This is a genomic window from Mogibacterium kristiansenii (genome assembly GCF_029224645.1).
In the GTDB taxonomy this organism is placed as follows: domain Bacteria; phylum Bacillota; class Clostridia; order Peptostreptococcales; family Anaerovoracaceae; genus Mogibacterium_A; species Mogibacterium_A kristiansenii.
The window spans coordinates 1-57,671 of the sequence record NZ_JAQXUZ010000025.1; the positions used below are offsets into that span (position 1 = coordinate 1).

The 57,671-nt window shown below is 52.3% G+C and carries 41 protein-coding genes and 1 pseudogene (1 of these 42 running past the window's edge); 5 read left to right on the top strand and 37 right to left on the bottom strand.

All coding sequences use genetic code 11. From position 1 onward, the window contains the following. Nucleotides 1-1,906 precede the first annotated feature (1,906 nt). The 15 genes from pyk to PUE40_RS07720 all read right to left on the bottom strand — a co-directional run bounded on the left by pyk (nt 1,907) and on the right by PUE40_RS07720 (nt 26,127). On the bottom strand, nt 1,907-3,334 hold the full coding sequence (gene pyk, locus PUE40_RS07650) for a pyruvate kinase (protein WP_154553764.1): 1,428 nt from the start codon (nt 3,332-3,334) through the stop codon (nt 1,907-1,909). Between the two features lie 48 nt (nt 3,335-3,382). After that, nucleotides 3,383-6,328, bottom strand: a complete 2,946-nt coding sequence (locus PUE40_RS07655) for an insulinase family protein (protein WP_277672406.1) — start codon at nt 6,326-6,328, stop codon at nt 3,383-3,385. A 15-nt stretch (nt 6,329-6,343) separates the two neighbouring features. After that, the gene (locus PUE40_RS07660) at nt 6,344-7,174 is read right to left on the bottom strand and encodes a hypothetical protein (RefSeq protein ID WP_277672407.1); all 831 of its coding nucleotides are present in this window, start codon (nt 7,172-7,174) and stop codon (nt 6,344-6,346) included. 164 nt (nt 7,175-7,338) lie between these two features. Then, the gene (locus PUE40_RS07665) at nt 7,339-9,921 is read right to left on the bottom strand and encodes a heavy metal translocating P-type ATPase (RefSeq protein WP_277672408.1); all 2,583 of its coding nucleotides are present in this window, start codon (nt 9,919-9,921) and stop codon (nt 7,339-7,341) included. 18 nt (nt 9,922-9,939) lie between these two features. Further along, nucleotides 9,940-10,302 (bottom strand): metal-sensing transcriptional repressor, encoded by a 363-nt coding sequence (locus PUE40_RS07670; RefSeq protein ID WP_206157289.1) that lies wholly within the window; start codon nt 10,300-10,302, stop codon nt 9,940-9,942. Between the two features lie 265 nt (nt 10,303-10,567). Then, nucleotides 10,568-15,814 carry a Spy0128 family protein gene (locus PUE40_RS07675; RefSeq protein ID WP_277672409.1) on the bottom strand — a complete coding sequence of 1,749 codons (5,247 nt, stop codon included), beginning with the start codon at nt 15,812-15,814 and terminating at the stop codon, nt 10,568-10,570. A gap of 303 nt (nt 15,815-16,117) precedes the next feature. After that, nucleotides 16,118-17,281, bottom strand: coding sequence for a butyrate kinase (buk, locus tag PUE40_RS07680; protein ID WP_277672410.1), 1,164 nt, complete (start codon nt 17,279-17,281; stop codon nt 16,118-16,120). Between the two features lie 75 nt (nt 17,282-17,356). Beyond that, complete coding sequence (gene acrA, locus PUE40_RS07685; RefSeq protein WP_277672411.1) at nt 17,357-18,472, bottom strand: acryloyl-CoA reductase electron transfer subunit beta; 1,116 nt, start codon at nt 18,470-18,472, stop codon at nt 17,357-17,359. A gap of 16 nt (nt 18,473-18,488) precedes the next feature. Next, nucleotides 18,489-19,289 carry an acryloyl-CoA reductase electron transfer subunit gamma gene (gene acrB, locus PUE40_RS07690; protein ID WP_154553772.1) on the bottom strand — a complete coding sequence of 267 codons (801 nt, stop codon included), beginning with the start codon at nt 19,287-19,289 and terminating at the stop codon, nt 18,489-18,491. Nucleotides 19,290-19,304: 15 nt separating this feature from the next. After that, nucleotides 19,305-20,450: an acyl-CoA dehydrogenase family protein gene (locus PUE40_RS07695; protein WP_154553773.1), complete on the bottom strand. Its 1,146-nt coding sequence runs from the start codon at nt 20,448-20,450 to the stop codon at nt 19,305-19,307. A gap of 71 nt (nt 20,451-20,521) precedes the next feature. Next, nucleotides 20,522-21,523, bottom strand: coding sequence for an NAD(P)-dependent oxidoreductase (locus PUE40_RS07700; protein WP_154553774.1), 1,002 nt, complete (start codon nt 21,521-21,523; stop codon nt 20,522-20,524). Between the two features lie 128 nt (nt 21,524-21,651). Next, nucleotides 21,652-22,896, bottom strand: a complete 1,245-nt coding sequence (locus tag PUE40_RS07705) for a CaiB/BaiF CoA transferase family protein (protein WP_154553775.1) — start codon at nt 22,894-22,896, stop codon at nt 21,652-21,654. 24 nt (nt 22,897-22,920) lie between these two features. Next, complete coding sequence (locus tag PUE40_RS07710; protein ID WP_277672412.1) at nt 22,921-24,036, bottom strand: 2-hydroxyacyl-CoA dehydratase subunit D; 1,116 nt, start codon at nt 24,034-24,036, stop codon at nt 22,921-22,923. Between the two features lie 2 nt (nt 24,037-24,038). Then, on the bottom strand, nt 24,039-25,277 hold the full coding sequence (locus tag PUE40_RS07715) for a 2-hydroxyacyl-CoA dehydratase subunit D (RefSeq protein ID WP_154553777.1): 1,239 nt from the start codon (nt 25,275-25,277) through the stop codon (nt 24,039-24,041). A 73-nt stretch (nt 25,278-25,350) separates the two neighbouring features. Further along, the gene (locus PUE40_RS07720) at nt 25,351-26,127 is read right to left on the bottom strand and encodes an acyl-CoA dehydratase activase (protein WP_277672413.1); all 777 of its coding nucleotides are present in this window, start codon (nt 26,125-26,127) and stop codon (nt 25,351-25,353) included. Between the two features lie 305 nt (nt 26,128-26,432). Between PUE40_RS07720 and PUE40_RS07725 the strand changes: the two genes are divergently transcribed. Continuing rightward, nucleotides 26,433-27,374 (top strand): LysR family transcriptional regulator, encoded by a 942-nt coding sequence (locus tag PUE40_RS07725; RefSeq protein ID WP_154553779.1) that lies wholly within the window; start codon nt 26,433-26,435, stop codon nt 27,372-27,374. Nucleotides 27,375-27,857: 483 nt separating this feature from the next. Here PUE40_RS07725 and PUE40_RS07730 read toward each other — a convergent pair whose 3' ends face one another. The 14 genes and pseudogenes from PUE40_RS07730 to PUE40_RS07795 all read right to left on the bottom strand — a co-directional run bounded on the left by PUE40_RS07730 (nt 27,858) and on the right by PUE40_RS07795 (nt 42,329). Beyond that, nucleotides 27,858-28,268 (bottom strand): peptide deformylase, encoded by a 411-nt coding sequence (locus PUE40_RS07730; protein ID WP_154553780.1) that lies wholly within the window; start codon nt 28,266-28,268, stop codon nt 27,858-27,860. A gap of 8 nt (nt 28,269-28,276) precedes the next feature. Next, nucleotides 28,277-28,759: a prolyl-tRNA synthetase associated domain-containing protein gene (locus PUE40_RS07735; RefSeq protein WP_154553781.1), complete on the bottom strand. Its 483-nt coding sequence runs from the start codon at nt 28,757-28,759 to the stop codon at nt 28,277-28,279. Nucleotides 28,760-28,783: 24 nt separating this feature from the next. Beyond that, nucleotides 28,784-29,920 carry a Fic family protein gene (locus PUE40_RS07740; RefSeq protein ID WP_154553782.1) on the bottom strand — a complete coding sequence of 379 codons (1,137 nt, stop codon included), beginning with the start codon at nt 29,918-29,920 and terminating at the stop codon, nt 28,784-28,786. A 13-nt stretch (nt 29,921-29,933) separates the two neighbouring features. Then, a complete protein-coding gene (locus tag PUE40_RS07745; RefSeq protein ID WP_277672414.1) occupies nt 29,934-30,602 on the bottom strand; it encodes a cupin domain-containing protein in 669 nt (222 codons plus the stop codon). Nucleotides 30,603-30,945: 343 nt separating this feature from the next. Continuing rightward, nucleotides 30,946-31,272 (bottom strand): annotated as a pseudogene (locus PUE40_RS08275) (type II toxin-antitoxin system RelE/ParE family toxin). A gap of 8 nt (nt 31,273-31,280) precedes the next feature. Next, nucleotides 31,281-31,589, bottom strand: a complete 309-nt coding sequence (locus PUE40_RS07755) for a type II toxin-antitoxin system RelB/DinJ family antitoxin (RefSeq protein ID WP_277672415.1) — start codon at nt 31,587-31,589, stop codon at nt 31,281-31,283. A gap of 517 nt (nt 31,590-32,106) precedes the next feature. After that, nucleotides 32,107-33,642: a lysine--tRNA ligase gene (lysS, locus tag PUE40_RS07760; protein ID WP_277672416.1), complete on the bottom strand. Its 1,536-nt coding sequence runs from the start codon at nt 33,640-33,642 to the stop codon at nt 32,107-32,109. A 51-nt stretch (nt 33,643-33,693) separates the two neighbouring features. Next, on the bottom strand, nt 33,694-34,170 hold the full coding sequence (greA, locus tag PUE40_RS07765) for a transcription elongation factor GreA (protein WP_154553785.1): 477 nt from the start codon (nt 34,168-34,170) through the stop codon (nt 33,694-33,696). Nucleotides 34,171-34,173: 3 nt separating this feature from the next. After that, nucleotides 34,174-35,280: an alanine racemase gene (locus PUE40_RS07770; RefSeq protein ID WP_277672417.1), complete on the bottom strand. Its 1,107-nt coding sequence runs from the start codon at nt 35,278-35,280 to the stop codon at nt 34,174-34,176. 11 nt (nt 35,281-35,291) lie between these two features. Then, entirely contained in the window at nt 35,292-37,154 is a 1,863-nt protein-coding gene (locus PUE40_RS07775) for an AMP-dependent synthetase/ligase (protein WP_277672418.1), read from the bottom strand. Continuing rightward, entirely contained in the window at nt 37,105-38,892 is a 1,788-nt protein-coding gene (locus PUE40_RS07780; protein ID WP_277672419.1) for an AMP-dependent synthetase/ligase, read from the bottom strand. The genes PUE40_RS07775 and PUE40_RS07780 overlap by 50 nt, the downstream gene beginning before the upstream one ends. A gap of 135 nt (nt 38,893-39,027) precedes the next feature. Then, nucleotides 39,028-39,657, bottom strand: coding sequence for a UPF0158 family protein (locus tag PUE40_RS07785; RefSeq protein WP_277672420.1), 630 nt, complete (start codon nt 39,655-39,657; stop codon nt 39,028-39,030). Nucleotides 39,658-39,786: 129 nt separating this feature from the next. Beyond that, the gene (locus tag PUE40_RS07790; protein ID WP_154553789.1) at nt 39,787-41,382 is read right to left on the bottom strand and encodes a CTP synthase; all 1,596 of its coding nucleotides are present in this window, start codon (nt 41,380-41,382) and stop codon (nt 39,787-39,789) included. A gap of 290 nt (nt 41,383-41,672) precedes the next feature. Then, nucleotides 41,673-42,329: a SanA/YdcF family protein gene (locus PUE40_RS07795; RefSeq protein ID WP_277672421.1), complete on the bottom strand. Its 657-nt coding sequence runs from the start codon at nt 42,327-42,329 to the stop codon at nt 41,673-41,675. Between the two features lie 221 nt (nt 42,330-42,550). Between PUE40_RS07795 and PUE40_RS07800 the strand changes: the two genes are divergently transcribed. The 3 genes from PUE40_RS07800 to PUE40_RS07810 are packed head-to-tail and all read left to right on the top strand — an operon-like array spanning nt 42,551 to nt 45,999. After that, nucleotides 42,551-43,333, top strand: a complete 783-nt coding sequence (locus PUE40_RS07800; RefSeq protein WP_154553790.1) for a nitrogenase iron protein NifH — start codon at nt 42,551-42,553, stop codon at nt 43,331-43,333. Continuing rightward, entirely contained in the window at nt 43,314-44,693 is a 1,380-nt protein-coding gene (locus PUE40_RS07805) for a nitrogenase component 1 (protein WP_277672422.1), read from the top strand. Before PUE40_RS07800 ends, PUE40_RS07805 begins: the two co-directional genes overlap by 20 nt. Further along, nucleotides 44,686-45,999 (top strand): nitrogenase component 1, encoded by a 1,314-nt coding sequence (locus PUE40_RS07810; RefSeq protein ID WP_277672423.1) that lies wholly within the window; start codon nt 44,686-44,688, stop codon nt 45,997-45,999. Before PUE40_RS07805 ends, PUE40_RS07810 begins: the two co-directional genes overlap by 8 nt. 94 nt (nt 46,000-46,093) lie before the next feature. Here PUE40_RS07810 and PUE40_RS07815 read toward each other — a convergent pair whose 3' ends face one another. Next, nucleotides 46,094-48,043 carry an elongation factor G gene (locus PUE40_RS07815; RefSeq protein ID WP_277672424.1) on the bottom strand — a complete coding sequence of 650 codons (1,950 nt, stop codon included), beginning with the start codon at nt 48,041-48,043 and terminating at the stop codon, nt 46,094-46,096. Nucleotides 48,044-48,165: 122 nt separating this feature from the next. Beyond that, on the bottom strand, nt 48,166-49,566 hold the full coding sequence (asnS, locus tag PUE40_RS07820; RefSeq protein ID WP_439786285.1) for an asparagine--tRNA ligase: 1,401 nt from the start codon (nt 49,564-49,566) through the stop codon (nt 48,166-48,168). 438 nt (nt 49,567-50,004) lie between these two features. Here asnS and mgtE point away from each other — a divergent pair, with 438 nt between their 5' ends. Beyond that, complete coding sequence (gene mgtE / locus PUE40_RS07825) at nt 50,005-51,402, top strand: magnesium transporter (RefSeq protein WP_330681561.1); 1,398 nt, start codon at nt 50,005-50,007, stop codon at nt 51,400-51,402. Nucleotides 51,403-51,849: 447 nt separating this feature from the next. Here mgtE and PUE40_RS07830 read toward each other — a convergent pair whose 3' ends face one another. From PUE40_RS07830 to cysK, 6 genes are all read right to left on the bottom strand, one after another. Next, nucleotides 51,850-52,539, bottom strand: a complete 690-nt coding sequence (locus PUE40_RS07830) for a PrsW family intramembrane metalloprotease (protein ID WP_206157286.1) — start codon at nt 52,537-52,539, stop codon at nt 51,850-51,852. Next, nucleotides 52,536-53,879 (bottom strand): replication-associated recombination protein A, encoded by a 1,344-nt coding sequence (locus tag PUE40_RS07835; RefSeq protein WP_330681562.1) that lies wholly within the window; start codon nt 53,877-53,879, stop codon nt 52,536-52,538. The genes PUE40_RS07830 and PUE40_RS07835 overlap by 4 nt, the downstream gene beginning before the upstream one ends. Nucleotides 53,880-53,898: 19 nt before the next feature. After that, nucleotides 53,899-55,068: a SpoIIE family protein phosphatase gene (locus PUE40_RS07840; protein WP_277672425.1), complete on the bottom strand. Its 1,170-nt coding sequence runs from the start codon at nt 55,066-55,068 to the stop codon at nt 53,899-53,901. Continuing rightward, nucleotides 55,061-56,734 carry a [Fe-Fe] hydrogenase large subunit C-terminal domain-containing protein gene (locus PUE40_RS07845; RefSeq protein ID WP_154553797.1) on the bottom strand — a complete coding sequence of 558 codons (1,674 nt, stop codon included), beginning with the start codon at nt 56,732-56,734 and terminating at the stop codon, nt 55,061-55,063. Before PUE40_RS07845 ends, PUE40_RS07840 begins: the two co-directional genes overlap by 8 nt. Nucleotides 56,735-56,769: 35 nt before the next feature. Further along, nucleotides 56,770-57,198 carry an RrF2 family transcriptional regulator gene (locus PUE40_RS07850; RefSeq protein WP_277672426.1) on the bottom strand — a complete coding sequence of 143 codons (429 nt, stop codon included), beginning with the start codon at nt 57,196-57,198 and terminating at the stop codon, nt 56,770-56,772. A 130-nt stretch (nt 57,199-57,328) separates the two neighbouring features. Then, nucleotides 57,329-57,671: the end of a cysteine synthase A gene (gene cysK / locus PUE40_RS07855; protein ID WP_277672427.1), read on the bottom strand. The gene runs 590 nt beyond the window's last position; 343 of the gene's 933 nt are visible here — the last part of the coding sequence; its start codon lies off the right edge, out of view; the stop codon is at nt 57,329-57,331.

Genomic DNA, 57,671 nt, shown 5'->3' on the forward strand with positions numbered 1-57,671 from the left:
GGGGGCGGATGGGCCTCCGGCAAGTTGAGCGTGGTGCTTCACTCCCCGCGAACCCTTGTTCCTTCGTCGCGGGGCACCACGTCTTTGGGGGCGGATGGGCCTCCGGCAAGTTGAGCGTGGTGCTTCACTCCCCGCGAACCCTTGTTCCTTCGTCGCGGGGCACAACGTCTTTGGGGGCAGATGGGCCTCCGGCAAGTTGGGCGTGGTGCTCCGCTCCCCGCTAACCCTTGTTCCTTCGTCGCGGGGCACCACGTCTCTAGGGTCGGATGGGCTGACCGCCCGGCGCTTCCTAAAAAGTGATGCATGAGCTCCTGTTTTTCTACTCCATGCATCAACCTCATTTTCAATGTTGATGCATGTACCCTCTTTTTTTCATCTCATGCATCACTCCAATCATTTCTACACTTCATTTCTTCTACTTTGACTTCACTTAAGTGAAAAAGTGATGTACGAGTCCCTGTTTTCTGCTTCCATGCATCACATACCTCCGGTTCCCCCAAGCATTTCATCCCAATCTACCCAACGGCCGCGAGGAAAAGTGATGCAGGAACCTCTTTTCGGAGCGTTCCTGCATCACTTTTCCACCACTTCCCGGCAAGCGGCCCGAATTAGAGGTGCGCCGAACCCGCAGCATAGCCTGCACCCAAGTACACGATCGAATTGAATCGGGGCGCACCGCATCCGGGCCGCGTTCAGATGAAAAGAGCTGCACGAAGGGGCGTGGCGCCCCTTCGTGCAGCTCTTCTTCTCATCATAATTCCAAAGGAGAAAGAATTGACGACGAATGCTTCCTCTGCCCCTTTTCGTCGTCAATTCTAATCCTCTCTGAAATAACCGATTACTTCTTTTTCCGATAAGTAAAACTGAGTACTGCGCTAAGAAGCGTTTGCACAACCAAAATAAAAATAAGGGCACGAACAATCCCGGTGATTTCCTGTTGGTTTGCCGCAATAGAATTCCGGTACATCCAAATTATCGGAAGTTCGGAAAGCAAACTTATGCAAAGTAGGTGATATGTATTCCCATAGGTTTTTCAATCATATTTTTTTATTGCCTGAATGTATCGCATTTGCACCAATATCGAAATTCCAACAAGTGCACACCCGATAATAATCTCAATATATCTTCTCATCGCTCCGCCCTCCGCTTTATACACAGAACACCACTTTCTTTCATTCATTTTCATAATTGTACCATCTAGAAATTAAAATAACATTGCTATACAAAAAAAAGTTTCTTAAGATTTCTTAAGAAAAGAATCTTGGGTACTCCCGCCCCGAGGTTCGCGCTCGGAAACCGAGTTCATTGGCTTTGCGGGCAAGCGGGCGCGAACCGGATCTGCCGCCGGGCCGGCTTTTCTGCTTTTTTCGCCCCGGGGTTCGCGCTCGGAAACCGAGTTCATTGGCTTTGCGGGCAGGCAGGCGCGAACCGGATCGGCCGCCGGGCCGGCTTTTCTGCTTTTTTCACCCCGGGGTTCGCGCTCGGAAACCGAGTTCATTGCCTTTGCGGGCAGGTGGGCGCGAACCTGGCCGGCCGCCGGGTCGGCTTTTCTGCTTTTTTCGGCCCGGGGTTCGCGCTCGAAAACCGAATTCATTGGCTTTGCGGGCAAGCGAGCGCGAACCTGGCCAGCCGACCGGCCGGCTTTTCTGCTTCTCTCCCCCCGGGGTTCGCGCTCGGAAACCGAATTCATTGGCTTTGCGGACAGGCGGGCGCGAACCTGGCCCGCCGACCGGGCCGCATTCTGCCTTTCTTCCGGCCCGGGGTTCGCGCTCGAAAACCGAGTTCATTGGCTTTGCGGGTAGGCGGGCGCGAACCTGGCCCGCCTACCCGCCGCATTCTTCCTTCAATAAAAAACCCTGCACGGTCAGCATCAAGTGATTGCTGCCCGTGCAGGGTTTTAGCTTTTCTATTCGTAGATCCGCTTAATGGTCTCGAACTTAATCATATTGGTATTTCCGGTGATACCGCTGAGCTTTCCGCCCATCATGATTACGTTGTCCCCCACTTCCAGGTTCAGAATCCGGGTGGCTTCCTTCATGGCATGGAAGAACAGCACGTCCATGGATTCGTATTCCTCACAGAGCACCGGAATGACGCCCCAGGAAAGGGCCAGCTTCCGGTATACCTTCGGGCGAATGGTGGTTCCGATAATCGGCACCGCATTTCGGAAACGGCTTACCATCCGCGCGGTAAGTCCGCTGACGGAGCTGACAATCACGCACTTCGCTTCCACATCGATGGCCATCTGGCAGGCGGAGTGGGAAATGGCGTCCAGAATATTCTTCGTGGTGAAATCTGTTTTGCGGAACCGATTCCGGTAATCGATTTTTTCTTCCGTATATTCCGCCACTTCCGCCATGGTGCGAACCGCGTCCACCGGATATTTTCCGGCGGCACTTTCTCCCGACAGCATCACCGCCGAAGCTCCCTCGTACACCGCGTTGGCCACATCGGAAATCTCCGCCCGGGTCGGACGAATGTTGTGAATCATGGATTCCAGCATTTCCGTTGCCACGATAACTCTTTTTCCCAGCATCCGGCACTTGGAGACGATTTGCTTCTGAATCGCCGGAACTTCCACAAAGGGAATCTCCACACCCAGATCCCCCCGGGCCACCATGATGCCGTCCACCACTTCCGAAATCGCTTCCACATTGTCCACGCCGGATTGGTTCTCGATTTTCGCGATGATGTCGATGTCCTGACCGCCGTTCTCATCCAAGAAATTCCGCATCTCCAGTGCATCTTCTTTGGTGGACATAAAGGACGCCGCCACGTAATCCACGTCCTGCTCGATGCCGAACAGCAAATCCTTCTTATCCTGTTCGCTGAGGAACGCATTGCTCATCAGCCGGCCCGGGAAATTCATGCTCTTCCGGTCGGACAGCTCGCCACCGATATCCACCCGGCACAGCACGTCATTGCCGTTAATTTCTTTTACCGTGCACACCACCAGGCCGTTGTTCACCAGCACCCGATCGCCCTTCCGGAGATCTTTGGCGAATCCCTTGTAACTTACGGAAACTCGAGTCTCATCCCCCTCGATATCCTCCGTGGTGAAGGTGAAATCCTGCCCATCCGCCAGGGTAACCCGATGATCCTTGAACACGCCGATACGGTACTCCGGTCCCTTGGTGTCCAGCATAATCGGAATCGGAAGCTTCAGCTCCTCCCGAACCTTCCGAATCGTCCGGATCCGCTTCAAATGTTCCTCGTGATTTCCGTGGGAGAAGTTCAGCCGAGCCACGTTCAGTCCCGCTTTACACATCTGGGTAAAAACAGCTTCCGACTCGCTGGCCGGTCCGATGGTGCAGATTATTTTCGTTTTTCTCATGGTCATACCCCCTTTAGTTCATCTATTTCTCTCTTTTCAATCTTATTTCTATACCGTAATCACCCGGTCCAGCTCGCCGTAGGCTTCCAGCTGGTTCTTTCCGCCCACCAGCACGATGCCCCCTTCGGCGATGGCTTTTGCCAGGGGTTCCGCATACTTCGCCAGCTTCTCCGGCGTGGAATTCAGCACCCGCCGCCGCTCGGTACAGCGGTCCTCGTAGGTCCGCCCGCTGAGGTACATGCTGTCCGCCCCGTTTCCTTTGAGGCGCGGCGTCAGTACGCGAGAGGACTCGGACACCGCCCCGATGATGAATCCGGTAAGGTCCGGATCGGCGTCGGTGAACTCCTTCAGGAAGGTTCCCACGGTTTCGTATTTTTGCAAGGACTCCGCACCCTTTGGGTCCCGGTAGGAGTAGCAGGCCGTCAGGCCGGACACGCCGGCGGTCAGGCCGGTTCCGTAAGCACCGCCTTGCACCCGGATGATATTCCAGAGGTAGGCGTAGGAAACGATCCGTGCCGCCAGGGAGAGTTCCCCGTTCCACTGCGCGCCGAACTTGGTAATATCTCCGCCCCGGATGGCGAAGGAGATGTCCGCCGGAATTACGATACCCTCTTTCCGGGCGCCCCACGGACGAACCGCCGGCTGCCCTTCCGCTTCCGACGAAGCCCCTTCGAATTCCTCTGACGGCAAGCCGTTCCGGAACTCCGTCACCAGCGTCTGAACGTCGGACTCCGTGCCCCCGGTGATGCTCAGCATCATTTTGTTCGGGTTCACGCAGCGGTGCAGATCCTCGGTCAGGAGGTTTTGGAAGGAGGTCCAGTCCCAATTCTCTTCCTGCCTCTTCATCCACTCGTAATAGGTCAGTCCGTCGGTGCATTCATTTACCACACCGGCGCCGGTGAACATGGCCGTCAGACGGCGCAGTCCCAGGGAATGGCCCGCCATGGCCATCTGCTGCTGCATGTCTCCGCGGTCCTGCTTCAGCAGATTTCGAACCGCCTCTTCGTCCAACAGCTGCGTTTCACTCAGCACTTCCGTTACCAAGGCCACCGCCGCTTCCAAATTCTTCGGCAAAGTGCTGAAAGTAGCCACCAGCTTCGCTTTATAGGATTCTCCGTCGTTGTTCTTCGAGAATGTTGCCGTGCTAAAATCAATGTTTCCGCAGTACAGGCGGCTCCGGTTCAGCAGATCCGTCGGGGTGGACCGTCGGGTGGCGATTTTGCCCAGGATTTCCGTCAGGAATGAAATCCGAGACAGCTCTTCTTCGGTCCGGTCCGTAATGTCGAAAAACGCCGTTACGTACAGAATTCCGCCGGTTGGGATGTCGTGCACCAACACCTTGGTGCCTTCCATGTCCCGCACTTCCGTCGGGATATCCTCCGGCATATCCTGAATATCCGCTAAAGTCAAGTGCGGCAGACATTGCAGATCCTCCTCCGAATCCGTTTCCTCTTGCCATTTCTGCAGTTCTCTTTCCTGACGCTGAAGGGTTTCCTTCTCCGCCGAATCCCAGGATGCTTCCTCACCCCGAAGTCGCCGTTCCTCTGCCTTTCGCCGTTCTTCGCCCGCCCTGCGGGAAGGTTCCATAATAACCTCACAGCGGTGATCGTTATCCAGATAAACCGCCCGAAGGAGTTCCTCGAAATACCCTTGATCGGCTTTCTCCCGAAGCTTCTCGAAAATATCTCCCACCTGCAGGTTGGCTTCCGGCTTTCCGCCATACAGCCAGCTCTCCAGGATGTTAAAACTGTAGATTAAGCCCGATGGGTAGGATCCGAAATCCCGTTCCCGCATGATGAATTCCGTATTGGCCAGGGCGGAATCCAGCTCCTCCCGGTCTAATCCTTCTTTTACCAGACGATTCAGCTCATCGTGAATCAAGGTGCGGATGAGATCCGTATTCTCCGGTGCGTAATTCCGGACTTCGATACGGGCGTAGGGCTGCCGCACCGAATCCATCACGGAGACGATTACGTCCTCGGCCAGGCCCCTGTCCAGAATGCATTTTACCAGCGGGGAGTGGTTGTTGTGGGCGATGACGCTGTGCAGCACGTGCATGGCTACCAGCTTCTCCCGGTCATCGTAATCGCCGATCACGCCGCCCCAGGCAATCCGCATCCGCGGTTCGTTCTCCTCATCCGGCGCAATCTCGTAGGTAACCGTGCGGCTTCCGCCGTCCACCGGCGCCTGTTTCGGCGGGAAGTGAACCGGCTCGGTCCGTCCAAAATCCTTCAGGTATTCGTCCTGGAGAATGCCCAGCACTTCGTCGATATCCAGATTTCCGTCCAGGCAGATGTAGGCGTTGGACGGTGCATAGAATTTCCGATGGGTGTGGATGAAATCCTCGTAGGTCAAATCCGGAATGTGTTTCGGATCGCCGCCGGAATTGAATCGGTACGGCGTATCCGGCAGCATCGCCTGACACATGGCATCCTCCAGCAGCTCGTCGGCGTTGGCCATGGCCCCCTTCATTTCGTTGAATACTACGCCCTTGTAAGACGGCGTCCCGGCTTCGTCGAAGGCGTAGTGCCAGCCCTCTTGCCGGAAAATGTTCGGGTTCCGATAGATGGCCGGATGCAGCACTGCATCCATGTACACCCGCATCAGATTGATGAAATCCTTGTTATTCTTGCTGGCCACCGGATACAAGGTTTTGTCCGGAAAAGTCATGGCATTCAGAAATGTGTTCAGGGAATTCTTCACCAGTTCCACAAAGGGCTCCTTCACCGGATACCGGTCCGACCCGCACAGTACCGAATGTTCCAAAATATGAAACACCCCGGTGTCGTTCCACGGCAGCGTCTTGAATGCAATCCCAAAGGTCTTGTTCTCCTCCGCTCGATCCAGCCAAATCAGCTTCAACCCGGTGGTTTCGTGCTCCATCTGAATCAGGGTTCCCTGCAGCTCCTCCAAAGGCACCCGCCGCTGCACCCGAAACCCGTGCAGCACCTCATTTACTTCCAACTCTCTACGCTCCTGCATCGTCATACGCATTCCCTTTCTTCTATATTATAGGTAGTGATCTTCCACTTTTTCTGCCGCATACCGGTCCGTCACCTCCGCAACATCCGGCGCGTCCTCCGCTTCCGCTTCTTCCGCAGATTCCGCCGGTGCCGCCTCTGCAAATGCCTGGCTCAGCGCCGGCTGTTCCTCTTCTCGGGACTTCTTCTTGCCCCGCAGGGAAACGGCGTGTCCCGCCGGAATGTACTCCTTCGGATCCCGTACCTTCTTTCGGTTTCTTATAAAAAGAACCATCGCCGCCACGTAGAACACCGGGGTAAAAACAAGAACGAAGGTCACCACGGTTCGGTCCATATCGGATGTAACTTCATTTCCCGGAAGCACCATCAGCAGCGGGCACAGCCACAAAGCGTGGATGAACCACGGAACAATCATCGCGCCTTCCCGAGACCCCTTCCACAGCAGGCAGCTCATGATCACCATGGTGAAGAACGGGCTCAAAATGGTGTTCCAGCGCACGTCCGCCGGAACCGCACCTCCGCCCAAAGTGGTGAGTGCCGAGAGCAGTCCCACAAAGCCCAGGACAATCCAGAAGCCCGAATGGAGATAGCTCCGGAAGGCATACCGGTCGAAACCCGGCTGCTTCTCACTGCGGCACAGAAAATACCAGCAGAGGAATTCCTCCACTGCTGCCATCAGCACGCCCAGCACCAGGCCGCCGGCCGTGGTACCAATCTTCAGCCGGAACGCCCCTTCCACCACGTAATCCCGCAGCGCGCCTTCCAGCACCAGCACCAGCAGTGCCGTGCAAAATCCATATATCAATCCGTGCCGGATTCGCTTGCCCGGCGTCCATTCTTTTTTTGTATTATTCGTCATTTCCCATTCCTCCTGATTTCGAAACTATGCCCCATTATACCCTATCCCCGGATTGAACGCAAAAAACATCCGGCGCCCCTGAACCCGTCAGGAGCGCCGTTTTCTGTTTATCTATATTCCCGTTACGAAAATTTCGATTCCGATGAGAATCAGGATTACACCTCTTATTCGGTCATTCCCAGAAATTCGTATCCCGCATCTTCGACCGCTGCTTTGACCGCATCGGCGGATACATCCTTGGAAAGAGTCAGCACCGCATTGCCGGCATCCTTATCCGGTGCCGCGCTCTCCACGCCATCCAGTGCCTCCAGTGCCTTCTTCACGTGAGCCTCGCAGTGCGCGCACATCATTCCTTTAATCTTTACTTCTGTTGTCATCTTCTTTTCCTCCTCTGTTTCATTAGATTTCAACAACGATTCCATTTCATATTCGATTTCTTCCATCGATGTCGCCCGTTTTCGAAGCGGTCGATCCTTTCCTGCATCCTGCATCCGGAAACGGTTCAGGCGAAGGGCATTCATGCACACCGTAAAACTGGACAGGGACATGGCCGCCGCGCCCCACATTGGGTTCAAGCTAATCCCGGAATACAGCCCCGCTGCCATTGGAATCAGCAGGATGTTGTAGGCAAAGGCCCAGAACAGGTTTTCGTGGATGTTCCGAAGGGTGGCCCGGCTCAGCCGAACGGCCGCCGCCACGTCGGAAAGGCGGGAATTCATCAATACCACTTCCGCAGAGTCCACCGCCACATCCGTTCCGGCGCCGATAGCAATGCCGATATCCGCTCGGGTCAGGGCCGGTGCATCGTTGATTCCGTCCCCTACCATGGCCACGGTTCCGTGCTCCTGAAGCCGGCGAATCACCTGCTCCTTTCCTTCCGGCAGCACCCCGGCGATAACATGCTTCACGCCCGCATCTCGGCCGATGGCTTCCGCCGTGTTCCGGTTGTCGCCGGTGAGCATGACCACTTCCACGCCCATGTTCCGCAGCTGCGCAATGGCTTCCCGGGAATCCTCCCGCACCGTATCCGCCACGGCGATAATTCCCAGAATCTCATTATTCCGGGTAAAATAAATCGGCGTTTTGCCGGAGGCGGCCAACCGGGCGGAGGCCTTCGTGAATTCCTCCGGAACGGAAATCCGGCTTCGGATAAATTTCTCTGAACCTCCCACTATAGTACCGCCATCCACGGAGCCTTGCAAGCCGTCTCCCGGGAGTACTCGGAAATCTTTCACTTCCGTCTCCCCCGCCTTTTCTCCGGCATATTCCACAATGGCTTTTCCCAGAGGGTGCTCGCTGCGTTCCTCCAGCGCGGCGGCATATTTCAAAAGCGTTTCTTCCGAAATTTCTTCCGCCGGAAGGAGATCCGTCACCTTAGGCCGACCTTCCGTAATGGTACCGGTCTTGTCCAGGGCGATGATATTGATTTTACCCGCGTTTTCCAGTGACTCCGAAGTCTTGAACAGGATACCGTTCCGGGCGCCCATTCCGTTTCCCACCATGATGGCCACCGGGGTTGCCAGCCCCAGGGCGCAAGGGCAGGAGATTACCAGAACGGTGATGGCGTGTTCCAGTGCCCGGGACACTGCCGCCCCCTGCAGCATCCAAAGAGCGAAGACCAGGACAGCGATGCCGATTACCGCCGGCACGAAAATTCCGGAGACTTTATCCGCAATCCGGGCAATCGGGGCTTTCGTGCCTGCCGCATCGCTTACCAACCGGATAATCTGGGCAAAAGTGGTATCCTCTCCCACCCGAGCTGCCCGGCACCGAAGATAGCCGGATTGGCTGATGGTGGCGGCGGAGGTGGAATCTCCCGGCGCCTTGTCCACCGGTACGGATTCCCCTGTCAGCGGAGATTCGTCCACGGCGGCCGTGCCTTCCAGCACCACCCCGTCCACCGGAATGGCGTCGCCGGATTTTACAATGTAGATGTCTCCGATCTGTACCGAATCCACCGGTACTTCCTGCAGCTCGCCGTTTCGTTCCAGCAATGCGGTCTTTGGCGCCATCTGCAGCAGGTTCTTCAGGGCATCGGTGGTGCGGCCTTTGGAAATGGATTCTAGAGTCTTCCCGATGGTGATAAGGGCCAAAATCATGGCCGCGGATTCGAAGTACAGCTGGTTGTGGTACAGCGGCATCAGCGCCATGTTATCCGTGCTGTCGGTGATCATATATGTCATCTTCAGCAGGATGAACAGGGACCATAGAAAGGATACGCCGGAGCCCAGGGCCACCAGAGTGTCCATGTTGGGCGCTCCGTGCCGCAGGGATTTGAAGCCGGAGCGGAAGAAGTCCCGATTGATGGTCATGATGATTAGAGCCAGCAACATCTGCAAAATGCCAAGGCCAATGTGGTTGTGGTTCAGAAATTCCGGCACCGGCCAGTCCAGCATATTGTGGCCCATGGTGATGTACATGAGCACCAAAAGCACGCCGATGGAGAGTTTTAACCGGCGAAGGAGCTTCGGGGTCTCCCGATCCCGGAGGGCATCCTCCTCGGCCTGAAAACGCTCGGTCATCCCCGGACGTCCCTGCCCGGCGGATTCTTTTTTTAGCTCCGCATCGTAGCCCGCATTCTGCACCGCAGAAATTACGGACTCCGGCGCTGCTGCGCCTTCCACCGTCATGGAATGGGTCAGCAACGATACGTTCACGCGGTCCACCCCCGGCACGCCGCTCACGGCTTTTTCCACGTGGGCCTGGCAGGCGGCGCAGGTCATTCCCGTTACGATATATTGTTCCAAAATATAATCCTCCTTATTCTACTTCATCAAGCGCTGAAGCAGCTCGCACAGTTCGTCCACAGTCTCGTCCTTGCCGGAACGGATGTCTTCGGCCACGCAACTTCGGATATGGCATCCCAACAGCACCTTGTTGAAGCTGTTCAATGCACTGGTGGCCGCAGAAGACTGCACCAAAATATCCGGGCAGTAGGCGTCGTTTTCTACCATCTTTTCCAAGCCCCGAATTTGTCCTTCGATTCGACGCAGCCGGGTAAGCAGCGCCTTCTGCTCCTCTTCCGTCCTTTTCTTGTGCCTCGTCCCGCAGCAGCAAGAGCGCTCGCTGGAGTTCTCGCAAGTTTGCTCGCTAGATTTCTCTATCATTTCGTTGTGTTCGTTATCCATGTTGGTTCCTTTCCGGTTGTTGCCGTTTATTGATTGCAAGTCATTCCTCAGCAGTGCCTTCCGCAATGGGGCCTTCCTCAGTGGGGTCTTTGGCTCCGGATACCCCCATGGGGTATCATTACATCCAATATAATATACCCCCATGGGGTATCTGTCAAGGGGATAATTCCATTGTCGGCTGCCGGCTGCAAAAAAACAGAGGCTGCCGCACCTTCCGGTGCAGCAGCCTCTTTCGCTCTCAGCAGATTACCTTATCTGCCTGTTTTTACAGTTTTCTCTTCTTCCGGCTTCCGGCCAGCGCTGCGAGGATTGCAGCGGATGCGCCCATCAGACCCAGATACAGGTCTGCGTTGCTGTCATCTCCGGTGAACGGCCCGATATTGTTGTTATCTGCCTTTCCGCCGTGCTTTCCGCTCGGATTCGGTGTGACTGTTTTCTTCTTATACCGGTTATAGAAGTGGATTTCCTTCTTGGTTCCGGTGGACCATTTCACGGAAAGAGTTCCGTCCAGGTTATCCGTAACCGTCGCCGTTACATTATATGCATTTGCATCATAGGATATACGCTTTGCATTGCCCTTTACTTCCTTGACGGTGTAGTTGTAGGTACCCACTTCGTCGAAGGTCAGGCTCTTAAAGGCAACACTTCCGTCTGCGTTATTCTTCGCTTCCGCAACGTTCTTTCCGTCCTTATCCTTCAGAACAAAGGTGAATTCCTTGTTCTTCAGTTTCCGGCCGGTCAGTGTCTTCCGGATTTTCACCGTATCCGTTACAGAGGATTCCTTGGAAGTGGTGCTGTAGGTGTTGTTAAACGCGAACAGCGGTGCTTCCTTCGGTTCCGTCTCTGCCGTGATATGGCCTTCCCCATCATCCTTTACCGTTACCTTTACGGTCTTTGTCTCGGTATCGTTGGCAACCCCCGGCTGCTCTCCGGATTCTTTTACCTGATAGGTAAATGTCTTCTCCGTCGCGTCGCCCAGGTCGTCCTTTCCGTAAGTGATAGTTCCGAAGTCGATGTTTCCGCCTTCTTCATTCTTCACTTCCGTCTTCTCCGGCATCGGTGCGTTCTCTTCATCGGACGTCACGTTAAAGGTGAACTCATCCGCCTTCAGAGGGCGTCCTTCCAGCACCTTCTGACCGTTCAAGTGAACCGTTGCCTTATCCGACTTATACAGGTTCTCAAAAGCAAGCTTCGATCCCTCTTCCGATTCTGCCCTCAGGGTTCCGTCTCCGTTATCCGTTACCTCTACCCGGAAGGTCGGCGCCTGGGTGTTTGCCTGCAGGGCATAGTTCTCCGATGCGTTTTCGATTACCACATAGTCGATGTAGTATCTTGCACCGTTATCCAGCTCTGCCTTGTCGGCATATCCCTTTGCCACCAGCTTCTCCAGGTCGGAAATGGTGTAGGACAACTTGCCAAAACCAATTTCGGCATCCTTGCCGTTTCCGGTAGTTCCCGTAGTTACCGCTTCTCCATCCGTATGGCCGGTGTAGTACACGCTGAACTTGAACTGGTTATCCTTTACGGACAGCTTGTTTCCGTTCTCGCTCAGCAGAGTCTTAGTTCCGGCCGGTGTGAATTCACCGGATGCTTCGTAAACGTTCTTGAAGGTTGGAGTCTCCTCCTGAACCGCCGTCATGATGCCGTTTACCTTGGCAACCTTAACCTTGAATGTCTTTTCCTTGGTGTCGTAGGTCATTCCGGCTTTTCCGCCGTCCTTCTCCGTTACGGTAAAGGTGTACTCTCCCTCTTTGGAGAACTCGGCTCTGCCGAAGGAGAATGTGGACTTCTGACCGTCTCTCTTGCCGCTCAGGCTTGCATTGGTGTCATCCAGAACGATATCCTTCTCGTCGATGGCCTTCTGAGTTGCCTCATCGCCGGCCTTCAGCGTGAATTCGAACTTCTCGTCCTTCTGCATGCTGCGTCCTGCCAGTTCCTTCGTTCCGGTAATGGCGGTATCCCCGTCCATGGATGCCGGTGCATACTCATTGGTAAATACCATTTCATCTGCACTCTTGTCTCCGGCGGTGATACTCTGTTCTGCCTTGAGTTCGCCCTTCACATCTTTTACCTTGTAGATCAGAGTGTATTCATTGGAGTCGTAGTTGTAGCTGGACTCGTTTCCGTTCTCCTCTGCCACCTTGTAGGTGTAGGTTCCGGCTTTATCGAAGGTAATTTTTCCGAAGTCCGCCTTTCCTTCGCCCGTAACAGATGTCGACTTCTTGCCGTCCTTGCTTCCTTCCGGCATCGGCGCATTGTCTTTGCCGGTGAGGGTGAAGCGGAAGGTACTGTCTTTCGCCGGATTTTCTCCGGTAATCTTCTTCTCCACGCTCGGAGCTACATTTGTCGGATCTACCCGGTAGGTGTTCTTGAACAGAATCGCACCGGTTCCGCTCTTCCAGGTTACCTTCAATGTTCCGTCCAGATTATCCGTTACAACTGCACTGACTTTGTATGGAGTCGCGTCGTAAGTGATGTGTCGGTCGTTTCCGGCCACTTCTTCTACAGTGTAGTTATAGGTTCCCACGTTCTTGAAGGTCAATGCCGGGAAGGAGATGTTTCCATCCTTGTCGTTGGTTCCTTCGCCGACGGTCTTTCCGTTTTCATCCTTCAATACAAAGCGGAACTCACCAGCTTCCATGGCACGTCCGGCCAGAGCCTTCTTAATCGAGACCTGTCCGGTGACAGAGGATTCCTGGGAGGTGGTGCTGTACGTATTGTTAAACGTAAACAGCGGTGTCGCCTTTGGATCCAGCTCAGCCGTGATGTGGCCCTTTCCGTCATCCTTTACCGTTACCTTTACGGTCTTTGTCTCGGTGTCGTTGGCAACACCCGGCCGGTTTCCGGATTCTTTTACCTTGTAGGTAAATGTCTTCTCCGTCTCGTCGCCCAGGTCATCCTTGCCATAGGTGACGGTTCCGAAGTTCACCGAGCCATTGGCCCGATTCTGAGCCTCTCTCGCTTTCGGCATCGGTGCATCCGCATCGTCAGAAGTTACCTTAAAGGTGAACTCATCTGCCTTCAGGTTCCGGCCTTCCAGTACTTTCTGTCCCTCGAAGTTTACGGTTGCCTTATCCGACTTGTATACGTTCTCGAAATTCAGTTTCTTTCCGGTTCCGGATTCCACGGTCAGCTTTCCGGTTCCGTTATCCTTCACTACTACCCGGAAGGTCTGAGTCTGCGTATTCTGCTGCAGCGCACTGTTGCCCGTCTCCTTCTCGGTTACCGCGTAGTTAATGCTGTACTCGGCGCCGTTTGCCAGCACCTTCTTGTCCGCATATCCCTTTGCAACCAGCTTCTCCAGGTCGGAGATGGTGTAGGACAGGGTTCCGAAGTGGATCGGTGCATCCTTGCCGCTTCCTGTGGTTCCGGTGGTCACCGGTTCCCGATCCTCATGACCGGAATAGTATACGTTGAACTCAAACTGACCGTCTTTCACCGACAGCTTGTTTCCATTCTCGTTCAGCAGAGTCTTGGTTCCTGCCGGTGTGTATTCTCCGGCGGCTTCATAGACGTTCTTATAGCTTGGCGAATTCATCTGAACCGCTTTCAGGACACCATCTTCCTTGGAAACCTTCACCTTCAGGACTTTTCCTTCGGTGTCGTATTTCATTCCCGGTTTTCCGCCATCTTTCTCCGTTACGATAAAGGTATATTCTCCTTCCTTGGAGAATTCCGCTCTGCCGAACATGAAGGTCGTAGTGGATCCGTCCGCCAAAGTGCTTACCCTTGCATTGGTGCTTCCCAGCACGATATCCTTCTCGTCGATAGCCTTCCGAGTGGCCGCATCGCCGGCCTTCAGCGTGAAGTTGAATTCTTCGTCCTTCAGCATATTCCGGCCAACCAGCGTCTTGCGTCCGGTGATGGCGGTATCAGCGTCCATCACTGCCGGGGTAAAGGTATTCGTTACGGTTGCGGACAATGTACTGTCTGCATCAACCACTTCCAAATGACCCTTATTGTCTGCCACCTTTACGGTAAGCGTGCGTTCCCGGTTATCGTAATTCCAACCGCCTGCAGTTGTGGTTGTCGTTTCCTTTACTTTGAACTTATATGTTCCGGCCTTGGTGATTTCCACCGGCTGGAAGGATTTTGTTTCCGCACCGTCTGCCGGAATACTGTCGGAAGTCTTCACTTCCGTATTCGCCGGCATCTTCACCGCATCCCCGTAATTTTCCGCTGCAGTCAGTTTGAAGGTGAACGGTTCTGTGGATTTCTTTCCGATTACAACCTTTGTAACCTTCAGTGCGGCATCGCCTTTCAGTTCTAGCTTCTCCGGCTTGTATGTATTGGTGATTACCGTATTTCCATCCGCATCCGTACTCTCTGCGGAAGTGTAGAACGGTACCGTATCTTCTTTTATCGTGTATTTATATTCTTTATCGTTTGCATCGAACTTATCCAGATTGTCGAACGTCCATTTCCAGTCGTCCGCTTCGGTGACCGTCTTGGTCTTGATTTCCTCGCCGTTTCGGAGAAGGTGAATCGTAATAGATTCCGGGCGCATCCGGCTCCGGTCGTTGGAATCCAACCAAACCTTCTCTACCTGAACGCGGGTCACCGGCTTATGATATTCGTTATTGAATTCTGCCGAGCTGCCGCTTTTACCGCCGTTCAGATATTCTGCTTTCGCGCTCAGCTTGCTCTTATTTCGGTCATACGAAACGGTCACGTTTACCGTATGCGATGCAGAATCGTTGGTTACGTTGGCCACGCTTCCGCTCTCGGTAATCGTGTATCTAAAGGTTTTCGAGTTCGATCCCTTCAAATCCGCACGGGTAAAATGAATTTCGCCAAAGGTGAAGTATTCCACCGCGCCGTCTTCCGATTGAATGCGGGCGGTTGTCTTTTCCGGCATCGGTGCGTCGTTCGTATCCGCCTGAATGGCAAAATTCCAGGAATCTCCCTTCTTGAAATTCCGCCCCTTCAGATTCTTAATACCATCAATTTCCACCGTACCGCTGTCCGTTTCCGGCTTATCTACGACCTGTCCGGTCTTCACGTAGTACACAACACCGTCCACGTTAACATAGGAGCTTTCCGCCTTGGATACGTACCACAGGACGTCGATTTCTCCTTTCGCATACAGCGTTGCATATTTGGCTCCCAGTGCCTTCTCAATGGATGCCTGAATAACATCTCTGGAAGGTTCCTGAAGGATGTTGTCGTATACGGTCTTGAAATACTTGTGCAGTGCTTCCGTATTGGCTTCTGTACCGAAAGAATCGTACAGATTCACGTTACCGCCGGTAATTACCGTTTCAGCACCGGGCACGTATGCGACTTTGGTCAGCACCTTTCCGTCCACAGAAGTGTAATCACTTCCGCTGTTTCCGTACACATAATCCGGCGCAGTAGTACCTACCGGGAAGTAGTGCTTTGGACTGTACTGCGTTGTACCATCCTCCGTCTGTGTACTGCTGTCATACCGAATAAAAAAATGTGCATCATAACCATCGTCCGCAGATGACGAAAATGGTGCAAAACAAAACACAGCAAATAAAACCAGCAACCATAAGGTCGCCCTCCTAAGAATTTTGTTCCCCATTGTTACACCTCAAAGAAAAAATACGTAAAAAAAAACATAAAGAAAAAATACATTGAAAAAAACAATACTACCGAGAGTAACTATTCTTTTTCTCCACAGTATAGTTTATTCTTTACCATTTGTGTTGTAAATAGTTCTTCTAGTTTAATTCTTGTATTATTTTGTACAGTATAATAAGTGTAATTCCAAGGAAAAAAAGCATCCACCCATAGAAACTGCATGCTTCTTCGGGTGAATGCTTTATCGCTATTGTTGATATTTTCTTCTTTATAGGCCGTAACGGGCTGCGTGAAATCCCTTGAACACCGGATCTCCGGTATACTCCAGCACTTCCGCTTCCCCGGTAAGCGCCTGCCATGCGCCTCTCGCCAGCGCCGCCAACTCGTATTCTCCCGGGAGAACCCACACCGGCGCAATCCATTCCACGTACGGACGGATTTGATCGATCACATAGGTTGAATGCGCCACGCCACCGGTGATAATAATCGCTTCCACTTTTCCTTGCAAGGCGGCTGCACAGGATCCGATGGCCTTTCCGAATTGGTACGCCATGGCATCGGTGCACAGCTTTGCATACTCATCTCCGTGCCGGATACGACACACAATTTCACGCATATCGTCCGTTCCAAGGTGACTGTACAGACCTCCTTTTCGAGTAAGCAGTTCCTCCATCTGTTTGTAGGTGTACTTTCCGCTATACGCCATCTTGATGATTTTCACCGTTGGAAAAGAGCCCACTCTGGTCGGCGTCATCGGACCGTCTCCCGCCAGATTATCGTTGCTGTCAATCATCTTTCCTTTTCGATGGGCGGTAAAAGAAACCCCGCCACCGATATGAGCGACCACAAAATTGTGATCTTCGTATCGAATGCCTTTCTCCAGACAGTATCGATGTGCCGCCTCTTTCTGATTCAGACAGTGCACATGGCTGTCTCGATACATTCCTTTAATTCCGCTGATGCGAGCCAAATCCTGAAACTCATCCACATCCGGTGGATTGAATACCAGTGCTCTCCCGCCGTATCTGGATTCCAGGTAACGGGCAATCTGACAGGCCAACATCGCCGGGTGGGAGACACCGGTTCGTGCGGTCTGACAGTCATAAATCAGCTGATCATTTACCGAATACACGCCGGAAACACAGGATGCCATCCCGCCACCCCGGGCCACAAAGGAGTCCACATCATCCAAATCCACCTGATTCACCCGGCAGGCATTTTCTACCAGCTTTGCCCGGTACATCAATTGAGACTGGACGCAGTCGAACTGCTCCAGTTCTTCCTTGGTATGATAGATGTTCTCTATAAATACCTTCTGATCGTTCCGGTATACCCCGATTTTTGTAGAGGTGGATCCCGGGTTGATCGTTACAATCGTAAAGATCTTTTTGCCGTCTACGATTTGCATATCTCGGTCTCCTTTGCGTTTCATTCGGTGTCCTTCTGCTCAAGCGATTGCCTGCAGCCATCGGCCGCAGGCAATCCAAGCAGGTAGTTATTATGCAGGCTAGGCTTGCGCTTTCGCCTCTTTGATGGAGTCAATCAGCAGCGGAACAACCTTGAACAGGTCGCCAACGATGCCGTAATCTGCCACTTCGAAAATCGGTGCATTGTCTGCCTTGTTGATAGCGATGATGCATTCCGAATCCTGCATTCCGGCTTTGTGCTGAATCGCACCGGAAATTCCCAGTGCTACGTATACCTTCGGATGTACGGTCTTTCCGGTCTGACCAACCTGATGATCCGCACCGATCCAGCCGGCATCTACCACCGCACGGGATGCGCCAACGACGCCGCCCAGCAGGTCTGCCAGTTCTTCTGCCAGCTTAATTCCGCCGTCTACATCCTTCGCGATACCACGGCCAACGGATACGATGAAGTCCGCGCCAATCAGGTCTACCATCTTCTTAGCAGCCTTCACGATATCTACTACTTCGGTCTCGATATCCGATGCTTCCAGCTTGAATTCCGGATGAACGAGTTCAACCGCATTTGCTTTTGCTTCGTCGAACGGTCTCTTCTTCATAACGCCCGGACGAACCGTTGCCATTGCCGGACGGAATCTCGGGCACACGATGGTTGCCATCAAGTGTCCGCCGAATGCCGGACGGGTCATCTTCATATTGGTATTTACATCGAAGAGCTTGCTTTCGAATTTGGTGTTCTCCACATCCAGAGAAGAACCGGTCTTCAGGAAGTCGATGTATCCTCCCAGATCTACATCCAGGTGGGTGCAGTCTGCGCACAGACCGGTGTGAAGTCTTGCGGCACATCTCGGTGCCAGGTCTCTTCCGATGTTGGAAGCGCCGAACAGCATGATTTCCGGCTTGTATTCTTCTACCATGTCACAGATGACTTTGGTGTATCCATCTGTAGTGTAGTTCTTCAGAAGCGGGCTGTCGCATACGATGACCTGATCGGCACCGTAACCGCCCAATTCCTTTGCAATTCCTTCTACGTTTTCTCCCAGGAGGATACCGCACAGGTTTACTCCCAGTTCGTCTGCCAACTTCCGGCCTTCGGAAATCAGCTCAAAAGTTGTCGGCATCATTACGCCCTGACGCTGCTCACAGAAAACCCATACATTCTTGAAAGCAGCAATATCTGCACTATCGTAAGCCATAAATATTTCTCCTTTCTTAGATGATGTGCTTGCCGGTGAGGATACCTGCCAGCTCGTCTGTTGTTTCTTTTCCGCAGCCGTCCAAAATCATTCCGGCGCCCTTTCTCGGTGGAGTGAAGGACTTGAAGATGTTGGTCGGGGATCCCTTCAGACCGATGGTGGTTTTGTCGATCAGCGGGTGATCCTTCAACGCTTCGTAATCCATTACCTTAACCGGCATGTCGAAGCACTTTTCGGTTCCTGCTACGGACATGTATCTCGGCTCGTTCAGCTCCTTGATGCAGGTAATCATGCATGGTGTGTGTGTTTTTACTACCATGTAGCCGTCTTCCAGCATTCTCTGAACGGTCAGTGTATTTCCGTCTTTCTCAATCTTTCCGGCATATGTAATCTGCGGGAGATGGAGTTTTTCCGCAATCTGCGGTCCAACCTGTGCCGTATCTCCATCGATTGCCTGACGTCCGGCGATGATGATGTCTTCGTCGCCCAGTCCGTAGGTGTCGATTGCCGCTGCAATGATCTGAGATGTAGCATACGTATCGGAGCCGCCGAATTCTCTTGCGGAAATCAGCACGGTTTCGTCCACGCCCATTGCCATCAGCTCTCTCAGCATGCCTTCTGCCGGAGGCGGTCCCATGGTGAATGCAACTACCTCACAGCCATATTCGTCTTTCAGCGCCAGAGCCGCTTCCACCGCATTCAGGTCATCCGGGTTGATGATTGTCTGCATGGATGCACGGTTCAGCGTACCGTCATCGTTCACTGCTACCTTGCCGGAGGTATCAGGAACCTGCTTTACAGTTACCAAAATTTTCATATTTCCGTTACCTCCTTACTTTCTGAGCAGGCTGTTGGCGATAACCACCTGCTGGATTTCACTGGTTCCTTCGAAGATGCTCAGGATACGAGCGTCACGGTACATTCTTTCCACTCTGTACTCTTCGATGTATCCGTATCCGCCGTGAATCTGAACGGCTTCGTATGCGCATCTGTTTGCCATCTCTGCGGCAAAGAACTTCGCTTCGGAGCACGCCTTGCTGGCATCCGGATGGTTGGCATCCTTCAGAACCGCTGCGTGATAGGTCAGCTGACGAGCTGCTTCCAGTTCGGTCTGCATCTTAGCAATCTTAAAGCTAATAGCCTGGAAATCTGCCAGTCTGTGTCCGAACTGCTTTCTCTCCATGGAATACTTCACGGCTTCGTCCAGGCAGCCCTGTGCCAGACCGATTGCCATTGCGGCTACGCCCAGACGTCCGCCGTCCAGAGTCTTCATCGCATACTGGAATCCCTTGTTCAGAGGTCCTACCAGGTTTTCCTTCGGAACGCGAACATCTTCGAATACAACGTCGCAAGTCGGATAACCCTTGATCCCCATCTTCTTCTCCGGAGCGCCCAGGGAAACGCCGTCGGCGTGCATGTCCACGATGAACATGGAGATTCCTCTGGAACCCTTCAGGCTAAGATCGGTCTTTGCGAAAATAATAATCCAGTCTGCCATCGGTGCGCCGGAGATAAAGCACTTACGGCCGTTGATGATATAATCGTCACCATCCGGAATTGCGGTGGTGGTGGTACCACCGGCATCGGAGCCGGCACCCGGCTCGGTCAATCCGAATACCATGATTTTCTCACCGCTTGCAACCAGCGGCAGGTATTTTTCCTTCTGCTCTTTGCTTCCTGCCAGCATCAGTGGGCCGCCGCCCAGAGAGTTGGATGTGTTTGCATAGATTGCCAGTACCAGGTCCTGACGAGCAAATTCTTCGTCCATCAGTACATAGGACAGGCTATCACCGCCGGCTCCGCCGTATTCTGCCGGAATCTTTGTTCCCATGAAGCCGTAACGAGCCATTTTTTTATGCATCTCCCAGTTGAATTCCCCGGTGAGATCCAGTTCGTCCTGCAGTTCTTTGGTGAATTCCGTCTCTGCAAACTGACGGAACAGCTTCTGCTGCAGGGCATGCTTTTTGTCAAGAATCATGTTTTCCTCCTTGATTTTTGCTTTGAAAATGCCGGGAGAGTAAGTCCCCCTCCCGGCCTTACCGATTCATTTTATTGTGGAATTTCGTGTGCGGAAGAACCTTTGGTCAGCACTTCGTAAATTCCGTCGATACCGGAGAGTGCCATGGATCTGCTGGCCTCTTCTGTAAAGAATGCCATATGCGGTGTGTGAATTACGTTCACGAAGGACCGCAGATACTTCAGCTTGAAGTAAGGCATTCCAGGTGTGCGGATAATATCCTCATCGTGTGGGATGTGGATGATGCCCTCTTCGCCCGGGAATGCATCCATGAACAGTGCGCCGATTTTCTCGGATTCCACGCCGTCGATGATGGCATCGATATCCATCAGACCGCCGCGGGCATTGTTCACCAGAACCACGCCGTTCTTCATCTTAGACAGCGCCTCTCCGTCGATCATATTCTCTGTGCTCTCGGACAGGTTGGTGTGCAGTGTGATAACATCGGATTCTTTGTACAGGGTATCCAGATCCACGTAAGTTGCATATTCTTTTACTGCATCGTTCTGGTACATATCGTATGCCAGGATACGGCATCCGAATCCGGACAGAATCTTGATAACGGTATATCCGATCTTGCCGGCACCGATAACACCCACGGTGAGGGAACGCAGTTCCCGGCTCATTTTACCCTTCAGAGTGAAGTCGTTGTCGTTTGTATTGTACAGCGCCTTCTTCGCTTTCCGGATGCTCATCAGGATTGCCATTACGGTGTATTCCGCAACGCCGTTCGGAGCGTAGCTTCCGTGGGTAATCCGAAGTCCCAGCTCTCTTGCATAGGGAACGTCGATATAGTCGTATCCAACGCAGCGGAATGCCTGAACCTTTACGCCGTTCTCTACCATGGTGTCCAGAATGCTCTTGGAGAAATCACTCTGTCCCAGTGTGGTCACGCCGTCACAGCCCTTGCTCATCTCTACGGTGGAAGAATCCAGAATCGATCCGGTGGAAATCAGTTCGATTCCCAGTTCCTTGCAGCGAGCTTCAATAACCGGTTTTTCGTCCGGACGGACTTCATAAGCAGCAATTTTCATATCTTCTTCTCCTTTACTTTTGACCCTCTGCCGGGTCCCGTTTTGATCACTAATTTGTTTCCAGTCCCTAACTCTATAGCAGCTGGTGTAAAAACATTTTCACGATCTACACGTTTCCGATATTCCCACTAATCTCTCAGTGCCGGGTCCATCGGAATGGCAGCGCCCTCTTCCAGAAGTTTTGCTACTTCTTCATCGGAATATCCGTATTCCTTCAGAATGCTTTCGGTCTGTTCACCCAGATACGGTCCTCTGTTGTATTCCGGCAGGCCCATTTCCTTGAACATTACAGGCGGTCTAACCAGCGTACGCTTGTTTCCGTTGCTGTACTGCATTTCATAGAAGATGTTGGAAGCCCATGCCTGCTTGTCTTCCAGCAGGGTATCCCAGTTCTGTGCCACTGCGTAAGGCAGGTCGGCCGCATCCAGAATCTTGCACCACTCGTCGCAGGTCTTTCCGCGGAACTCGTTGGTAATCCATTCCGAGAATTCTTTTCTGTTCGGAACCAGATTCTTCTGCGGATAGAACTTCGGATTCTCTGCCATTTCCGGGTGTCCCATGGCATTCATGAGAACCGGATAATGTCTGTCATACTGCGGCATCGCAATCTGGAGCCACTGATCGTCTGAGGTCTGATATGCCAGAGTCAGCGGGTTTCCGTTCTCCCATCTCTCCATCGGGAACTTGCAGCTGTCGGAGCCGTACTGGCTGGCTTGCAGCATCAGGGATACGTCCCATACGGCACTGTGGAAGAGGGATACAACAACCTGATCGCCTTCACCGGTAGTCTTTGCACGATACAGTGCTGCCAGCACGCCGGCCGCCAGGTTCATTGCCACCTGGTGATCTCCGAAGCCCTGTACGGTGAGCATCGGCAGGCTCTTTTTATCTCTCAGAGGTCCCAGAATTCCGCCTCTTGCATAGAATGCGGTGAAATCGAATCCCGGCAGATCTTTGTCCGGTCCCACTTCGCCGTATCCGGAAACATAACCGAATACCAGTGCCGGATACTTTGCGTGGAGGGTTTCCCAATCCAGACCGGCTCTCTTCAGCGGTCCCTGACGCCAGTTGCAGATAAATACATCCGCATCGGCAATCAGCTTCTCCAGAGCTTCTCTTCCTTCTTCGGATTTCGTGTTCAAGGAAATACATCTCTTGCCGGCATTCTCCAAGTCGTAGGATGTGTTTTCCTTCTGATCCAGCGGACGACCTTCGTTTACAGCGGTGTATCTCAGAGGGTCTCCCTTCGGAGCTTCCACTTTGATAACGTCTGCACCCAGGTCTGCGAGGAATCTTGCGGTACAAGGAGCGGCAATAAATGTTGCCAACTCTACAACCTTCACCCCTTCCAGGGGGAGTCTTACTTCGCTCATTTCATAACCTCCTGCTTTTCTAAGCTACATATTCACCATATCCCGGAATGTTTCGAGATTGGTTCGAATCTGTTCAAACTGCTTCATCTGACGGTCTACTTCGATTAATGTCGCCGGAATGTCCGCCTTTTCGCATGCCTTCTTGATCATCACGTAGTCGAATTCTTCCGGATCGCAGAACTTCGTCATGACCACGATAACGCCTTTGGCGTTTCTCTCTTTTGCTGTGTCCACAATCCACTGCACTCTTGGCTTTTCCACATTGTAGAGAACAGAACAGTTGTCCATGTTTCCGAACTTCTCTGCCAGTGCCTGAAGGGCATCCTCGCCTTCCGGAACATCGGTCCGATACTGACGGGACTGTGCCGCTACATCGTCGGCCACGATGTGGAATCCCAGCTCATCCATGATGGCATTCAGCTGCGGTGCGTCTGTCAGGATACCGGAGACGATAACCGGAAGCTTTTCCGCTGCCGGTGCGGTGCCTTCCAGTTCCTTAATGAGCTGCTCTACCAGTGCGGTATGCTCTTCTTTTAGCATGAAGAACGCACTCTTGAACAGGTCGCTACGCTGTGCCGCTGTGATTTCAGGATGGTTCGCCAGAACTTCTTCTGCCCGGCGCATTACTTGATTGTGTCTGTTATAGATTCGATTGGATTCTGCCAGTGCGGCTGCGTCGAACTTGCCACCCAGCTTTTCCAGATCGTGAATCACTCTTTCATATCCGGCCTTTGTGTACGCAATGCCGTATGCCGGCTTTCTGTGCTGCGGATAAGTCATCGGAATGAACGGAATATCCTTCACGGCATATTTCCAGTTCTCTCCCAGCGTCTTCAGTGTATCGCACAGAGACGGAATGACGATTGCGCTGGCACCCTTATAGGCTCCGTTGATTCCCAGTTCCAGCATGGACTGCACGATGGAACATAGGAATGCCGGAAAATATTCTTTGGAACGGTTCAGTTCAACATCAGCACCCCACGCGCCCATTGGCACGAATCCCATTGAATGGAGTATTTCTTCAGGAGTATAGACAGGGGAAGTCAAAACGACTTTTTTACCCTGTTGGAGATAGGAATCCATCTGAGCACGCGGTGCTGTTGCTATCTTATGAAACTGATCGAAAATTTCGTTTACCATCGTTACTCTCCCTTCGCTTCTTTGTTCGCTTCCATGATTTCCATCAAGCCCTGTACGCGGGTATCGTACTGTGCTTCGGAGAAGTTCCGCGGATCTGCCTGGTCGCCGTCGAAACTGGTTACCGGAATTCCGCAAGCTTCGCCGATCTGACGGCTCATCTCGCTCATGAATCCACTCCACAGTTTGCAGGAACGGTTGGTATGAACCAGAAGTCCTTCCACGTTGTTATCCTTGCAGAGCTTGATTCTCTTGTCTCTGGATTTCTCAAGGTTGATGGCGTTCGGTACGCTGCAGTATGCGGCGATCATCTCATCGAAAGAGTGGTAGTCGAAACCGAATGCATCGGCATAAATGGTAGTTACCATGTTAATGCCTCTGTCCCTCAGGCCGTGAGAAGTCGCTCTCAGATATGGCCAGCAAGCGATTCCTTCGAACATCACTCTGTATTTCTCTTCGCCGCGATAGGTGCTGGTGCCGTTCTCGTGGTTTTCTTTGTATTCTTTCAGGAGCTGCTCCATCGCCTCTCCGGCCGCTTCCTTGCCTCTTGCGGTTACCATTACCGCCATATGGTTCAGAAGGTCAAATCCGTTGAACGGAGATGGTGTGTACTTCGCCTGTGCCGTTGCATCCAGCCATGCTCTGCTGGAGCGGCAGCTGAATCCGGTCACTTCCTTGAACCGCTCGTCGGACCACTTCAGGTCGAACAGGTTCTCCAAGGTGTGTACCGCATCCCAGAACTGAGCGGATACATAATCGATTTCCGCCTGGGACACTTCGTAATCCGGGTTGAACGGAATGTCCAGAAGGATCATCGGGATATTCAGTTCAATGGCCAGGTTTTCGTACCATTTAATCATGCAGTTGCAGATGTTGTTGCAGCAGAGCAGTACATCCGGCATTGCCACATCCTGCTCCGGACATTCCTTCAGCTTCGCGTACGCCATGCTGATTCGAGCATACGCACAGATGTCGTTGGAATATCCATCCGCTTCTGCCACTTCGCACATTCTTTCGCCGGCACCTCTTGCAGCAATTCCCGCTGCCTGGTTCTCCGGATATGCAGTTGCCAGTCCCAAAGTTTCCGGAATTTCTACCGGAAAGTTGCTGGATACCCACGCAACCGGTTTTCCTTCCTTCTTCGCCTCGATGGCATCCGCAAATGCATCGGAAGCGATTTTACCGAGTTTGTACTTCGCCGAATTCGGATCCACCGGACGGCGGGCTTTCTTTTCCTCTGCCATAAGAACCTCCTGCTTTCTTTCGCAATTCAGTAATGTGTTGTAAAAATAATATTCTCTTCAATAGCTCTTCCGGCTATTTTATCGCTTGTCGATATGCGTACAGCGCTGCGCCGATAGCACCGAAGTACTGTGCCAGCGGATCCACCGCGATCTCCATGTCCAAGCTTTCGGACAATGCTCTTCGTACAGCACCGTTCTTTGCCACTCCGCCGGACATGCACACCATAGGCGTTACGCCAGCCCTCCTTGCCAGTGCGGACACCCGGGCTGCCACGCTGCTGCAGATTCCTGCAATCAAATCTTCTCGTTTCACCCCATTTGCCAGCTGGCTGATGACTTCCGATTCAGCGAACACCGTGCAAGTGCTTGAGATCGAGGCCGGATCGCTGGATTTTGCTGCACAGGCATCAAAGTCGCCAATGTCCATTTGGAGAATCGTTGCCATCACATCCAGAAAACGTCCTGTGCCTGCCGCACACTTGTCATTCATGACGAAGTTGGACATTCTGCCGCTCTCCGACAAGACGATGACTTTCGCATCCTGTCCTCCGATGTCAATGACGCTTCGAAGTTCCGGGAAAACGAACCGTCCGCCCAGTCCGTGACAGGTCAGCTCGCTGACCTCGCCGTCGCCGAATTCAAAATTTTTTCTTCCGTATCCGGTTACAATCGTTCTTGCAACGTCCTCGGGTGTTATTTCACACTCCTTCAGGACGGTATCCATCGCTTTCTTGGGACTGTCCGTACCCATACCTCCCACAAGGAGACTTTTTCCGATGATTTCTTTTCCATCCCGAAGGAGAATGCATTTCGATGTTGTCGATCCGATATCAATTCCCAGTGTGATCATTTTCCACCCCTGACATTTTGTGTTTTCTTTAATGCAATTCCATTATACCAACCGTTAATTTTTCGTCAATATCCATGGGCGATTTTGTGAGTGTTTTAACAAATGGTTTTACTTTCATTTTGCAAGGAATTCTTTTTATCTAAATTTTCCTTGATTTTAAAGGCTTTTATCTTGTCAAGTTTTTATCGATATTTTCTATAAACTATCTATCGTTTGATAAATTTTTTTCATATATTGCATTAATATTCATTGAATTCTATAATGAAAATGATTAGTTCTTTACATCAGAATGATGGAGTTTGACTATGGATATTAATAAATTGAAGGCCTTTGTGGCTGTGTGCAACACCGGAAGTTATACCAAGGTTGCCAAATCATTCGGCTATACCCACGCCGGAATTTCTTACATGATTAAAAGCTTGGAAGATGAGGTGGGCTTTTCCCTTCTGGAGAAAAAGGGAACCAGTCGGATTCCTACCGCCAATGCCCGAAAAATTCTGCCGGACATCCTGAATGTTTTGGATTCCATGGAACGACTGGAGCATTCCATTGCATTGGGGCGAAGCAGCATGGCGGCGGGACTTAACATTGCCGCCATCGAGTCGGCTTCCATCAAATGGATTCCGCTGACCATTTCCCGCTTCTCTGCGGAACACCCGGACGTCCCGGTGAATGTTTTTACCGGAGACCCGTTCCAGATTAACGGATGGCTTCGGGACGACGATGCGGACGTGGGCCTGACGGTTCGCTCCTGGACCGATCCGGATTACAGTTGGACGCCGCTGATTCAGGATCGTTTCTTCGGACTGCTTCCGAAAAACGACCCGCATCAGCATTCCGTTTCGGTGCAGGATTTCGAGGACAAATATATTTTCATCCCGAACCCATACGGAAACCGAGATATTACCAATCTGCTGGATAAGTACGACATTTCCTATCAGGTGCCGAACGACAACACCATCAGCATGATGTCGGTAAATACCAACGTGGCAGTGGGAAGAGGATATTCGATTTCCACCGGTCTGATGATCGATTCCAACCGGGTGGTGGCGGAAATTCCGGAATTGCAGCCGAAAATCCTGCCGATTGAGCCGGAGACTTGCCGGGAAATCGGACTTTCGAGAAAGAAAAATGCGGGCCGAAGCCCGCTGGTGGATGATTTTATTCGCTGTTTGAAACAGGTGATTCAGGAATACCCGATTAAGCCGATTGAATTGGAAGCTTCGGATTCGGAAGATGAAAAATAAGGTATATGAAAAGGACTTCGCAGAGTGGCTGTGAAGTCCTTTCCGTTTTCGACTTGATATAAGTCAAGGTCAAAAGCGTTGTTCTAATTGCATCATCTATGCTTTGCCCGCGCAATCTCATATGCCTAGAATTTCAAAGACAGTTCACGCTTTTTGACTGAAAATGCGAATTCAGCGTGAACGCAATTCGCTGCTTTTGCAAAATTCTAATTTTGGAGTGTCGGATTGCCATTGACAATTCACGCCAGAACGCTGATTTCCTTCAAAAAAGCGTGAACCGTTCTTATCAGGTTGACTTTCACACAGGAAATACCATGGCGAAACCATGTATCACAGAAATAACGTTCACGCTAATTAGCTTAATTTGGAAAAGCAGCGTGAAGTCGCTCTGAAATTCTAGGCGTATTTCATTGCATCTGCTCGATAAGCTCCAATTGTCAAGAAGGCGCTTGTGGGAGATACGATTATAATCCCCAAGGAAAACTAGATGACAATGCCGTTGCAGTGGTCCACTTCATGCTGGATAATCTGTGCAGTCCAGCCGGTGAACGCTCTCCGCTGCAGCTTCCAATCCATGTCCCGGAATTCCACCTCGATTTCTTCATAGCGGGTAGTCTTACGGACACCGGTAAGGGAGAGGCATCCTTCTTCCGTCTCGAAGGGTTTCTTTGCCGAGAGGATTCTCGGATTGAACATGACCATGTCCATGATGCCCATGTTTACGATAATGATGTTCTTTCGGATGCCAATCATGTTGGCCGCCATGCCCACGCATCCGTCTCGGTGCGCCTGCAGGGTGTCCATCAAATCCCGGCCGATTGTCCGATCTTCTTTCGTTGCCGGCTCCGACTTCTGTCCCAGGAAAAAGGGATCTTTCATAATTTCTCGTACCATCTGTCCTCCTATATTTCCACAATTTCCACTTCGCATCCGTTTTCGCGAAGGAGCGCCACCAGGTCGTCTCCCTTCAGCCACACCGTTGCCGTGTTTTCATTCGGGTGAATGCCGATGATGCTGTCTTTGAATTCCGAATCCAAATACAGGGTAATCGGTGCCTCTTCCACGTTCAGCAATCCCAAAGGTGTCACGGCTCCCGGCGTCAGATCCATGTATTTTTTCAAATCCTCCGGCGAGGCAAAAGAAAGTGGCCGCAGCCCGTGGGTTTTCCGGAAATCCTTGAGGTTGACGCGCTTGTCACCTTTTACCGTGATCAGATAATAATTCTTTTTCTTGTCGTCCCGGACGAAGAGGTTTTTGGCGTCCCCCTCCGGATAGGGAAGATCGATGGACTCCAGTTCTTCCATATTGTACACCGCCGGGTGCTCCGTGATTTCAAACGGAATGTTGTGATCTTTCAGATATTGATAGGTTTCTTGTTTGTTCATAGTGTCACTCCTTGGAATTTCTAATTACTTCTTGAATTTATACTTTCCTTTTCCGTGACCAGATACCGGCTCGATAATATCTGCCTGCATCAGATTGGAAAGAAGTTTTGATGCACCTGACTCTTTTAGCTCAAGAATCTCCATAACTGCACTTCTTCCGAATACTCCATCAAAACCATATTTGTCGAAAAGCCTATGGATATGAACCGTTGTTTTTATCGAAAAGCTCCCTCCTCTCTCGGCAAGTACACTTAAAATGTCCACTTTCTTGTTTTGAATATCCACTTTTTTATCTTGAATGTCCACTTTAGCGACTCGAATGTCCACTTTTTCTTTATTCAAAGTTTCACCTATATGAAGATCTCGATTATGAAGTTCATTTTTCTCGTTCAAAAGCAGATTTCTGAGAAACGTTTCCAGATACTCTGTTGTTTCGTGAATACCTTTTTGAAGGTTCGTATAGTTTGCACGAACAAGTGCATTTCGGAAATACCACGCATTTTCCGCAAAAATATCATTGGTTGCAGAGAAGCCCAGTGTTCTCAAATACTTGATGAAGAACACGGCCGTTGTTCTCGTATTTCCTTCGCCGAAAATATGGATTTGCCATAACCTCGAGATAAAAACCGCCAAATGATGAATGATTTCATCCATCGACAGCCCTCTATAGCTATAATTCCTCTCCTGTGAAAAATCATATTCCAGGGTTGCCATCAGTTCGGAAGCACTGCCGTACACAACAGTTTCTCCATCAAGGATCCACTCTTTCTTTGTAATATTATAATCTCTAATCTTTCCAGCGTGTTCGTAAATTCCCTGAAATAGTTTACGGTGAATAGAAATATATTCATTGGGCGAAAACGAGAACGCTGTTTCGGAGAGAATTTCCGCAATACGAGAAGAAACCTTATCCGCTTCTTCCGTACGTTCCCCCTCCATCAAGTGCATCGGACGTTCTTCATAGTAACTGTCGATAAGATTCTGCGCTTCTTTCATTGTAATCTTGCCTTCAATATTTTGAATGGCAGTCTCAATCAAGTATTTAGATGGCTTGAGTCCATCCACCGCCTGAAGCCCGATTGCTGTGCTCCAAGCATATCCTTTGTACACCTTATCCGGTTCAGATTCTCTCAAATACTCCTTAAACGGGTCTATCCCCATATTCGCCACCTCCCTATTCCAACGTAAGAAGAAGTGCCATCTTAAATTTCCTCGTTGCTTTTACCGAATGGAGCCCGCCTTTCGCAAAGCGGAAGTTCTCACCGGCTTGAATCGGATGTTCCTCGCCCTCGTAACCGATGACCCCCTCGCCATCCAGCGCGAATATGATTGCCTCCCCGGGAGCAGCATGTTCCGACAGCCCGGTTCCCTCGTCAAATGCCATGACAACGAATTTCATTTTATCGTTGTGCACCACATCCATATTTACAATTTTGCCATCCGAATAAGGTACAAGTTCTGCCAAACGAAAAACCTCTCCGGCTTTAATTAATTCGTTCATAATATCATCCTTTCTTACTGCTACTTCGGTATAAACGGTTCCTTCTGACGTTCGCATGCCCATCGGCGTGTCTGTCAGTGTCACGATGCTGTCCCCGGTTTCCAGGTTTCGGGTAAAACCATTGTTTCCATACACCTCCAGACTTCCGGCTGCAACAACGATCATCTTATAGTAAGGGTAAATCTCGGCGCTAATGTCCGTGTTCTTCGCCAGTGAAAAAACGGTAATATAATTCTCGCCGCTATGAATTTCTTTTGAAATTGTGCATCCGGGAATCGATGGGTTCTCTTTTGCTATTGAAAATTTCCGCCCATAAAGGCTGTTTTGTTCAATGGATTCCATGGCCGTCCTTCTTTCAATTACTTCATCCAAGCCTTTGCTCTCAATAATGCTGCACTGCCTTTCGCAATACATATATTGTACCACAGAAAAAAGTAAAAGTAGACCCACGACTTCGAACTTCGAAATCACGGGGCTGCTTGTCTGTCTGTGCTGCGAACCTATTCTTATCGAGATTATAAATGATGTCCTCATCAGAATGGTACATTCTGTCTTTGGCATTACCATCCAACGTCAACACGTTTCCTTCGGGGATTCCGGCAACGTTAACAAAACAAAATTAAACGATGCCGATGCAATCAACAGGATTACTAAAAGCCACTTTTTGTTCATGCGCCCTCCCCTTCTAGGTTTCTAAAGCATCTTCTGTTTGCCGTAACAGTTTATGGATATCACGTCCGCTATACATAATTCGCACTACGTATACCATTTCAGTTTCTTCATCTATCTTGTAAAATACCAGGTAATTGTCTACCGGGAAAAATCGAAGTCCTCTGCTGTGCCACGGTTCTTTCTCTTAAAGGCGATTTCTTTTTGGCATGGTATCCAATCTTCGAATAGCAGCCATAATCCGTTCAGTCTGCCCTGCAGCATTTTGGGGTGCTAGCAATCTCTCTGAAATATATCTGAAAATATTTCGTAAATCCTTCTTTGCCGCTGCTGTATACGTCACCTTATACTTCAAATACCAAATTCCTGTTTCATTTCTGCTTCAACTTCATCCGCCGAATACACTCTGCCAGCCTTAATATCTTCCATCCCTTTCTCTATCTCTATACTGAATTGCTCTTTTGTCAAAGAGCCATATGAAACCGGTTCTTCACAGGATGGAAGTTTCATTTCAAAAGGAATTCCCCTTTGAAGCACAATCTGTCTCAGAAACATTCCCACTGCATTGGACATTGGAATACCGAGTCGATCGAGTACCTGCTCCGCCTGTTCTCTCACTTCAGGTTCAACACGTGCAAATACACTTGCAGTTCTTTCCATTGATGTCACCTCCTCTTTTTTTCATTATATCTTTTTTGATTGCGAACCGCGATCATTTCGCAATCTTTTTACTCTTCACTTGTCCCGGCAAGGATGTCAATGGTAAGGGCCACAAGAATAAGCCTGAGCTTGTTGGCGTGACCAGGCGGAAGACAAAGGATTTGCGGGGAGGTCGACGCCAACATGGACGTTGGTCGGCCTGGAAAATCCGGGGCGTGTTGGCGTGACCAGGCGGAAGACAAAGGCTTTGCGGGGAGGATAGCGCCAACATGCTTATGCCCATCAATCGGTAAACAAAAATGCCGACCGCAAAACAGACGTTTGAAGTCGGCATTTTTGTTTTCTATTCGGCTCCTGCGGAGCTCGCTAGTTCTGACTCGGCTTTCGCGACTCCTGTCGCATTGCTCCTTTTCTGCCCAGTCGTGGCAATGCTCCATCCGCTGCATTCGCCGCTCGCCTCGGGCGCAAACCCGTTTGCGCTTTTCCTCGGCGCAGTCGAGTGGCGCTTCTTCGAAGCTTACTCGCCTGCGAGCGGCTTCATAACCGGGAAGAGCTGTACGTCACGGATGGTTGTGGAATCTGTGATGAGCATTACCAGGCGGTCAATACCGATTCCGATGCCGCCTGTTGGAGGCAGACCGATTTCCAGTGCATTGACGTAGTCGGTGTCCATCGGGTGTGCTTCGTCGTCGATACCCAGGTCCAGTTCTCTCTGCTGCTCTGCAAATCTCTCGTACTGGTCGATTGGGTCATTCAGCTCGGAGAAGGCGTTGGACAGTTCCCATCCGTTGATGTATGCCTCGAAACGACGAGTGATTCTCGGGTCTTTCGGGTCTCTCTTGGACAGCGGGGATACGTCTACCGGATGTCCGGTGAGGAATACCGGTCCGTCCAGCAGGCCCGGCAGGTCCTCGCAGTATTCTTCGAACATCTCGGCGATGATTTTGCCGCGCGTCCAGTTCTTTACGTCTTCCTCGTTCATGCCGTACTTGATTGCTGCGGCACGAGCTTCTTCATCATCGTCGATTTTGTCGAACGGAATTCCGGTTACCTTGATAACGGTCTCCGTCATATCGATCTTGTTCCACGGCGGAGTAACATCGAAGCTCTTTCCTTCGTAGGTGATAATCGGAGAACCGTTTACCGCCATCGCGCACTTATACACAACCTGTTCCATCAGGTCCATCATATCTTCCAGGTTGCCGTATGCCATATACGCTTCCATGGAGGTGAATTCCGGGCTGTGGTTCTTGTCCATACCTTCGTTACGGAAAACCTTGCCCAGCTCGTATACTCTGTCCAGTCCGCCGACAATCAGTCTCTTCAGCGGAAGCTCCAGGGAGATTCTCAGCTTCAGGTCGAAGTCCAGGGCGTTGTGGTGGGTGTTGAACGGACGAGCGTTTGCACCGCCGGCGATGGTCTGGAGGACCGGGGTCTCTACTTCCAGGAATCCGTAATCCTCTTCCAATACTTCCCGAACGGTCTTTACAATCTTCGCACGGTTGTAGAAGGTTTCCCGAACATCTTCGTTCATGATCAGGTCTACATAACGCTGACGATATCTCAGATCGATATCCTGAAGGCCGCTCCACTTATCCGGCAGCACCTGCAGGGATTTTGCCAAAAGGGTCAGCTCCTGAGTGTGAACGGATACCTCGTCGGTACGGGTCTTGAAGACAAAACCGCGCAGGCCCACGATATCACCAATGTCGTAGGTCTTGAAGATTTTGTACTCATCGACGCCGATATCATCTCTCTTGATATAGCACTGAATTCTGCCCTGCTTATCCTGTACATCGAAGAACGCCGCCTTGCCCATGATTCTTTTTCTCATAATACGACCGGCAATGGCAACTTCCTCGCCTTCCATGGCTTCGAAGTTCTCCTTGATGTCCTTGCTGTGTGCAGTTACATTGTACGTTTCCTGTACAAATGGATCTCTGCCCATATCACGAAGTTCCTGCAATTTCTCTCTGCGGATTTTTCTCTGTTCGCTGACTTCTTCTGCGGTCAGTTCCACGGTCTCGGGAGCATTGTGATTATCGTTACTCATGTCTTTTCCTTTTTCTTTTCCTTTCTGCAATGTGCTGCGCGTACAAACTTCCTATAAAACTTCCAAAATCTCGTATTTTGCGGTTCCCTCCGGTACGGAGAATTCCACAACGTCGCCCTGTTTTGTGCCAATCAGGTGCTCGCCTACCAGGGATACGTTGGACAGCTTTCCGTTGAACGGATCCGCCTCGGTGTTTCCTACAATCTGGTATGTCATCTCTTCATCGTATACCAGGTCCTTTACGCGAACCGTAACACCGGTCTGCACGGTTCCCTCGGATTCCAGGTCATCGGCATCCACAACCTTTGCGGTTCTCAGAATTTCCTCGATTTCCTTGATGCGGTCTTCGTTCTCTGCCTGCGCTTCCTTCGCTGCATCGTATTCCGAGTTCTCGGAAATATCTCCGTAGGAAATCGCTTCCTTCAGTCTTGCCGCAATCTCCAGCCGCATCGGGCCGGTGCAGTTCTCCAGTTCCTTCACCAGGTTATCGTAACCGACCTTCGTCATTTCATGCATTGCATTCGCCATGTTCTAGTTGCTCCTTTCATATCTTCGAACATTTTCGCTTCCGGTAATTCTCAGAATCGCGGAATACTTCAGTTTAAACGTAATTATATCTCCGATTTCAATCGGCTCTTTAACATCTTCAATATCCAGAATGGTGTGGTCGCCCGAAGCCCCGATGACTTCCATGCCCTCTATCGTCGGCACCAGATCCGAAATTTCTCCGTAGTCGGCGCGACCCACGGCCACCAGCGCCCGGGTTCGCTCGCCCCGGTCCACATAGGTCTGTTTCTTGCCGAAAGCATCCACGCCCAGCTGCCCGATTGGATGAGAGGCCTTCTTTTTGACTTCCACTACCTGGGCTTCCAGGGTAAAAGCATCATCTCGCAATGCATCCATTTCCGAATATCCGTAGCAAACCCGCATGTCCTCCAGCGATCCCGCCAGAGCGGCCGCGCCAATGCGCAGCATGTTGATTTTCTCCGGCATGTATCCGCCGAACACGCCCATCAGGCTGGATGTGGCTCCGCCGGACACGATTTCCAGCTCCCGGCCGATGGATTTCTCCACCCGAATCGCCAGGTCCGCCAGCTCCTGCATTTTATCTTCCGTGGCCATTACCGATCCGTAGCAGCCCAGATTGGTTCCGATTCCCGCCAGGTGGAGGTGGGGCAGTTCCCGTTCCACGGTTTCTGCGGTTTCCACCAGCTCATCGTAGTTGAAGTAGCCTTCCCTCAGGTCGCCCAGGTCCGCCATCAGCACCACGTTGTGCACCACGCCGTGGGCTTCGGCCGCCTTGTCCAGCGCCCGCAGGGTAACCAGTTCACTGTTCAGGCTGCAATCCGCCACCTGCACCAGCTCGTCCAATTCCGAAAGCATCGGCACCCGAATCATCAGCAAGGGAACACCGATGTTTCCCTCGCGGCAGCGCTTCAGCTGCTCCATGCGAGAGGAGGCAATCATCTTTGTGCCGCCGGCCACGTAATCTTCCGCCACCGACAGAATACCGTTGGCCCCTTTGATGACGCCGGCCACAAAAATCCCGGTATCCTCGCACCAATCGCAAATTGTTTTTACATTATGTCTCAGGCTCTCGTGGTCAATCACAATCGCAGGATATCTTCTCTCTGTCATCCCCGTGCCTCCTATGCCCATTTGTTGTCCTCATCTCGGCGCAGGATCTTGTGCGTCGTGGTCTTATTGAATTCTCGCTCCCGAATGATTACGTGGGTGATTTTCTTGAACAGCGGCAGCTTCTCATTGGCTTTATCCACCTCTCGGTTGATAAATTCCGTCACCTGCTCTTTGGAGTAATCCGCACCGAATTTATCCTCGATGGCCTCCTTGTTCACCCGGATGGTAGCATATATACCGCGGCGAGTCGGGTCTGCATTGGTTTCATCGCCCCACACCATGCTCTCGCTGATGTATTCGCTCTTCTGGAGGTAGAACTCCAGCTCCTCCGGGTACACGTTCTTACCGTTTCCGGTGATGATAATGCTCTTCTTTCGACCGGTGATGTAGACGTACTCCTGTTCATCGATGTATCCCAGATCGCCGGTGTGGTACCAGCCGTCGGAATCGATGGCCTCTGCCGTCCGCTCCGGATCCTTGTAATATCCCATCATCACCGTCGGACCGCGCAAGCAGATCTCGCCGCATCCGTCCTCATCCTTATCCACAATCTTGCACTCGCTCAGCGGGAAAAGGTATCCGGCGGACTTGTTGTTGATGAATTTGGCGTTGTCCGGATTCAAAGCGATAACCGGAGAGCACTCCGTCAGGCCGTATCCCTGCACGCTCCGGAATCCCAGATCGCCGAAGTAATCCAGGATGTCCCCGTCCACCGCCGCACCTCCGCAGATGACCGTGCGAAGCTCTCCGCCAAAGAGCTCCGTAATCTGCTTGGTGGCCCGCTTAGAAATATCCAGGCCGATTTTCTTCGTCACCCGGTTGATTCGGAACAGGGTGTTCAGCTGTTTTTCCTTGCCGCTCTTCCGAACGTTTCTCGTAATCTTGTTGTACAGATTTTCGAAGATAACCGGAACGCCCAGCAGCAGGTTCGGCCGGGTTTCCTGCATATCCTTTACGATATATTTCAGACCCTGACAAATCGCCATAGTAGTTCCGTTGTACACGCACTCCAGGAAGGTGGCCGTACACTCATAGGTGTGGTGCAGTGGCAGGATGGAGAAGAAGGTATCCTCTCCCTGGCGCACTTCCAGAAGGGTCTGTGCCAGATAGGTGTCCAGCACCAAGTTCTTCTGGTTCAGCATTACGCCCTTGGATACGTCGGTGGTGCCGGATGTAAAAAGAATGACCGACAGGTCCGTATTGACTACCGGGGCATCGATGTATTTTCGATCGCCGTTGTGCACCGCTTTCCGGCCCGTCTCCCGAAGCTTATTCCAGGAGATGTATCCGTCCTTCGGCGACTCATCCTCTTCCATGGCCACGTTGATTACGTATTCCAGCTGAGATTCTCCGCTTTCCTTGATGGCTTTGAATGTCTCGTAATATTTGTTCTCCACCGTAATGACGGCGCTGAGTTCACCCTTGACGGTAATCTGCTTCAGTTCCTCTTCGTGGAGTTCCTTGTCCAGCGGAACGATGACGCCCACGCCGCCGGTTACCGCCAAATATGTTTCACACCACTGATAGCTGTTCTTTCCGATGACGCCGATTTTCTTCTCCCGCAGTCCCAAATCCAGAAATGCGGTTCCCAGCGCATACACATCGTCCAGCACTTGGCGGAATGTGATTTCCCGGAAAGGCTCGTTTCGGTTGAACTTCTGCTTGAACAGGGCCCGCTCCGGAAAATGTGCCACCGTGGTCTCCAGCATATCCTTTAGGTCCACCGGAATATCGTGTCCTCGGTACTGTACGCGGGGGTTGGACCAGTTGTCAATCTGTTCCTGAATCCGGTCCATTTCCGCCCGCTCCTGCCGGCGGATTTCCTTATACTCTTCTGCCGGAATGGATCGACCGATCATCAAATTTGTATTCATAGTTCTGTTCCTCAAATCTCTTTATCTTCAGGGTGGTGGTCTTGATGAATTCTTCATCTCGAACCTCAATCCGCTTTACCCTCTTATACGGCGGCATCTTGTCGTTGGCGTCGTCCACGATTTTTCGAAGGACGCGGTAAATCTCTCCATCTTCCTGAACGCCCTGTTCCCGAAGAACGCTGTAGTTCGGATAGATGATTGCCGTGCAGACCAGGTCATCCTTTGTATCGTCATGCTTGCCGTAGACGATGACTTCCTGAATCCGCTCATCCAGCTGTAGGTAGTATTCTACCTCTTCCGGGAAAATATTCTTTCCGCCCTTGGTGACGATGACATTCTTCTTCCGTCCGGTAATGAACAGGAAGCCGTCTTCATCGAAGTATCCGTAATCGCCGGTGTACAGCCATCCGTCCCGCAAGGTTTTCGCCGTGTTCTCCGGATCCTTGTAATATCCCTGCATCACCGACGGTCCCTTTGCGATAATCTCGCCGATGCCTTCCTCATTCTCATCCACAATTCGAACTTCGGTACCCGGCAGCGGTTTGCCTGCCGCTTCGGATTTCCGATACCGATCCGAGTTCATGGCAATAATCGGGGAGCATTCCGTCATTCCGTATCCCTGGAACATCGGGAATCCCATGGCTTCAAAATCATCGATCACCGCAGGATCGATTGCCGCACCGCCGGCAATGAACATGTAGTGGTTCTTGCCGAACAGCTTGTGAATGGTCTGGAACATCTTCCGGGTCGCCCTCGGATGGTTCTGGAACTTCATCTTCTTGGACAGGGCGATTCCTCTCTGCAGTTTGGAAAGAGAACCTCTCTTCTCTGCCTGCTTCCATACCTTCCGGTGCATGTTCTCAAAAATCAGGGGAACGCCCAGCATAACGCTGCACTCCGCCTCAGCGAAGTTGGACTGAATGTGCTTCAGGCCTTCGCAGATTACCACCGTGGCTCCTTGGTAAAAACTGGTCATCACGGTGCAGCTCATTTCGTAAGCATGGTGAATCGGCAGTACCGACAGCACCCGACCACCATCCGGAATACGGAAGAACTTGGACATGTTGTACACGTTCTGTGCCAGGTTCCGATGGGAAAGCATTACGCCCTTGGCCAGGCCGGTGGTGCCGGAGGTAAACAGAATCGTGGACAGATCGTCCGCGTTTACTTCCGCCTCCTCGTACTCGCAGTGACCTTCCCGAAGTTTTCTTTTACCCACTTTGACCAATTCGGACTGAAGCAGAATTCGGGAATCCTCTCGATACTTGGAATAATCCTTTTCCGGAGAATCCGTAATTACCAGATACCGAAGGGACTCCACCGCATCCAGGCACGGAATCAGAGAATCCACCATCTTCGGGGAGACGAACAGCAGCTCCACATCGGCGCGGCGCAGCAAGTTCTCAATTTCTCCAATCTGGAGGCTCTTGTCAATCGGAACGATGACGCCCACACCCGTCACAACGGTAAAATAAGAGAGCGCCCAGCGATGGGAGTTCTCTCCGGTCACCGCAATCTTGCTGTCCTTGAGGCCCATGCCGAGAAGCGCGGTTCCCAGCGCCCGGCGCTGCACGTCAAATTCCTTATAGGTGATGGATTGGAAAGGATCCTTATGCACGTCCTTGTACATGTAGGCCGTGCGATCCGGATATTCCGCCACCGTGTTCTCAATAACTTCCTTCAGTGTCTCCACATACGGCCCTTCATAATAAACGCCGTCATACTTCTTGTTGTTCATATGTTGTCCCTCTACCCTTCGGTTCGCCGGTGAATATCTTTAAGCAGTCAAAGGACGAAGCCCGTAGCAGATTCCCTGCCAAAGGCTTCGTTGTAGCATTGTATTTTATCACCAAAACGCCGAAATGTCAATGTTTTAAGGCCTTTCAACCAGTTCGAACCGCTCCTTCTCTTCGCCGTCCACGGTCACTTTACTGCAGAACATTTTCTTCGGGCGCGCCCACAGCACCTTGTCCGCATCCATGGATTGGTAAATCACCAGCTCCTCCAGCGTCTCGCTGTGCTTTGCCACGCCCAGAACACGGTACTTCTTTCCCTTGAAGTGGCGGTATACCGCACCTTCAATGACCCGATCCCGATTCTCATCCACGTAATCGATATCGTTGTAGTCGCACCATTCCATCGCCACTTTGCGGAAGGCCGCTTCCCGGTAGTGGTCCCAGTGAACGGAGACGTTCAGATCCTGCACCGTCTCCCGGAACAGGTTCAGGCTGTCATCCTGAGAAATCACCTGGAGCAGCTTTGCCCGAAGCACCGGATCGTCCGCATGGCGGGCGAAATCCGTCACCATCTTCTTTTCATCCAGTTCATACCGATCCGGCAGGCGGATGTACCGTTCATCATCGGTCAAATCGATATCCCTGTTTCCCAGAATCTCCCCGTCGATGGTCATTTCCAGATCTCCGGTTTCGGTGTCGTAGTAGTATTCTGTATCCTTCGCCGAAGTGGCGATTGCATTGATAATTTCTTCAATTCTAATTTCCATTCTTCCCACTCCTTTGCTTCCATTATTGGTTTCGAAATTGCTTTCTTTTTAGACTTCTATTGTAGTCTAGATTCCCCGGTTATTCAATACTTCTATGGCATCAAACGAGAAAATGAAAATGAATTTTCCCTACTTCTGCATGGCTGCCCGAACCAGTTCCCGGAACAGCGGATGTGCGGCATTCGGGCGGGATTTGAATTCCGGATGATACTGCACGCCCACGAAGAACCTCAAGGCCGGAATTTCCACCGCTTCCACCAGACGACCGTCCGGCGATGTGCCTGTAACGTCCATTCCCGCCAGCTGAATCGCCTCCCGATACTCGTTGTTGAATTCGTACCGGTGACGGTGGCGTTCCTGAATTTCTTTTTTCCCGTATGCCTGTTCCAAAATGCTTCCGCTGCGAATGACGCAAGGATATGCCCCCAGCCGCATGGTGCCGCCCTTCGGGATGTTGCCCCGCTGATCCGGCATGAAGTCGATGACCTTGTGGGTGCTCTCCTCGTTGAACTCGGCGGAGTCCGCATCCTCATAGCCCAGCACATCCCGTGCAAATTCCATCACCGCGGTCTGCATGCCCAGGCAGATTCCCAGATACGGCACATCGTGCTCCCGGGCATACCGAGCCGCCTGCATTTTGCCTTCCACGCCCCGGACGCCGAAGCCGCCCGGCACCAGAATGCCGTCCACATCCCCCAGAATGGTTCCCGGATCCTGTTCCTCCAAATCCTCCGATTCGATCCAGCGGATGTCCACGTGCACGCTGTTTTCGTAGCCTCCGTGATGCAGCGCCTCTGCCACGGAAAGGTAAGCATCGTGGAGCTTGGTGTATTTTCCGATCAGTCCGATGGTCACATGACCCCGGCGGGATTCAATCCGCTGCAGCATTTCGTTCCATTCGTGCAGATCCAATACCCCCGGATCCAGTCCAAGTTCTCGGCACACGATTTCACTGAAGCGGGATTCTTCCAGCATTACCGGTGCGTAATACAGCTCCGGCACGTCCTTGTTGCAGATGACGCAATCCGGCTTCACGTTGCAGAACATGGCGATTTTCTCACGGATTTCATCGTCGATATCTCCCTCGGCACGAAGCACCAACACATCCGGTGCAATGCCCAGGCCTCGCAGTTCCTTTACCGAATGCTGGGTCGGCTTCGTCTTGTACTCCCCGCTGCTCGTTACATGCAGAAGAGGGGTAACGTGGATGAACATGCTGTTCTCCCGTCCCACTTCGATGGCCACCTGACGGATGGCCTCCAGGAACGGCTGGCTCTCGATATCTCCCACGGTGCCACCGATTTCCGTGATAATCACATCCGCATCCGTGGTGCGGCCCACCGTGTAGATGAAGGATTTGATTTCATCCGTCACGTGCGGAATCACCTGCACGGTGCTGCCCAGATATTCCCCGTTCCGCTCCTTGTTCAGGATGTTCCAGTACACCTTTCCCGTGGTGAGATTGGAATAGCGATTCAAATTCTCATCGATAAAGCGCTCGTAATGGCCCAGGTCCAGGTCCGTCTCCGCGCCGTCCTCCGTGACGAACACCTCGCCGTGCTGATACGGGCTCATGGTTCCCGGATCGATATTGATGTACGGATCCAATTTCTGAGAGGCCACCTTGTACCCCCGGGACTTCAGCAGCCGCCCCAGCGCCGCCGCCGTAATTCCCTTTCCAAGTCCGGAAATAACGCCTCCGGTTACAAAAATGTACTTTTTCATCATGCCCTCCCTTTCTTTCCCCGCGCCCCGCGGGTGCCTAAAAAACTTCCAAAAAATAAAAAAGATAAGGTTTTTCCGTCCGGAGAGTGATGAAGAACCCAGGTCCCGTTTCATCGCCACCTTCTCGAAAATTCCTTATATTCGCGCAAATATATTTAAAAATAATACGCAGTTATTATACCAAAATTCGGCCGCCCTCGCAATTGTTTTTCGCCCCGTCATTTTGTTTTTTCAGTAAAACAAAAGGGGCTTCCCCGAAGCCCCCTATCGTATTGCAAAATATTCCGGCACTACCAGGTTTTCCGTCCGTCTCCGCTGATGGGAATCACGTCTCCCAGGAAGGTGGGTTCCGGTTCGTACATGCACTTGCCCATATCCTTTGCCCGAGCCAGCACCTCTCGCAGATCTCTCATGGTCTGCCCGCGGTAGGTCACATCCTCTGCCGGAATGCCTTCTACCTCCAGGCCCAACTTCTCGCCGGTGTACAGCGCCCGATACTCGTGGTACTGCTGCGTCACTACAATCATGCTTTTCACCGCAAAAACGCTCTTCGCCCGGTAAACGGATTCGTAGGTGGAGAAGCCCGCGTGATCCAGGAATATGTCCTTTTTCTTCACTCCCGCCTTCAAGGCGTATTCCTTCATGGCTTCCACTTCATTGTATTCCACCTGACCGTTGTCGCCGCTGAACAGAAGTTTCTTCACGATTCCGGCCTTGTACAGCTCAATCCCCCGGTCCAGCCGGTCCTTCAGCATCGGCGACGGCTTCCGGTCCACGTACACCGAAGCACCCAGCACCAGCGCACAGTCTGCCGGCTTGGCCTTCGTGTATCGGCTCTCCTCCAAAGTGGTGAGGTGCTTGCCGCCTTCCTTTTTCACCTGCCGGTCCATTCCCAGGACGATTAGAAGTCCCAGAATGCCCAAAATCACCAGAATCTTTATTACCATCAAAGCTATTTTCCTCTTGCTTTTTTTCTGTATAATCATCTTTGCCCTTTCTTTAATCACAGATTGACATAATATCACATCAATGTGAAGAATAAAAGATGTTTGCCCCAACACTTCTTCATGTTTGACCCCCATGGTATCGGAAGTCCGTTTGTGCTATGATTAGGATGATTTTACAGATTGAAAAAACTATCTTGTACCGGAATCGGAAGGAGAAAACAATGTATCGTTTTGCAATATACGGAAAAGGAGGCATCGGAAAGTCCACGGTTACCACTGCCCTGTCCTGTGCCTTTGCTGAAATGGGGCTGCGCGTGCTGCAGGTAGGCTGTGACCCGAAAGCGGACTCCACCTTGTACCTTCACGGCGGTCAGCGCATCGACACCATGCTGGACGTGCTCCGGCAGAAGCGAGATTCGGCGGATCTGGCGGATCTGGTACATGTAGGATATAAGGACATCGTCTGTGCGGAAGCCGGCGGTCCCACACCGGGCCTGGGCTGTGCCGGGCGAGGCATCGCCGCCGCCTTCGAGGCGCTGGAAGCCCGAGATGCCTTCGACATCATCCAACCGGACGTGGTGCTCTACGATGTGCTGGGGGATGTGGTGTGCGGCGGCTTCGCCATGCCCATCCGGGAGGGCTATGCCCACCGGGTCTACATCGTCACCTCCGGCGAGAACATGGCCATCTACGCGGCAGCCAATATCGCCATGGCGGTGGAGAACTTCCGGGAGCGGGGCTACGCTTCCTTGGGCGGCCTGATTCTGAACCGCCGAGATGTGCCGGACGAGCGTGCCAAAGTGGAAACCCTGGCGGCGGACATTCACACGGACATCGCCGCCGATCTGCCTCGGGAAAATGCCATTTCCGATGCGGAGGTTCAAGGCCTGCCGGTGTTCGAGACCGCACCGGATTCGGATTACGTCAATGCCGTTCGGGATCTGGCGCGCAAAATGCTGGCGGATTATGACAAGGAGAACACCCATGATTCAGAAGCTCAGTGATATTCAGAAGGATAATCTCACAAAAAGAAATTCCGCCCTCCACAGCACCCGCATGGAAGGAGCATTTCGTGAGATTCGGGATATGGATTACGAATATTCCGCCGACATCGGGCTGGCCTACGCCTCCCCGGTTCGGGGCGTGTGGAACATCGTCCACATCGCCACCCTGGTACCTCAAGGGCACCAGATTTTCGTCTGTCCTACCAGCTGCCTCCGGGGCGTAGTGCTCACCACCGCGGAGCTGGGCCGCATGGACAAAATGTCCACCATCACCGTAGGCGAAGAGAACATCCTGGAAGGGGACATGGAAGAAATGCTGCAGCACGGGGTGGAACGGGTCATCCGGGAGCTGCCGGAAAAACCCCGCATGATGATGATTTTCACCAGCTGCATCCATCATTTTATGGCGGTCAACTACCAGCGGGTATACAATATTCTGGCAAAAGAATTTCCGGAAATCGATTTCGTGGACTGTTACATGGACCCGATTATGCGCCGCACCAATCCGGTGGTTCCGTCCCTGTGGCGGCAGATGCATCGAGTGCTCCGCTATACCGAAGCGAAAAATCCGAAGCAGGTCACCCTTCTGGGCAACTGCTTCCCTCACAAAGGAGCATACTGCGACCTGGTCTCCCTGCTGGAAGCCAACGGCATTAAGGTCTTGGAGGCCTGCAATTGCAAGGATTACGATGAATACCTGACCATGGCGGAATCCACCTGCAATTTCCTGTTCCACAAGAGCGGCATCGCCGCCGCCAAGGATTTGGAAATTCGCCAAAAGCAGCCGTGGTACCGGATGCGCCCGGGCTACGCCTACGATGAATACGACGAGGACCTGCGAAAAGCGGCGTCCATACTGGGCATTCCGGAACCGAAACAATCCTTCCTGGATTCGGAGAGGGCGCGGACGGAAGCGTGCATCCGGGAAACCCAATCCCTGTTGGAAGACACGCCGGTTTCCATCGATTACACGGCGGTGGACTGCCCGCTGGAGCTGGCGCAGTTCCTGCTGGATCACGGTTTCAACGTGGAATCCGTGATGGTGGACAACTTTACCGAGTCGGAGGATGTATTCCAGAAGCTTCGGAACACCAAGCCGACCCTTCGTATCTACGAAACTTACGGCTGGAATATCCGGCAAATGCAGCGGGGCCACGCGGGCAAAATCCTGTGCATCGGGCAGAAAAGCGCTTATTTTATGGACTCGGATTACTTCGTCAACGAGGTGGAAAACGCGGGAATGTATGGCTACCGGGGCCTCCGCCGGCTGATGGATCTGATTTCCGACGCCTTCCGGAACCCGAAGCCGATGCGGGACCTGGTTCAAGTAAAAGGATGGGAGTGTGAATGCGGTGAGTGATTATCAGACACATGTTTTTACCAGTACATATACGGCGGACGTTTCCGGTGTCTGCTCGGCACTCTACGAGCTGGGTGGAATGACCGTCATCCACGATCCTTCGGGATGCAACTCCACCTACTCCACCCACGACGAGCCGCGGTGGTTTGACACCGACAGCCTGATGTTCGTCTCGGGGCTGGATGAAATGACGGCGGTCCTGGGGGACGACAACGTATTGATTGACGACGTGACTCACGCCGTTCGAGATCTGAAGCCCCGCTTCGTCACCCTGTGCAGCGGCTCCATTCCCCACATCATCGCCTTTGACTGCAAGGGCGTGGCTCACCTGCTGGAAAAACGCACCGGCGTTCCCATGCTCCCGGTAACCACTACAGGAAACCGTTCTTACGTGGCCGGTGTGGGCGCCGCCCTGACGGAATGGGTGAAACGCTTCGCCGATTCGTTGGAAAGCCCGTATCGCGTCAGCTCTTCGGGAGGCCCGGATTGCTCCGCGAATACTTTAGAGGGCGCTGCCGGCCCGGAATCCTTCTCGGTGAACCTGCTGGGCGTAACGCCGCTGGATTTTTCCATTAACGGAAATGTGGACGCCATGCGCAAAGTCTTCGAAGATGCCGGCATCCCGGTGAACTGCTGCGCCGCCATGGGAGAATCCTTTGATTCCCTTCGGCACATCTTCCGCGCTTCGGTGAACGTGGTGGTTTCCTCCTGCGGCCGGCGCCTCGCCCGCTACATGGAACAGACCGCCGGAATTCCTTACGTGGAAGGCACACCCATCGGCGCCTACGGCGCCGCCCACCTTCCGAAACTGGCAAAAAAAGCGTATGAGAAGAAGCGGGCTTCTTTGGAAGAAGATTCGCATGGAGCCTTGGATGGAACCTCCGGCTCCCTCCGAATGCTGCTGGCAAAGAAAAAAGGAGATTCCGAAGGAATCTGCCTCTGGAAAGGCAATCCGGCGCACGAACGCTGGGACGTCCCGGACGGTCAGATTCTGATTATCGGGGAAGAGGTGTTCGCCCAGTCTCTGGCCGCCGCAATCAACCAATTGACGCCGGATTGCCGCCACGGACTCCGGGCCTTCGCCGTCTGGCCGGATGTGGACCACGGTTTCCCGGAGGATGTGCTGGCGGAACTGATTCGAAAATCCCGATATATCATCGGGGACCCGTTATACCGAACCATCCCCCACGATTCCAAACAAAACACCTTCGTGGATTTCCCTCACGAGGCCTATTCGGGAAGGATTTTCCGAGATCGAATCCCGGTTTTCATCGGAAAGAATTATGATGTCGCGGAGCTGCTGTAGCAGCTCCGCTTTTTGATGCCAAAAAGCAAAAGGCGCATTGCACGGTACGTGCAGTGCGCCTCTCTTCTCAATGATCCTATTTGTCTCAATTATCCTATTTGTGTTCCTTTTCCACCTCGGCCTTGTGGGCTTCGATGACCTTTTCTGCCAGGTGAGCCGGAAGCTCTTCATACTTGGAGAATTCCACGGTGAAGGTTCCTCTTGCCTGAGTCATTGCTCTCAGAACGATTGCGTAATCGAAGAGCTCGGACTGCGGTGCTTCTGCCAGCAGCTTGGTTTTGCCGTTGTCCGTCGGCTCCATGCCCAGGATGCGGCCTCTTCTCTTGTTCATGTCGCCCATCACATCGCCGGTGTACTTTTCCGGAACGGTGATTTCCAGCTTCATGATTGGCTCCAGCAGGCAAGGATTTGCCGCTACGATACCTTTCTTGAATGCCAGGGAAGCGGCAATCTTGAAGGACACTTCGTTGGAGTCCACGTCGTGATAAGAACCGTCGTAAAGAACAGCCTTTACGTTCTGAACCTTGCATCCTGCCAGAGGACCCTTGTCCATGCATTCCAGCAATCCCTTTTCAACTGCCGGAACGTAGTTCTTCGGAATGGAACCGCCGAACAACTCTTCGGAGAATTCGAAGTTCTGCTGAGATGGGGAGAACCGAATCCATACGTCACCATACTGACCGGCACCGCCGGACTGCTTCTTGTGCTTACCCTGTACATCGGAGGAACCCTTGATGGTCTCTCTGTATGCGATCTTCTGCGGGATTACCTTTACGGATACGCCGTATCTTTCCTTCAGCTTTGCACGGATGATACCGATCTGGATATCTCCCTGGCCGCCCAGAAGGGACTGGTGTGTCTCCACATTTCTTTCCAGTACGAAGGATGGATCTTCTTCCATCAGCTTGTGCAGACCCTGCGCCATCTTCTCCTCGTCCTTCTTCTCTGCCGGCTCAACGGCAACGAAGTAGTTCGGCTTCGGGAAGTTGATTCCCGGCATGGTTACCGCTTTTGCCTTGAGGCACAGCGTATCGCCGGTTTTGGTGTGCTGCAGTTTTGCCAGAGCCACCATATCGCCCGCCGGAACTTCCGTTGCGTTCTCCTGCTGCTTGCCTCTTACGAAGAACATGGAACCCAGCTTTTCGGATTTCTGTGATCTCGGGTTGTACAGCTCCTGTCCCAACTTAACCGTTCCGGAGAGAACCTTTGCGTAGGAAATTTTTCCCATAAAAGGATCTGCGATTGTCTTGTAGACATAGATTACCGGGTCGGCGCTGACGTCGGTGATGACTTCCACGTCTTCGTTCTTGCTGTTCTTTCCAATATATGGCGCGTGCTTGGACGGAGTCGGCACGTATCTGGCGATGGAACGCAGTACCTCGTCGATTCCTTCGCCGGTGAAGCTGGATGCCTTGATAATCGGAACGATATCACCGTTGGCGATACCATCCATCAGGCCGTTGGTGAATTCTTCATCGGTGAACGGTTCGTCGTTGAAGAACTTCTCCATCAGCGCTTCGTCGGTACCTGCAACCGCTTCTCTCAGCGCATCCTCGTCATCGTCGGTAACCACGGAGTTACCGAACTTCTCACGGAGCTGCTCTACTAGCTTGTCGCAGTCAACACTGTCTTTATCTATTTTTGTGAGGACCATGAATTTAGGTGTATCCGTTTCACTGCAAAGTTCCCATGCCTTCTCGGTACCCACCTGAATTCCTTCGGATGCGTCCACCATAATAATGGCCGCACTGACCGTACTCATTGCCGAATCTACTTCGCCAACGAAGTCGAAGAATCCCGGAGTATCCAGGAAGTTGTACTTGTAACCATTGTACTCTACCGGTACCATCGTCGTATTGATGGAATATTTTTTCTCGATTTCCATCTTGTCGTAGTCGGACACGGTATTTCCGTCTTCCACTTTGCCCAGGCGGTTGATTACTTTTGTCGCGAGTAATGCCGCCTCCAGAAAGGTCGTTTTACCACATCCTCCATGTCCCAGCAGTACAACGTTTCTGATTTTGTCACTTGAATAACCTTTCATAGTATCCTCCTGTAATTTACAACCGATATGTTTTTTGCCCAAGGGCAAGTCGGTTCACATTGATTGCCTGCCGGCATTCATCAATACAGGTATATTTAAATACGAAGCCGCAGGCAGTGTTTTTAGAACTCCGCACTCTTTGGAGTTCTTGGGAATGGCAGCACGTCACGGATATTGCTCATACCCGTCAGGTACATGATCATTCTCTCAAAGCCCAGGCCGTATCCGGCATGTTTCACGCCGCCGTAACGACGAAGATCCAGATACCACTCATAGCCGTTTTCGCTGATTCCCAGCTCTTTCATCCGCGCTTCCAGCACGTCCAGACGTTCCTCTCTCTGGCTTCCGCCGATGATTTCGCCCACGCCCGGCACCAGCATATCGCACGCTGCAACGGTCTTTCCATCATCGTTGAGGCGCATGTAGAACGCCTTGCAGTCCTTCGGATAATCCGTTACGAAAATCGGTTTCTTGTACACTTCCTCTGTCAGATAACGCTCGTGTTCCGTCTGAAGCTCCAGTCCCCATTCTACCGGATACTGGAATTCCTTACCGGACTTCTGCAGGATTTCAACCGCTTCCGTGTAAGTTACCCGTTCAAAGCTGGAGTTCACGATGTGATCCAAGCGCTCCAAGAGGCCCTTATCGATGAACTGATTGAAGAAGTTCATCTCCTCCGGTGCGTGCTCCAGCGTATAGGTGATGATGTATTTAACCATTGCCTCGGCAAGGTCCATGTCGTCCTGAAGATCCGCAAAAGCAATCTCCGGTTCGATCATCCAGAATTCCGATGCATGTCTCGCAGTGTTGGAGTTCTCCGCACGGAATGTCGGGCCAAAAGTATATACGTTGCGGAATGCCAGTGCAAAGGCTTCCGCTTCCAGCTGTCCGGATACGGTCAGATTGGTTTCTTTTCCGAAGAAGTCCTGGGAGTAGTCAATCTTTCCGTCCTCTGTTCTCGGCAGATTGTCCGGATCCAATGTGGTTACCTGGAACATTTCGCCGGCACCCTCTGCATCACTTCCGGTGATGATTGGCGCGTGAACGTAGACGAAATTCTGTTCCTGGAAGAATTTATGAATTGCATACGCAACGATGCTGCGCACTCTGTATACGGCGGAGAAGGTGTTGCTTCTCGGTCTCAGGTGCGCGATTTCACGCATGAATTCCATGGTATGACGCTTCTTCTGCAGCGGGTAATCCGACTGAGAATCCGCTTCCACCACGATTTCTTTCGCTTTGATTTCAAACGGCTGTTTTGCTTCCGGAGTCAGCGCCAGAGTTCCTCGTACCGTTACGCCGGCTGCCAGATGCACCTTGGAAATTTCGGTAAAATTAGCCAGATTGTCCGCTTCGTATACCACCTGCAGCGGAGTGAAGAACGTTCCGTCATTGATGGACAGGAATCCAAACTGATTCGAACTTCTGTTGCCTCGAACCCATCCGTGGACTACCACTTCCTGATCGCCGTACTTCTCCTTGTTTCTGAATAATTCCCTGATTTCAATATCCTTCATGGGTATATTCCCCTCCTAATTATAAATCGTATTGTGTCTGCTTACATAAATTTAAGCTTCCAGTTATGATTATAACATAGAGCATATTTTTTAGCTATATAAAAAGGGGGGCTGTACATACCATAATTTACAATATTTTTATCGAAACCGATGACAAATTTTACTTGAACATCATTTCTCGGAATGCTATACTTTCAAAGTCAATAAAATCAAGCAAAGGAGGCGAAATATATGGACGGTTGTGACAGTCGAAGTCGAAAAACATATAATGATGGATTGAGACTTGGAATCGGTTTCAAGTGTCTGTAAATGCGCCATTTTTTGAAATATATTGCAAGCCGGAATCCATCGTTATGAGCGAATTCACAACTTCTGATTGTGTAACGGTCGATGTTACGGTGGTTTTTTTATGCCCTTTTTTGGGCGAAAAGAAGGAGGCTTACAATGATGAGAAAAGAAATTTTGAAAGAACCGATCAGCACCGAGAAGATTCCGGCAATCATCCGGCAGTCCCCGTCGGTGGAGGCGATGCAGGAACAGCTGCGGGATTACCACGACCACGATATCGCGCAGAGCTTCGAGCACCTGAGCCGGGCGGAGCGGAACCTCCTGTACACCGGACTGGACGCCCAATCCCTGGCGGACATCATCTCCTACATGGACAATCCGGCGGACTACATCGGAGAGATTGTCATCGATAAGCTGGCGGATGTGATCAACGAAATGGATGCTGATGATGCGGCGGATCTGTGGGAAGACATCGACGAGAGCGTTCAGGTGAAGCTTTTTCCCATGCTGAAGCCGGAAACCCGCCGGAACATCCGGCTCATTAACTCCTATGATGAAGATGAAATCGGCAGCCTGATTACCACCAATTACATCTGCATCCGCCGCAGCCTGACCATTCGTCAGGCCATGCACGAGCTGGTGAAACAGGCGGGGGAAAAGGACAACATCTCCACCCTGTACGTGGTGGACGACAGAAAGTGTTTCTGCGGCGCCATCGATCTGAAGGATCTGATCATCGCTCGGGAAAACGTGGCCCTGAACTCCATCATCAGCACCGCCTATCCGTACCTGACGGACCACGACAAAATCTCGGACAGCATCGAAGCGATTAAGGATTACGCGGAGGACTCCCTGCCGGTTCTGAACAAGGATAAAAGGATCATCGGCATCATCACCGCCCAGGACGTTGTGGAAGCGGTGGACGATGAGATGAGTGAGGACTACGCAAAGCTGGCCGGCTTGTCCGCAGAAGAAGATCTAAGCGAATCTACCAAAGAGAGCATCAAAAAGCGTCTTCCATGGCTGATCATCCTGCTGTTCCTGGGCATGGTGGTTTCCTCGGTGGTAGGGGCCTTCGAAGGTGTGGTGGCCATCCTCCCGGTGGTCATCTGCTTCCAGTCCCTGATTCTGGACATGGCCGGAAACGTGGGCACCCAATCCCTGGCAGTGACCATCCGGGTGCTGATGGACGAGAACCTTAGCGGCGCGGACAAACTCCGGCTGGTGGTCAAAGAAATGAAGGTGGGCTTCTGCAACGGCTCCCTGCTGGGCGTCATGACCTTCCTGGTTCTGGGCATCTACATCGCCCTCTTCAAGGGATATGCCATGGGCACCGCCCTCCTGATTTCCGGCTGCGTGGGCGTCTCCCTCCTGGTGGCCATCATCATCTCCAGCCTGGTGGGTACGCTGGTGCCTCTCCTCTTCCATAAAATCAACATCGACCCGGCAGTGGCGTCCGGCCCGCTGATTACCACGGTGAACGATTTGGTGGCCGTGGTCACCTACTACGGCCTGGCATGGCTGCTGCTGATTGAAATTTTTCAAATTATATAGTATGTGCGTATGTCGGCAGGGAAGCAGCGGCATTCTATTCCTATTGTCGTTATCACACACTTAAAATCCCATATGCCTAGAATTTCGAGGCGAGTTCACGCTTTTTGTCCGAAAAACGAGATTTAGCGTGAACGGTTTTTGCCAGATTTTCAAGATTCTAATTTTTGTTCACGCTAAAAAGCCAATTACCTTCAAAAAGCGTGAACGCTTTTCAAGGCTTACATCTCTACGCAGAGCATCATCCGGGTAAAACGAAAAAAACAGAAAATCGTTCACGCTAATTTGCAAAATATGAAGGATTAGCGTGAACTCATGTCGAAATTCTAGGCATATTAAGCTTTCTGTTTCGGGTTATCTCTAATCTCTGAGAAATGGAAGACCAAGAAAAGAAGGGCGAACGGCGCGCTGCAACAGCGCTCCTTTCGCCCTTCTTTTAGATTCATAATATTAAAGTGGCCGGTCTTGCCGTTCCATCTCGTTCACCTTCTTGTAGGCAGCCACATCCAGCGCCACGATGAACACCAGGAAAATGATGGTCCAAATCGGCTCCTTCATGGACGCGCAGAAATCGTAAAATCCGTGCAGCAGCATCGGAATCCGAATGGCGTTGCGAAGATGTTTTTTCCGCAGGGGCAGATTCCCGTGCACTTCGCAGTATTTTGCCAGGCTGAAGGAAATACCCATGTAGATGGCAAAGATGCAGTGGCCCGGGATGGAGGTGACCGCACGGACTCCCGCTGTGGCCATTCCGTACTCCATCACGTAGAGCACGTTCTCCGCGGCGGCAAATCCGATGGATACCGCTACCGCGTAGACGATGCCGTCGAAGGTGTAGTTGAAGGCCGGGTGGTTCCAGGAACCCTTCTTTAGGGCGAAATACTTCACCCCTTCTTCCACCAATCCCACGCAGAAGAAATTCTCCACCAGGATGAACAGGGTGGTTTTCGGGGAGATGACGCCTCCCACCAGACTAATCAGAAAGCCTTCCAGAAAGGCCGCCGGAACGGTGGTCAGCACGCCGAAGATCAAGAGCTTTACGATTAGGCCGCCCGGCTCCTTTTCCACCTTGTCCAGCTTGTAGATTTTAATCATCAGAAACAGCGGCGGCAGCAACGCTGCCAGCAGTAAAATTGTCATTTCCGGTGGTTCTCCTTCCATTCTTTCAGCTGCTCATAGCGAGCCTTGAACCGTCCTTCGTTCCCCTGCTCCGTTGGGTTGTAGTACTGCCGATCCTTCAGAGAATCCGGTAGGCACTGCATGGCGGTGACTTTTTCCTCGAAATCGTGGGCGTACTTGTAGCCCTTTCCGTAATCCAGCTCCTTCATGAGCTTAGTGGGTGCGTTTCGGATGTGCAGCGGAACCGGTTCCTGCAGGTGCTGCCGAGCATCGTCCCGGGCGGCGAAATAGGCCGTCTCCATGGCGTTGGACTTCGGTGCCAGGGACAGGTAGATGATTGCCTCCGTCAGGTGTACCGAGCATTCCGGCATGCCGATGAAGTGGCAGGCCTGGTAGGCCGCGATGGCAATCTCCATGGCCCGCGGGTCCGCCAGACCCACATCCTCTGCGGCGAAACGGGTCACCCGCCGCGCCACGTAGAGGGGATCCTCCCCCGCTTCCAGCATACGCGCCAGCCAGTACACCGCCGCATCCGCATCGGAATTCCGCATGGATTTGTGCAGGGCGGAAATCAGATTGTAGTGCTCCTCCCCATCCTTATCGTACAAAAGCATTTTCTTGGAGGTGCACTGCTCGAAGGTGTCCCGGGTCACCGTAATGCGCTGGCCTCCATCTGCCTCCGTATAGTAGTCTCCGTTGAGAATCAGCATTTCCAAGGTGGTCAGCGCCGACCGGGCATCGCCTCCGGAGAACACGGCAATGGCCCCCAGCATTTCATCGGTGATGACGATATCCTTGTCCCCGTAGCCTCGGGGATCCCGGATGGCCCGTTTCAGCAGATCCACCACCTCTTCCTTTTGCAGGGCCTTCAGCACGAATACCTTGCAGCGGGACAGCAGCGCCCCGTTCACCTCAAAGGACGGATTCTCTGTGGTGGCGCCGATAAGAATGATGCTGCCCTTTTCCACAAAGGGCAGGAAAGCATCCTGCTGCGCCTTGTTAAAGCGATGAATCTCGTCGATAAAAACAATGGTCCGCTCGCCGAATCTCCGGCTCTGCTCCGCCTCCTGCATCACCTGGCGGATTTCCTTAATTCCGCTGGTCACCGCACTGAAGGTGATGAACCGGGACTGGGTGGTGTTGGCGATTATTTTTGCCAGAGTGGTCTTTCCCACCCCCGGCGGCCCCCAGAAAATCATGGAGGTCACCCGGTCGTTGGCAATCAGATTGGAGAGCACCTTGCCCTTTCCAATCAGATGCTTCTGACCCGCGAACTCCTCCAGCGTCCGAGGACGCAGTCGTTCCGCCAGCGGCTCGTTCGCCGTCGTGTCCACATTGTCAAACATCGAAACCTGATTCAATCTCTAATTCCTTTCGTCTTTAGAAGTAACTTACCTTTACGCTCTTTCCCATTTTCCGAAGGCACTGGGACAGCTCCTCCACAAGGGACATCTTCACGTTAAAATTAATGCTCACGTCCTGATGGGCCGGATTCACCGCGCGACCCACGAAGAAGTTGATATCCGTGGCCTCTTCAAAAAGGATTCGGCTGATCAGCGCCGAGGCATCGTGCTGCACGCTCCATTCAGTGTAGGACTCGTCCCGAGAGACGTAGTCCTTGGCGTATTTCAGCACCTTGTCAATCGTCACCACGCCTTCCGTCACCAGGTCCACCCCGTCGATTTCCGACATCGGCGGTGCCCCTTTCACGTTGTACTTCGAGCTGGTGCGAATGCTCTTGCCCAGATATTCCGCCGCAATGGATGCGGTGGTTCCGCCGCAGACGATGTGTTTGCCCTCTTTGGAAAAGAACAGGGACATCATCCGATCGCAGTCGTCCCGGTTCGCCGGCGGTCCGAAGATTAGATTCACCTGAGACCGCTTGATCACCCGCACGATGCAGGCCGTGGTGTCGTCGATGGGCTTGCCGTCATACAGCTTGTTGCACTCCTCAATCAGGATGGACGCCAGGGTTTTGGCGGTATAGCCGATAGGGGAGATGGTTTCCATAAAATTCCCAATTTCCTTTTCCGTCCAGTTCTTGTTGTAGCTCAGCGTGTCGTTGGCCCCCGGGCAGCCGTCGCTCATGGCGATAAAAATATCATTTTCCCGCAACGGGATTTTCGACTGATAAATTTTCTTTCCGTCGATGATGCTCTCAATCTTCGGATAATCCACCACCTTGCAGTCCCGAATCATGATAACCAGCGGGTTATCGTATTGAATCAGGCTCATGGTCTCATTCTCGATAATGTGCATGATGGTGAAGGTGGAATAGGCCACCCCGTACTCCGAGCTGATGGGAAGGGTGGCGGCGATGGTATTCACGCACTCCTCCAGGGACAAGCCATGAGCCATCATGGTGGAAATGATCTTTGCGGTGAGGGTGGACAGAATGCTGGCTTTCACACCGCTCTTCAGTCCGTCCGCCAGCACCACCACTTTGGAATCGTTGTTCTCCTGCTGCACCACATCCACATGGTCCCCGCACAGATACTCTCCGTAATGGTTGATGCTCTTGTATCCGATGTCAACGCTTAAATCATTCATCTTTCATGGACTCCTTCAGGTTCGTCAACGCAATCTTCGTCTCCGCTGCCGTCTCTCCCAGCAGGGATGCAATATCCTGAACGATACGCATCTGCTTCTCCACCACCTTGTCCGCAACTTCGGTGGTCTGGCGCCGCATTTCCGCTTTCTTTTCCCGCTCTGCCGCTTCATCGCTCACGTCCTCCAGCATACAGAACAGCATCCGGTAACTCTGGTCATACAGCACCTGCTCCTCCACGTACCGGTCGTACTCCGCCAGGTATGCGCACTGGAATACGCTCTTCCGGCTCTCCAGGGCATCCAGGAACGGCTTCGGATCCAGCAGTGTTACAATCTGGGATCCCAGCACATCGGACGGTCTGCGGATGTTCATGATTCGGCAGGCCGCCGGGTTAATCTGCTGAATCTCCAAGCGCTCGTTCAGCACCAGCAGTCCGTTCGGCGTGTTGTCAAAGATGATGTTGGAGAAGTTTTCCGCCTTTTCCTTCAGGTACGGCAGGCACATCTCGATTTCCGCCTTGCCCTGATAGATAGCGATGGCTTTCTCCCGACAAGTATCGTACCCACAGGTACCGCAGTTCAGTTCGTCGGACGGCTTCTTCTTTCCCATTTTGCTGAGAATTTCCTGAATCTTCCGCTCCGTCGGCATATCCTTCATGCCCTCCAGAATATCGTATCGTCTGGAAAGCTCGCTAATCTCCGGTTGCTCCACCGGGAAGTCCTTATCTCCCGCATACCGGGTCACCGATAGATAGTCGGTGATGAACCATGGATGGTATTTCTCCATCACCGGTCCGTTCACGCAGCTTCCCTTGCAGGCGGACATTTCCATAAAGCAGTTGTTCACACGTCCGGCCGCCACATCTTCCAGAGCAGCGATGCAATTCTCGATTCCGTCCACAGCCACGTATTCGTACTCCGGATCCCGGTCCTTCATGGTTCGAAGGATGCCCGCCACCGTCGGGAAGATGCGAGCCAGGCTTTCCGGATTGCTGTCCACCTTCTTCTCCAGCCGGACGTTTTCCTTCTCCAGCCATTCTGTCAGCTCCTCAAAGGTCAGGGCCGCGTCCACGATTCCCGGATACCGCTGTGCCTCGTCCTTCTTCGCCACGCAAGGGCCGATAAACACGGTCTTGGCCTCCGGATTCCGGCGCTTGATGTCGCGGCAGTGGGCCTGCATCGGCGAAAGGGTATCCGCCAGATATTTAATCATCTCCGGATAGTGCTTCTGAATCAGAAGGTTAACGGACGCGCAGGAAGAACTGATGATCACCGGTTTCTGCTTCTCGTGCACCAGGCGTTCGTAATCTGTTTTTACCATGGTCGCTCCAATCGCCGTCTCTTCCACATCTGCAAAACCCAGCTTCTGCAGACCTTCCCGCATCGCGTCGATGCCCACGCCGTCGTAATTGGCAATGAAAGAAGGGGCCATGCTGGCGATTACCGGCTCTCCGCTCTGAATCATCACCTTGACCTTCTCCACTTCGCTGACAATCTCCTTGGCGTTCTGCGGACAGACTACAAAACACCGGCCGCAGAGGATGCATTCGTCGGCGATGATGTGGGCCTGATCGCCGGAAAACCGGATGGCCTTCACCGGGCAGTTTCGAATGCATTTATAGCAATTCTTGCAATTGGATTTCTTAAGAGTAAGGCAATGTGCCATGACTGCTCCTTTCCACAAAACATCGTATTAGTAAATTATATAATGTAATTATCCGCCAGATTCCGCTGCATCAAATCCGCAACGGTCACGCTGTCCAGATAATTCTCAATCAGCTCGTTCAGCTTCCGCCACATGGGAAGAGTACGGCAATCTTCCACCCGGTCGCAAGGCTCCGAACAGAGCTCCACGCAATTGACCGGCGCCAGAGTTCCCTCCGTCAGCCGCAAAATCTCCCCCAACGTACAGTCATGAGGCTCCTTCAGCAGCCGATATCCGCCGCCCTTTCCGTGAACCCCTTCCACCAAGCCGCCCTTCGTCAGCAGTGGCATGATTTTCGTGATGTACTTCAGAGAGATACGCTGGCGATTTGCCACATCCTTCATGGGAATATACCCCCCGTTGGCATTCTCCGCCAAATCGATAACCACCCGCAAGGCATAACGCCCTCTCGTTGAGACCAACATTTTACACCCTCCTACTCAATGCTAATCCGTTTCAACTGGAATATACCACAAAGGGCGCTGTCCCGCAACCTTCTTGCAGAACAGCGACCCTCTTCATCTTTCCGTAAAAATAATTTCGCCTCGGCTTTCCTTATTCCGAAAACAGCGGTGTGGACAGGTACCGATCTCCCGTATCCGGCAGCAGTACCACGATGGTTTTTCCTTCGCTCTCCGTTCTCTTTGCCACTTCCACTGCCGCAGCTACTGCCGCACCGGAGGAAATTCCCACCAGCACGCCTTCATGTCTTCCCACTTTGCGGCCGTATTCAAAGGCATCCTCGTTAGATACCGGAATGACCTCATCGTACACCTTTGTGTTCAGCACGTCCGGTACGAAACCGGCACCGATTCCCTGAATCTTGTGCGGACCGCCCTTTCCGGTAGTCAGAACCGGAGACGATGCCGGCTCCACCGCGATGACCTTTACCTCCGGC

What these genes read in the sequence shown, in the direction of transcription:
- PUE40_RS07830 (WP_206157286.1), bottom strand. Translation starts at nt 52,539, where the DNA reads ATGACAATTTTACTGCTGGCAGCGTTGCTGCCGCCGCTGTTTCTGATG.
- PUE40_RS07775 (WP_277672418.1), bottom strand. Translation starts at nt 37,154, where the DNA reads ATGAATACAAATTTGATGATCGGTCGATCCATTCCGGCAGAAGAGTAT.
- PUE40_RS07670 (WP_206157289.1), bottom strand. Translation starts at nt 10,302, where the DNA reads ATGGATAACGAACACAACGAAATGATAGAGAAATCTAGCGAGCAAACT.
- PUE40_RS07780 (WP_277672419.1), bottom strand. Translation starts at nt 38,892, where the DNA reads ATGAACAACAAGAAGTATGACGGCGTTTATTATGAAGGGCCGTATGTG.
- PUE40_RS07700 (WP_154553774.1), bottom strand. Translation starts at nt 21,523, where the DNA reads ATGAAAATTGCTGCTTATGAAGTCCGTCCGGACGAAAAACCGGTTATT.
- PUE40_RS07770 (WP_277672417.1), bottom strand. Translation starts at nt 35,280, where the DNA reads ATGACAGAGAGAAGATATCCTGCGATTGTGATTGACCACGAGAGCCTG.
- PUE40_RS07795 (WP_277672421.1), bottom strand. Translation starts at nt 42,329, where the DNA reads ATGGTAATAAAGATTCTGGTGATTTTGGGCATTCTGGGACTTCTAATC.
- mgtE (WP_330681561.1), top strand. Translation starts at nt 50,005, where the DNA reads ATGATGAGAAAAGAAATTTTGAAAGAACCGATCAGCACCGAGAAGATT.
- PUE40_RS07655 (WP_277672406.1), bottom strand. Translation starts at nt 6,328, where the DNA reads ATGCGTATGACGATGCAGGAGCGTAGAGAGTTGGAAGTAAATGAGGTG.
- PUE40_RS07845 (WP_154553797.1), bottom strand. Translation starts at nt 56,734, where the DNA reads ATGGCACATTGCCTTACTCTTAAGAAATCCAATTGCAAGAATTGCTAT.
- PUE40_RS07715 (WP_154553777.1), bottom strand. Translation starts at nt 25,277, where the DNA reads ATGGCAGAGGAAAAGAAAGCCCGCCGTCCGGTGGATCCGAATTCGGCG.
- PUE40_RS07785 (WP_277672420.1), bottom strand. Translation starts at nt 39,657, where the DNA reads ATGGAAATTAGAATTGAAGAAATTATCAATGCAATCGCCACTTCGGCG.
- PUE40_RS07755 (WP_277672415.1), bottom strand. Translation starts at nt 31,589, where the DNA reads ATGGAAAGAACTGCAAGTGTATTTGCACGTGTTGAACCTGAAGTGAGA.
- PUE40_RS07735 (WP_154553781.1), bottom strand. Translation starts at nt 28,759, where the DNA reads ATGAACAAACAAGAAACCTATCAATATCTGAAAGATCACAACATTCCG.
- PUE40_RS07805 (WP_277672422.1), top strand. Translation starts at nt 43,314, where the DNA reads ATGATTCAGAAGCTCAGTGATATTCAGAAGGATAATCTCACAAAAAGA.
- PUE40_RS07850 (WP_277672426.1), bottom strand. Translation starts at nt 57,198, where the DNA reads ATGTTGGTCTCAACGAGAGGGCGTTATGCCTTGCGGGTGGTTATCGAT.
- acrB (WP_154553772.1), bottom strand. Translation starts at nt 19,289, where the DNA reads ATGAAAATTTTGGTAACTGTAAAGCAGGTTCCTGATACCTCCGGCAAG.
- PUE40_RS07815 (WP_277672424.1), bottom strand. Translation starts at nt 48,043, where the DNA reads ATGAAAGGTTATTCAAGTGACAAAATCAGAAACGTTGTACTGCTGGGA.
- acrA (WP_277672411.1), bottom strand. Translation starts at nt 18,472, where the DNA reads ATGGCTTACGATAGTGCAGATATTGCTGCTTTCAAGAATGTATGGGTT.
- PUE40_RS07840 (WP_277672425.1), bottom strand. Translation starts at nt 55,068, where the DNA reads ATGAATGATTTAAGCGTTGACATCGGATACAAGAGCATCAACCATTAC.
- PUE40_RS07740 (WP_154553782.1), bottom strand. Translation starts at nt 29,920, where the DNA reads ATGGGGATAGACCCGTTTAAGGAGTATTTGAGAGAATCTGAACCGGAT.
- PUE40_RS07710 (WP_277672412.1), bottom strand. Translation starts at nt 24,036, where the DNA reads ATGGTAAACGAAATTTTCGATCAGTTTCATAAGATAGCAACAGCACCG.
- PUE40_RS07800 (WP_154553790.1), top strand. Translation starts at nt 42,551, where the DNA reads ATGTATCGTTTTGCAATATACGGAAAAGGAGGCATCGGAAAGTCCACG.
- greA (WP_154553785.1), bottom strand. Translation starts at nt 34,170, where the DNA reads ATGGCGAATGCAATGCATGAAATGACGAAGGTCGGTTACGATAACCTG.
- lysS (WP_277672416.1), bottom strand. Translation starts at nt 33,642, where the DNA reads ATGAGTAACGATAATCACAATGCTCCCGAGACCGTGGAACTGACCGCA.
- buk (WP_277672410.1), bottom strand. Translation starts at nt 17,281, where the DNA reads ATGAAACGCAAAGGAGACCGAGATATGCAAATCGTAGACGGCAAAAAG.
- PUE40_RS07720 (WP_277672413.1), bottom strand. Translation starts at nt 26,127, where the DNA reads ATGATCACACTGGGAATTGATATCGGATCGACAACATCGAAATGCATT.
- PUE40_RS07790 (WP_154553789.1), bottom strand. Translation starts at nt 41,382, where the DNA reads ATGAAAAAGTACATTTTTGTAACCGGAGGCGTTATTTCCGGACTTGGA.
- PUE40_RS07730 (WP_154553780.1), bottom strand. Translation starts at nt 28,268, where the DNA reads ATGGTACGAGAAATTATGAAAGATCCCTTTTTCCTGGGACAGAAGTCG.
- PUE40_RS07705 (WP_154553775.1), bottom strand. Translation starts at nt 22,896, where the DNA reads ATGAGCGAAGTAAGACTCCCCCTGGAAGGGGTGAAGGTTGTAGAGTTG.
- PUE40_RS07660 (WP_277672407.1), bottom strand. Translation starts at nt 7,174, where the DNA reads ATGACGAATAATACAAAAAAAGAATGGACGCCGGGCAAGCGAATCCGG.
- PUE40_RS07695 (WP_154553773.1), bottom strand. Translation starts at nt 20,450, where the DNA reads ATGATTCTTGACAAAAAGCATGCCCTGCAGCAGAAGCTGTTCCGTCAG.
- PUE40_RS07725 (WP_154553779.1), top strand. Translation starts at nt 26,433, where the DNA reads ATGGATATTAATAAATTGAAGGCCTTTGTGGCTGTGTGCAACACCGGA.
- pyk (WP_154553764.1), bottom strand. Translation starts at nt 3,334, where the DNA reads ATGAGAAAAACGAAAATAATCTGCACCATCGGACCGGCCAGCGAGTCG.
- PUE40_RS07745 (WP_277672414.1), bottom strand. Translation starts at nt 30,602, where the DNA reads ATGGAATCCATTGAACAAAACAGCCTTTATGGGCGGAAATTTTCAATA.